Raw genomic sequence first — 56733 nt, 5'->3', positions numbered from 1 at the left:
CCACACGCCCCATACCGTGAGCGCGAGGACGCGGTGCCGACGGAGCGTGGTCCGGCCGGGTCTGCCGCTCCGCCAACGGCGGGTGAGGCTGGCGGTCGCGCCGATCCAGATGCCGAGCGCGGGAGCGGCGAACACGGCGGCGTCACCCCCGAAGTCGTGGTTCGGTCCGACGAGGACCTGGGTGACCATGACGGGTGCGAGCAGCCCGACGGTCCCGATGCCGACCAGGAGCAGGATGCTGACCCAGCTGCGGACCACGAAGGCGGCGGCGAGGATCGTGACCGCGGTGCACGCCACCACGATCCACGCGCCCGGCAGGTAGCTGGCCTGCACCAGGTACCCGATCGCTCCCGGTTCGAGCAGCTTCGCGATCGGCTGCCCGTTGGAATCAGCGGCGTCCACCGCGATCAGCAGCACGGCAGCGGTCACCCACACGGTGGCCGCCGGCCGGACGACGGCGAGGTCACGGTGGTTGTCGACGACGGTCCGGGACCGTCGGGGAGTGAGGAACGCTGCGGCGACGAGGCCACCAACGGTCAGGCCACCGGCGACGTCCGCGACGAGGCGGAGCAGCGCGCTCGCCATCGCGGTCACCACGCCGGGATCACCGCGACTGAGCCGGACGTACGACGACGACCCGAGCATCTCGACCGCCACCACGACGACGACCACGGCGACCCCCGCTCCCACCCAGGGCAGCGCGCGGACCACGGCAGCGCCGCGGAGCGGGGTGGTCGACACGTCCGGGTGCAGCGGTGCCCGGGTGTCAGGCACCGGCGAGCTCGTAGCCGGCCTCGTCGACCGCTCCGGCGACCGCCGCGGTGTCGGGCCGGCTCGGTGCACTGACGACCACGAGGCCCGTCGCGGCGTCCGCGGTGACGGACACGACGCCGGCGACGGCTCCGAGTTCGCCGACGACGCGACGTTCGCAGTGCTCGCAGGTCATCCCGACGACGTGGTACTCGAAGCGCTCCATGAGAGGGATTCTACAAGACGTAGAACGTCGGCGCGAGCACCGTCACCGGCTCGGCAGGACCGGCACGAGGCGTCGGCGGTGCGGCCAGGTCGCCACCCTGACGCCGGCCAGCCGCGCGGCGCGGAGGTGGAGACCCGGGTCTGGATCGATGCGGTCCATCAGCGCCAACGCGTTGCAGACCGTCGCTGGTCCGCACACCCGGGCCGCCGCGTCGTCGGCGACGAGTTCGATCAGCAGGGCGACCGTCCGGCGGAACTCCCGGGCAGTGCGCAGGCGCGGGAACGCGGCAGCGTTGAGCGCCGCGACCCGGCGGATCAGGTCGTGTCGGCCGAGCACGTGGGCACGCTCGTGCTCGATGACGGCACGGACGCACGCGCGGGGCATGGCGGCCTCGACGCCGGTCGCGATCAGGACGCGTCCGTCCGCGGTCGAGCAGGCGATCGGCTCGGCGGTGGCGACGTAGGCGACCTCCTGGCCGCCGATGCGTTCGGTACGGACGGTGGCGCGGGCGACGAGGATCGTCACGGCGACGTCGCTCCGTTGCTTCGCGGCGGAGATGGGTTCCGCGTTCGCGGCGAGGAGTGCCCCGACGCCGCCGGCGACGCCGAGCCCGCACCAGGCGAACAGACCGGCCACGGGAGCACCGACCCCGTCGACGTGGGCATGGGTGACGACGATGACCGCGGCGGTCACCACGCTCGACAGCAGCGACCCGGCCGCGACGGTGAGCGCCGCCAGCCACGACCGGAGCGCGAGCCGGGGGCGGTGCACCCACCAGACGCCACGGCTCAGCACGACCGGCGCGAGCAGGGTGACCACGGTCGCGAGGACCACGAGCGCGAGGACGACGGTCACGACACCGGTCCGTGCATCACGCGCCCGCCGGGTCGTCACCGGCACCGTCGAGCGCAACGCGCAGGACGTGGAGGTCCGCCGCGCCGAGCGCACCCGTGAAGCGCTGAAGGACGGCCGTGCGGTCACTGGAGCGGCCGAGCACCTCCGCCATCGACTCGGCGGACTCGACCGGATCAGCGAGGGCTGCGCGGTAGGCCTTCGTCACCGGGTCACGGTGCACGAGGCCCTTCTTCTCCAGACGGGCCAGGACGGTCAGGACCGTCGTCGCCGCGAGCGGGTCGCCGTCCTCGGCGAGCGCGTCCCGGACCTGCCGGCCCGTCCGGGACGCGTGCTGCGACCAGAGCAGCTGCAGCACGCTCGACTCGAGCGAACCGTGCGCGCGGCGCGGACTCACCACCACCCCCGGAGCTCGTCGAGCATGCCGTGATTCTACATCACGTAGAAATGTATCTCTACAACTTGTAGAGTGGCGCCGCTCACTCCTGCGACGAGAGGTCTGCCCCCGTGTCACACAGCCTGCCGCTGTCCGTTCTGCTGACGGTGGTGTTCATCGTGACGGCAGTCGGGTACCTCGGCTTCACCGTCCGCCCCGGCAGCACCGGGGTCTCGCGGCTCAGCGACGTCTTCCACGTGCTGATGAGCATCGCGATGCTCGCGATGCCCTGGTCGTGGGGCACGACCCTCGCGCCGCCGGTCCTGCAGGTCATCGCGTTCGCGGCCGCGACGCTGTTCTACCTCGTCCTGACGCTCGGCCACGGCCGGTACGGCGGGCACGAGCACCACGGACCCGGCGGTTCCGGCCGCCTGGTGGTGGCCTACCACGTGGTGATGATGGCGGCGATGGTCGTCATGGGCGTGATGATGCTGCCGATGGGCGGCGGTGCGGCGATGTCGATGCCGGACATGGACATGACCGGCGGCGGAGACGGCATGCACGCCTCGTGGGCGGGCTGGACACCGATCCGCTGGGCCCTCGTCGTCGTGTTCGCGGCCGCGACCGTCTGGCTGCTGGTGCGGCTGACCGCATCCGCACGGATCCGGCGACACCCCCTGGCGCGCCTGGACGGCGTGCTCCTGCTGCTGATGAGTGCCGGCATGGCGCTCTCGTTCATCCCCACGATCTGAGGAACGGAAGCCATGACCGCCACCGACGACCGCCCCACCGCCACGACACCCCAGGCCACCCCCACGACACCTCGGCCGTCGCGGGACGAGCAGCGCGGCTGGTTCGGGCAGCTCCTGCTCCGCCTGCACTTCTCCGCCGGCCTCTTCGTCGGCCCGTTCATCCTCATCGCCGCACTCTCCGGCGCCGTGTACGCGCTCGGCCCGACGATCGAGCAGGGCCTGTACCGGCACGAGCTCACCGCACCCTCGGCCGCTGCGGCGAAGCCGTTGGCGGAACAGATCGACGCGGCCCAGGCCTACATCGACCGACACCACCCCGACGACACCCTCGCCGCGGTCCGCCCGGCTCCCGAGCACGGTGCCACGACGCGGGTGATGTACGCGGAAGCGGGGCTGATGGACTCCCAGGACCGTGCGGTCTTCATCGACCCCGGCACCGCCGAGGTCCGTGGCGACCTGCTCGTCTACGGCACCTCCGGAGCGCTGCCGTTCCGCACCTGGGTGGACACCTTCCACCGGTCCCTGTTCCTCGGTGACGTCGGTCGGCTCTACAGCGAGACCGCAGCCTCCTGGCTCGGCGTCGTCTCCCTCGCCGGGCTCGGCCTGTGGGTGGTCCGGATCCGGAAGGCCCGCGCGAAGCGGGACATGGTGCGCCCGGCGCGCGGTGTGCGCGGCTACCGGCGCACCTTCTCCTGGCACGCCTCCACCGGCGTGTGGCTGCTCCTCGGTGCGCTGTTCCTGTCCGCGACCGGGATCACCTGGTCCCAGTACGGCGGCGCGAACGTCGACCAGCTCCGCTCCGCGCTCAGCTGGGGCACCCCGACACTGGACACCGCGCTCTCCGACGCCGGCGCCGCGCCCGCCCGCGATGCGCACGCCGCCCACCACGGTGCAGCCGCAGCGGCCGGTGCCGGGCCGGCATCGGTGACCCCGGCGGAGTTCGACGACGTCCTGGCAGCGGCGGAGCGCGCGAACATCCACTCCTCGGAGGTGCAGATCACCCCACCGACCACGGCGGACCAGGCGTGGACGGTCGCGGAGATCAAGCGGTCCTACCCGACCGCGGCGAACTCCGTCGCGATCGATCCGCGGGACATGCGCGTCGTGTCCGAGACGAACTTCGACACCTACTCCCTCCCCGCGAAGCTCGCCAGGTGGGGCATCGACACGCACATGGGGACGATGTGGGGGCTGCCGAACCAGATCCTGCTGTTCGTCACCGCGCTCGGCATCGCCGTGATGGTCGTCCTCGGCTACGTCATGTGGTGGCAGCGCCGCCCGACCGGCAAGCGCGTCGGGAGGGCCCCGGCCGCCGGCGCCCTCACGAGGGCACCGTGGTGGGGCTCCGGTCTCGTGGCGGTCGGCGCGATCGGCATCGGCGCGTTCCTGCCCGCGCTCGGCGTCACCCTGCTCGCTTTCGTCGTCGCCGACGTCCTCGTCACGAGCCGCTCGCGCCCGTCTCGAGCCACACCGACTCCGCCGGGACGATGACGCGTCCGGCGCCGCGACGTGGCGGCGACCCGACGTCGGACGGGAGGCCCGTGGTCACCGCACCACGGGCCTCCCGTCCGCACCGCGGTAGCGACGCCGCCTACGCGGCGACCAGGTACTCGTCCCAGTCCGGCTGCGGACGCTCGATGCCGCGCACCACCCACGCCGACCCGTGCGGGGCCTTCGGCGGGAAGCGCAGCGACCAGCCCATCTCCCGCGGGGTGCGGTCACCCTTGACGTTGTTGCACGCCAGGCAGCACGCGACGAGGTTCTCCCACGAGTCCCGCCCACCGCGCGACTTGGGCTGCACGTGGTCGATCGTGGTCGCGTTCCGGCCGCAGTAGGCGCAGCGGTTGGCGTCGCGGCGCAGGACCCCACGACGGGACACCGGGATCAGCCGCGACTGCGGGATCCGCACGTACCGGGTGAGGATGATCACGGACGGACGGTCGAAGCTGACGGCCGCGCCCGTGACCGGGTGCACGGTGTCGGCGGCCACGACGGAGGCCTTCTGGTTCATGACGAGGACCAGGGCTCGACGGAACGAGATCACCGCGAGGGGCTCGTAACCGGCGTTGAGGACGAGAGTGCGCATGGGTTCCCTTCCGACGTGCCTGGACGGCTTCCAGGCGGTACGGGCACCGGGCCGGTCGGCGTCGAGCGGGTGATCACGGCCACCGGCTCCCCGAGCAGGGGGTCGGCCGGACCGCTCCGCCGGGGCGGGGAGGTCCGCAAACACGAAGAGCACCACCCGTCAGGGCAGTGCTCTGGTCAGTCGCGCGCGTGCCGAGGCATGCAGGCTGTGGTCGTCCGTATGTGGACGTGCGCGCGCCGACCCATGGTGCGGGTCGTGCGTGACGTCGACATGTGGGCTCCCGTTCGGGTCGAGTCGAACCGATGCGTGCAGGCTAACCCAGAAACCGGCCCCGCACGAGAGGTGCGGGGCCGGTTCTGACGGTGTTCACATGGTCGACGGCAGCGCGTCGGACCGGGACGCCGGAGAGGGTGTCCGGTCGTCAGATCCCGAAGCGGACGATGTGGTAGTCGCTCGTCCAGATCGGTCGGATCGACACGGCGCCACCGGGCTTCGGGGCGTCCATGATCATGCCGTTGCCCATGTAGAAGCCGTCGTGCGCCTCGTTGTTGAAGATGACGACGTCACCGGGCTGGGCTTCGGACGTGGGGATCGTCGTGCCGGCCTGGTCCTGCAGCGGGACCGAGTGCGCCAGGTTGATGCCGTACTGGGCGTACACGTACATGACGTAGCCGGAGCAGTCGAAGCCGGCCGGGGTGGCGCCGCCGAAGACGTAGGGCGTGCCGATGTACTGCTTCGCGGTGGCGACGACGGCCGGCAGCGAGAACGGGGTACCGGCAGCGACCGGGGTCACGGCCGGGGTGGCGGGAGCGGCCGACGAGGTCGTGGAGTCGGCGAGGTAGTCCTTCGCCGTCTTGCCCTTGTAGGCGTACTGGGCGGCGGCCGCGGCACGGGCGGCCTCGACCTCCTTCGCGTGCTCGGCGTCCGCGCGGGCGGTGAGCGCGGCGGTCGAGGTCGCGCCGAAGCCGTCGCGCGAGGTGTCGGCGACACCGGCGGCCGCGGAGACGTCGAACTCCTGCGACTGGGCGGCCACGAGCGACTGCTGGGCCGTCTCGGCGGTGGTGTTCGGCTGCGTGCTGGCGAAGGCGGCGGGGACGGCCATCGTGCCGAACATGCCGGCGGCGACCGCCAGGACCACGGGGGCCATGAACCGGCGCTTGCGCGAGGCAGCGGTCGGCTTCGGGGTCGTCGCCGTGGCGGTGCGGGCGACACCGAGGGCGCTGCCGGCGCGGACCGGGCCGGACGCCGTGCGGGCGGGTGCCGTGCGGGCCGGGGCCGATGCCGTGCGGGCCGGGGTGGACGCCGTGCGGGCGAGCTGGCTGCGGGACGCACGCTCTGCTGCTTCGCGCGCTGCCCTGCGGGTCAGGGGAGCTGCGGCGGCGTCACCGGTGTTCGTCGGGTTCGCGGTCGTCGAGTCGTCCGCGGCGGTTCCGGTGTGGGTCAAGGGGGAGTCTCCGGCGCCTCGTCAGCACGAGCCAGCAGGGTGACCGGCACGTGCGACCCCATCCGTTCGTCATCGTTTCCGACTCAGGCAGGAGACGGGTCGTGAGACGTCCTGCCACGGGCCCCCGCGATCGCTGCTCCCGGGGACTCGTCGAGTGTACGGGCGCACTGTCATGATGTCGAGATGAAACCGTGATCCGGTAACGATTCGGTCAAGAAGCCCTGGTCACAGGCGGTTATCGATTCCCTCAGGCGCGTCGCGACGGTTCATCCGGTCCGGATCGGGTCTTGTACCCCCGGCTCGTACCCCGTATTGTTCGCGCTGCTCGAGGCACCCAGCGGGCGTCCGACTCGGTTCCAGACGGCGGTCAGACCGCGCCCAGATCAGTCGATGCTGCAGGTCAGTCGACGCTGATGTAGACGTGCTGCGCGACCTCGGTCGGCAGCTCGATGCCGGACTCTTCGCCGTCGACACGGACGGAGACGTACGCCCCGGCACGCTGCACGCTGGCGGTCCGGCCGGGCATCACGCCGGCGGACCGCAGCTGGTGCAGGAGCTCCGGTTCGAACTGCACCGGTTCGCCCAGGCGGCGGATGACCCCGGTCGCCACGGCGTCGGTGTCGTCGGTCGCGGCCACGATGTTGTGCACACCGTCCAGGAACCCGGCAGCAGTGGGGCCGCCGATCTCCGCCAGACCCGGGATCGGGTTGCCGTACGGCGACTCCGTCGGGTTGCCGAGCATCTCGAGCAGACGCACTTCCACCTGCTCGCTCATCACGTGCTCCCAGCGGCAGGCCTCGTCGTGGACGAACGCCCAGTCCAGTCCGATGACGTCGGCGAGCAGGCGCTCGGCGAGCCGGTGCTTGCGCATCACGTGGGTGGCACGGGAACGACCGGTGTCGGTGAGCTCCAGGTGCCGGTCCCCGGAGACGACGACCAGGCCGTCGCGCTCCATCCGTGCGATCGTCTGCGACACCGTCGGACCGGAGTGGCCGAGGCGCTCCGAGATCCGGGCGCGCAGCGGCACGATCCCCTCTTCTTCGAGGTCGAGGATGGTGCGGAGGTACATCTCCGTGGTGTCGACGAGATCGGTCACGGTCCGCCTCTCATGGTCCGGGCCCAGCCCGACCCACACTACTTGCTGGGACCGACCAGCCCGCACCGACGCCGTCCGCTCTGCGCGCACGGCGGACGGGAGGCGCGCCACGGCCCCGCCACGCAGCCACCGGTCCGCCGTCCCGTCCGGTCGGTCCAGGTCGGGCGGACCCCCGTGATCGCTAGGATCGGCCCATGGCAGACATCGTCATCCCAGCCGACCTCCTCCCCACCGACGGCCGCTTCGGATGTGGTCCGTCGAAGATCCGCGGAGCGCAGCTCGAGACCCTCGTCACCCGCGGCGCCACCGTCCTCGGCACCTCGCACCGCCAGAACCCCGTCAAGGACCTGGTCGGATCCGTCCGCCAGGGTCTGGCCGACCTCTTCCAGGTGCCGGACGGCTACGAGGTCGTCCTCGGCAACGGCGGCTCGACCGCGTTCTGGGACGCCGCAGCCTTCGGACTCATCGAGCGCCGTGCCGAGAACCTGTCCTTCGGCGAGTTCGGGTCGAAGTTCGCCAAGGCCGCCGCAGCACCCTGGCTCGAGGCCCCGCACGTCGTCGAGGCGCCGGGCGGCTCCCGCGCCGAGCTCGAGATCGTCGCCGGCGTCGACGTCTACGCGTACCCGCACAACGAGACCTCGACCGGCGTCATGGCCCCGGTCGTCCGCGCTGCCGGGGACCCGGGCGCACTCACCGTCGTCGACGCCACGAGCGCTGCCGGCGGTGCCGCGTTCGACGTGGACCAGACCGACGTGTACTACTTCGCCCCGCAGAAGAACTTCGCCTCCGACGGTGGACTCTGGCTCGCCCTGTTCTCCCCGGCCGCGATCGAACGGGTCGAGCGGATCGCCGCGTCGGGTCGGTACATCCCGGAGTTCCTGTCGCTCCAGAACGCGGTGGACAACAGCCGGTTGAACCAGACGCTGAACACCCCGGCGATCACGACCCTGCTGCTCCTCGACGACCAGGTGCGCTGGATGAACGAGTCCGGCGGGCTGGCGTGGGCCGACCTCCGCACGAAGACGTCGTCCGCGACGCTGTACGACTGGGCCGAGGCGTCCGACTACGCGACGCCGTTCGTCACCGACCCGGCGCACCGGTCCCAGGTCGTCGTCACGATCGACCTCGACGACGCCGTCGACGCCAAGGCCGTGGCCGCCACGCTCCGGCAGAACGGCATCGTCGACACCGAGCCGTACCGGAAGCTCGGCCGCAACCAGCTCCGCGTCGCGACCTTCACCGCGATCGACCCGGACGACGTCCGACTGCTGACGCGGGCGATCGACCACGTGGTCGCCGCCCTCGCGAGCTAGCCGGCCCTCCGCGAAACGCAACGGGGGCGGCATCACGCAACGGAGTACCGCTGCGAGATGCCGCCCCCGTTGCGTTCTGCGGAGCCAGCGCGATCGGCGGGGTCAGGAACGGTGGAAGCCGGGGTCGACCTCGCCGACGTCGAGCTGGTCGAGGTCCAGGTCGTCGTCGGGGTCGACCGGGCGGACGCGGCGGGTCCGACGACGGCTCCGGGCGGGCGGCGGCGGGACGTCGTCCTCGTCGTCGTCCTCCGACTCGTCGTCGTCATCCTCGTCATCCGACTCGTCGTCTTCGTCGTCGTCCTCGTCGTCCGACTGGTCGTCGTCGAAGTCGTCGTCCTCGTCGTCCTCGTCGTCCGACTCCTCGTCGCCCTCGTCGTCCTGCGCCGCGCGGTAGTCCGCCAGGCGCTCGGACCACGGCACCCACTCCGGTGCGAGCAGCGACCCGTCGCCGGGCATCAGCTCGACCTCCAGCACGGTGGGCTCGTCGCCCTCGACCTGGGCGATGCTGACGGTCCAGCGCCACCCCGGGTACCCGGGCATGCGGTTGGCGAAGAGGACGGAGACGACGCCGTCGCCCTCGTCCACGGTGCCGACGGCGCTGCCGACGGTCGCTTCGGGGGTGATCTCGAGCAGTGCGCCGCGGGCGAGCTCGGTCAGGTCAGTGGTCATGTTCACGCGTCCAACTGGTCGGCGACGTGTCGCAGGATGGTGGCGATCCGCTCACCGTTCTTCGGGTAGCGGCCGCGCTTCAGGTCGCCGCTGATCCGGTCGAGTTCCTTCACGAGGTCCTCGACGATCACGGCCATGTCGTCGGCGGAGCGCCGGGTCATCTTGGCGAGGGACTGCGGGGCCTCGAGGATCCGGACGGTCAACGCCTGGGTCCCCTTCTTGCCCTGCACGACCCCGTACTCGAGCTTGGTGCCGGCCTTCACCGTGGTCACACCGTCGGGCAGGGAGGAGGCGTGCAGGAAGACCTGGTCGCCGTCGTCTCCGGAGATGAAGCCGAAGCCCTTCTGGTCGTCGTAGAACTTGACCTTGCCGGTGGGCATGCTGGGACTCCTCGATACATGGACGGCCGTGGTGCGTCGGATATCCTGGGCCGATGGCCAAGCCGACCCGATCCACCGGGGACCCCCGCACGACTGCGGAACCCCCGGCGACGTTCAATCGTACCGAACGCACGCTCGCGTTCATGGTCGGGGGGATCGTCTGCCTCATCCTGGCGTGCTTCGTCGTCATGATCATCGGGTGGTTGACGATGAAGCACATCCCCGGCGACGGCATCTGGCCCGTCGCGCTCGGGGTCGTCTACTTCGGTCCGCCGATCGCCTTCGTGCTCATGCTGACGCTCCTGGTCATCACCTGGACGCGCAAGGCCCGGCAGCACCGCGCAGAGGTGCGTTGACGTCCGCCCCGGACGCCGGCGCAGGACGATGACGACCACGACGGACCTCGCCGCACGACTGCGCGAGCTCCCCGACGACGCGCTGGAACGACTCGTTCTGGCCCGAGCACTCCCGACCGCCGCCCTCGGCGAGTCCGGTCCGCAGCACATCGCGGACTTCTTCGACCTGGCCGAGGCACTCCGCGCCGACGACGCGGTGGACGCCGCGATCGAGCGGCTCCCCCGCCGCGCCCTCGTCGCGCTCCGTGACGGCGGCTCGCCGGACGACCTCGCCCCGGCCGTGACGCTCGGCCTCGCCGACGCCTCGGGCGCCGTGGACGACGCGGTCGCCGCACGACTCGCCGCACGCCCGGAACTCGTCACGGACGCTCCGGGAGGCCCGACCCCCGCCCGCCCCGACACCTCCGACCGTCAGTCGGTCGCCGATGACGACCGCTCTCGCGCCGCCGGCGCCGAGCACGCCTTCGAGACACTCACGGTGTTGGCCGAGCTCCTCCGCGCCGCCGATGCCGGTGCCGTCCGCGAACTGGCGAAGGGTGGCATCGGTGCGCCCCTCGCCCGACAGCTCGGCGAGCGCACGGGTTCCGACGCCGCCGTGGTGCCGGACCGCCTCGCACTGCTCGACCGCGTCGGGGCGGCACATCCCGAAGACGGCTCGTGGAAGGTCTCGGACGCCGGCCACACCTGGCTGCGCGCCTCGTGGCCGGAGCGCTGGGCCACGGTCGTGCACGACTGGCGCGCCGCCCTGGACCCCGCGGTGGCCGAGGTGCTCGACCTGGCCGACGACGACCTCGGCGACCTGGTGTCGCTCGGCCGTTGGGCCTACCCGGCCGGTTCGCGCTGGCTCGACGCCGCACTCCTCGACGCGTCGGGCACGGCGCGGGTCCTGGGGCTCGCGGTCGACGGACGCCTGACCACCACCGGTCGGGTCCTGCTCGGGGACGACCCGGACGCCGCTCGCTCGGCAGCCACCGCGGACCTGCCGCGCACGGTCGACGGCGTGTACCTGCAGCCGGACCTCACCGTCATCGCCCCGGGCCCCCTCGCACCCGCTGACGACGACGACCTGCGGGCCGTCGCCGACCTCGAGGCGCCTGGCCTCGCCGCGCGGTACCGGGTGTCCGAGGACTCGATCCGCCGTGCACTCCGCGACGGCCGGACCCGCGACGACGTGGTGGCGCTGTTCACCCGGATCGGCGCGACCGAGGTCCCGCAACCCCTCACCTACCTGATCGACCAGGTGGCGACCCGTGACGGCAGCGTCGTGGTGGACCGCGGCGAGGGCGACCTCGGCTCGATGCTGCACGGCACACCCGAGCAGCTCGACCTCATCGGGGTCGATGCCGAGCTCCGGCAGCTGGCGTGGGAGCGGCCCGACCTGACCACCCTCGTGACGAAGTACCCGCCGCACGTCGTGGCGAGCGCGCTCGAGGACCAGCGGTACCCGGCCGTGCTCGCAGCGGGGGCGCGCCCGGAGACGCGATCCGGGCCTCCCGTCCGTCGACGCGCGCCGAGCCGGTCACCGGAGCAGGCGGCACGGGCGCTCGTGGAGCGCCTGCGCCTGACGACGGAACGCGGCGACGCGGAACCGGAGCAGGAGTGGCTGGCGCGGCAGATCGACATGGCGGTGCGCGGACGGACCCCGATCCGCGTCACCGTGCGGATGCCGGACGGATCGGAGCGGCCGTTCTCGATCGTGCCGACCTCGGTCGCCGCCGGACGTGTCCGCGGCAAGGACACCGCGGTCGACGTCGAACGGACGTTGCCGCTGTCGCTCGTCGTCGGCATCGAGAGCGACGCCTGACGGTCGTGCTGTGGACAACCGGGTCACGCACCGGCTGCGCCGCCTAGGCTGATCCGTCATGAACGGACCGCTGATCGTGCAGAGTGACCGCACCGTGCTGCTCGAGGTCGCGCACCCTCAGGCAGAGGACGCCCGACACGCGCTGGCGGTGTTCGCCGAGCTCGAACGTGCCCCGGAACACGTGCACACCTACCGCATCACGCGGCTCGGGCTGTGGAACGCGCGTGCCGCCGGACACGACGCGGCGTCGATGATCGACACGCTCGAACGGTTCGCGAAGTTCCCGGTGCCGCAGAGCGTGACCGTGGACATCGAGGACACCGTCTCGCGGTACGGGCGGCTCGTCATCCGGCGTGAGGAGCGCGAGGACGCACCCGTCATCGCGAACTCCCCGGGCGAGGAACTCGAGCAGCAGCCCGCGCTCGTGCTGACCGCGTCCGACCCGGCGGTCCTCGCCGAGGTCGTGCGGTCCAAGCGCATCCAGCCGCTGCTCGGCGAACGACGCTCGGAGCACGCCGTCGAGCTGCAGGCGTGGGCCCGCGGCCAGGTGAAGCAAGAGCTCGTGAAGATCGGGTGGCCGGCCGAGGACCTCGCCGGGTACACGCCCGGGCAGCCGCACCAGATCGACCTCGACACCTCAGACTGGGACCTGCGGCCGTACCAGCACGAAGCGGTCGACAGCTTCTTCCAGCAGGGCTCCGGCGTCGTCGTGCTGCCCTGTGGCGCCGGCAAGACGCTCGTGGGTGCCGGGGCGATGGCGACCGTCAAGGCGACCACGCTCATCCTCGTCACGAACACCGTCTCGGCGCGGCAGTGGCGGACCGAGCTCCTCCGCCGCACGACCCTGACCGAGGCGGAGATCGGCGAGTACTCCGGCAGCGTCAAGGAGATCCGGCCCGTCACGATCGCGACGTACCAGATCCTCACCGCCCGTCGGAAGGGCGTGTACACGCACCTGTCACTCCTCGACGCGCTCGACTGGGGCCTCGTGGTCTACGACGAGGTGCACCTGCTGCCGGCACCGGTCTTCAAACTGACGGCGGACCTCCAGGCCCGTCGCCGCCTGGGCCTGACCGCGACCCTGGTGCGGGAGGACGGGCGCGAAGGCGACGTCTTCTCCCTGATCGGGCCGAAGCGCTACGACGCCCCGTGGAAGGAGATCGAGGCGCAGGGCTACATCTCCCCCGCCGAGTGCTACGAGGTCCGGATCGACCTGTCGCACGAGGACCGCCTGGAGTACGCGGCGTCCAGCGACGACGAGCGCTACCGACTCGCGGCCACCTCGCCGGCGAAGACCCCGGTGGTCCGCGACCTCATCGAGAAGCACCGCGGCGAGCAGATCCTGGTGATCGGGCAGTACATCGACCAGCTCGACGAACTCGCCGCGTCCCTCGACGCCGCCGAGATCACCGGCGCGACACCGGTCGACGAGCGGGAACGGCTGTACCAGGCGTTCCGCGAGGGCACCATCGACGTGCTCGTCGTGTCGAAGGTCGCGAACTTCTCGGTCGACCTGCCCGACGCGACCGTGGCGATCCAGGTGTCCGGCTCGTTCGGGTCCCGCCAGGAAGAAGCCCAGCGGCTCGGGCGTCTGCTGCGTCCGAACAAGGACGGGGTCCCGGCGTCGTTCTACACGCTCGTCACCCGCGACACGGTGGACCAGGACTTCGCGCAGAACCGGCAGCGCTTCCTGGCGGAGCAGGGGTACTCGTACACGATCCTCGACGCCGACCAGTTGGCCGCTCCCGTCGCCTAGGTCCCGAGCCGACACACGAACGGCTCCCAGGAAGTAGCCAGGGAACAGCCAGATGATGGTCACATGACCGACGGACCCAAGATCCTCATCGTCGACGACGAGCCGAACATCCGCGATCTCCTCACGACCTCGCTTCGCTTCGCTGGTTTCGCGGTGCGGGCGGTCGGGAACGGGGCACAGGCGATCTCCGCTGTGCTCGAAGAGGAGCCGGACCTCATCATCCTCGACGTCATGCTCCCCGACATGAACGGGTTCGGCGTGACCAAGCGCCTCCGTTCCTCGGGCTACACCTCGCCGATCCTCTTCCTCACGGCGAAGGACGACACCGAGGACAAGATCACCGGCCTCACGGTCGGCGGCGACGACTACGTGACGAAGCCGTTCTCCCTCGACGAGATCGTCGCCCGCATCAAGGCGATCCTCCGCCGCACGATGAACGACGAAGAAGACGCGATCATCCGCGCCGGCGAACTCACGATGGACCAGGACACGCACGAGGTCACCATCGGCGACGCGCAGATCGAGCTCTCCCCCACCGAGTTCAAGCTGCTCCGCTACCTCATGCTCAACCCGAACCGCGTGCTCTCGAAGGCGCAGATCCTCGACCACGTGTGGGAGTACGACTTCAACGGCGACGCCGGCATCGTCGAGTCCTACATCTCCTACCTCCGTCGGAAGCTCGACCAGTACTCGGCCGAACCGATCATCCAGACCAAGCGTGGCTTCGGCTACATGCTCAAGGCGACCAAGGCCTCCTGAGCAGTCACAGCTGACTGTCGGCGGTCGTCGGGTTCCCCCCGGCGGCCGCCGCTTAGTGTGGGGGAAGCATGCACGCGCGAATGAGTCACTGGTGGGACGCGATCTCCCTCCGCACCAAGATCACCGGGATCACCGTCCTCCTGGTCGCGCTCGGCCTGCTCGTCGCCGGTCTCGGCACGATGACGGTGCTGAGCACGTACCTGATGCGGCAGCTCGACACCCAGGTGACGACCACCAGCTCGCAGCTCGAGGGCCAGAACGTCAGCGACGGCGAGCAGTACTGCAAGCTGTCGATGGTGCTCGAGAAGAGCTCCTACGTCGCCGCGTACGACGGTCGCGGCAAGCAGATCTGCGACACGCAGTCGCCGTCGCAGCCGGACGTCTCCCGCGTGCGCTTCTCGTCGGCGGCCTCCACCTCGGCGCCCTTCAGCCTGTACGACAAGCAGCACAACCACGAGTGGCGTGCCCAGGTCATCCCCGCGAACCTGCAGAACCTCTCCACCGGGGCCACTGAGACCGGCTACGTGCTCGTCGCGGTCTCCAGCGCCGGCACCGACCAGACCATCGCGCAGTTCACCGTCATCTTCCTGCTGTTCGGCATCTCGGTGATCCTGCTCGGCGCGATGCTCACGCGCCTCCTCGTCACCGCCACGTTCGACCCGCTGCGGAACGTCGAGGACACCGCTGCCCGCTTCGCTGCCGGGGACTTCAACCAGCGCCTCGACGCGGACACCCCGAACACCGAGGTCGGCCGGCTCAACCGCTCGCTCAACGCCATGCTCGAGCGGATCGACGACGCGTTCGAGGACCGCGAGCGCACGATCGACCAGATGCGCCGCTTCGTCGGGGACGCCTCGCACGAGCTCCGGACGCCGCTGGTGTCCCTCCGCGGGTACGCCGAGCTCTACCGGATGGGTGCGCTCCGCAAGGAAGAGGACGTCGCGCAGGCGATGGACCGCATCGAGAAGGAAGCCAAGCGCATGGGTCTCCTGGTGCAGGACCTGCTGCAGCTCGCCCGCATCGACGAGTCGAAGCCGCTCGAACTCGGCCCGGTCGACCTCGTCACCATCGCCCGGGACTCGGCGCTCGACACGATGGCCTCCAACCCGGACCGCGAGATCCAGGTCCTGGTCGAGGACTCGCTCACCGGCGAGAACGTCCCGCAGGCCGTCCGGCCGATGAGCTCCTTCGGTGCCGCGGTCGAGGCCGCCGGGAGCCCGTCCGCCCCTGCTTCGCCGCCGCTCAACACCACGGGGCCGATCGCGTTCTCGCGTCAGACCCTCGCGCGCCTCCGGGCTCGGCGCACCCGGGCGATGAGCCTCGACACGAAGAACCCGACGGACGAGACCACCCCGCTGCCGACGATCGTGCTGCCGAAGCGGCCGCCGATCGTCCTGGCAGAGGAGAACAAGGTCCGGCAGATCGTCACGAACCTGATGGGCAACGCCATGCGGTTCACCGAGCACGACGACCCGATCGAGATCGGCATCGGCGTGGACGACGAGCGCGAGATGGCACACATCGACGTCATCGACCACGGCGAGGGCATCCCACCCCAGCTGCGCGAGAAGATCTTCCAGCGCTTCTGGCGTGCCGACACGTCCCGCGCGCGGGACACCGGTGGGTCGGGCCTGGGGCTCGCGATCGTGTCCGGCATCGTGCACGCGCACCACGGGTCCGTCGAGGTGTTCGACACCCCGGGCGGTGGCGCCACCTTCCGGGTGTGGCTGCCGCTCCTGCCGCGCGAGGGCGCCCCCACCAGCCCGACACTCTCCTGACGCGGGGCCTCCCGCCTCTCCCCCACCCTCCGGCCGCCCGCCCGCCCCGCCCGCCGAGCGGTCACGACTCCCCGCTCACTTCCGCCGAGCGGTCGGAGAACGTCGTTCTCCGTCGGCGAGAGCGACAGTCCGTGACCACTCGGCGAAGAGCTGACGGCGCGTCGCAGCCCTCCCGCTACTCGTGACGGGAGGCCCGCACCGGCTCCGTCACACCGCCATCCGACGACCTGTGACCAGTCGACGGGCGAAGGCCTGACGGAGGCGCTGGAAGAGGACCGTCGGCCGGGCACGATCGGCCGCGGTGGCGTGCACCACGAGCCAGTCGTTCACGGCGAAACCGTTGTCTCGCTGCTGGTCGTGTCGGAAGACGTCGCGCTCACGATGGTGGTCGCCGTCGTACTCGAGCGCGATCCGGTGGTCCGGCCACGCCATGTCGACGCGGCCGAGGAACCGCCCCGCGTCGTCGTGGACGTCGACGTTCAGCTCCGGCTCGTCGAACCCCGCCTCGACGACCGCCAACCGCCACCAGGTCTCCATCGCCGATTCGGAGCCCACCCGGACGAGTTCGAGCGCGGCACGAGCCCTGACGACATGTCGAGCACCCGGCACGACGGCCGCCCGCAGATCGTCGATGGTCGCGAGCTGGCTCCTCCCGACGACGTGGTCCCCCACCGCCACGAGGGCTCCGACCCCGAGCAGTCCCGCGCACTGGAACCACGTGTCCGCTGGACTCGACAGTCTCCGGCCGTCGAGTTCGACCAGGACCGGTTCGGCGATCCGGTGGCTGACCACGCCGGGCCGTCGCATACGGACGCCATCCCCGATCGTCGAGACGTGCACCTCGCCGTCCTGCGCGGCCCGCGGGAGTGGTGCACCCCAGAGCCGGGCCGCAGTGGTGTGGCTGAAGAACTGGTCGGGAGCCATGACGAGCGCGACGGCGGCGACGAACTCCGAGAAACCTCGTCGTCCGGCTCGGTCGCGGACGCCGTGGACTGGGATGTCGAGGTCCCGTCGACGCAGTCGCTCGGCGGTGATGCCGGCGTCGACGGCGTCCCGCACCCGGAACGGTCGTTCGTGCCACGGATCGGGAAGGGGTCGTGGTGTGCGCATCCCCGAGCTTCGGACACGCGTGTGGGGCGCGCGCAGTCGTTGACGCATCTGTGGAGAACGACGGTTGCCGCGCCTCCAGTGCGGGACGAGCCAGCCCCGTACGCGCCCGAGCGCACGTCGCCGACCGGTCACGAAGCGTCGCTCTGGCGGGTGGAGAACGACGTTTCCTGACCGCTCGGCGGAGGTGAGCGGGGAGTCGTGACCGGTCGGCGGGCCGCCGAGCACCAGCCCGCCCGCCGGCCCGGCCCGCGCACGCGGAAGGGCCCCCGCACGCGAAGCGTACGAGGGCCCGTGCCGAGCAGGTCCGGACTAGAAGTCCATGCCACCTGTGGGGTCGCCGGCCGGCATGGCCGGGTTCTTCTCCGGCTTGTCGGCCACGACGGCCTCGGTCGTGAGGAACAGACCGGCGATCGACGCGGCGTTCTGCAGCGCCGAGCGCGTGACCTTGGCGGGGTCGATGATGCCCGCGGCGATCAGGTCGACGTACTCACCGGTCGCGGCGTTGAGGCCCCAACCGGACTCGAGCTCGCGGACCCGAGCAGCGACGACACCCGGCTCGAGACCGGCGTTGAGCGCGATCTGCTTGAGCGGTGCGTCGATGGCGACGCGGACGATGTTCGCGCCGGTCGCCTCGTCGCCCTCGAGCGAGAGACCGTCGAGCGCGACCTTGCCGGCCTGGATGAGGGCGACGCCACCACCGGCGACGATGCCCTCTTCGACGGCAGCCTTCGCGTTGCGGACGGCGTCCTCGATGCGGTGCTTGCGCTCCTTGAGCTCGACCTCGGTCGCGGCACCCGCCTTGATGACGGCGACGCCACCGGCGAGCTTCGCGAGGCGCTCCTGGAGCTTCTCGCGGTCGTAGTCGGAGTCGGTCGCCTCGATCTCGGAGCGGATCTGACGGACGCGGCCGGCGATCTGCTCAGCGTCGCCGGCACCCTCGACGATGGTCGTCTCGTCCTTGGTGATGACGACCTTGCGGGCACGACCGAGGAGGTCGAGCGTCGCGTTCTCGAGCTTGAGGCCGACCTCTTCCGAGATGACCTGGCCACCGGTGAGGATCGCGATGTCCTGCAGCATGGCCTTGCGACGGTCGCCGAAGCCCGGGGCCTTGACGGCGACGGACTTGAAGATGCCGCGGATCTTGTTCACGACGAGCGTGGCCAGGGCCTCGCCGTCGACGTCCTCGGCGATGATCAGGAGCTGCTTGCCCGCCTGGATCACCTTGTCGACGACCGGCAGGAGGTCCTTGATGTTCGAGATCTTCGAGTTGACGATCAGGACGTACGCGTCTTCGAAGACGGCTTCCTGACGCTCGGGATCGGTCACGAAGTACTGCGACAGGTAGCCCTTGTCGAAGCGCATGCCCTCGGTCAGCTCGAGCTCGGTGCCGAAGGTGTTCGACTCCTCGACGGTGACGACACCTTCCTTGCCGACCTTGTCGATGGCCTCGGCGATGAGCGCGCCGATGGTCGGGTCAGCGGCCGAGATCGACGCGGTGGCGGCGATCTGGTCCTTGGTCTCGATCTCCTTGGCGTCGGCGAGCAGCTGCTCGGAGACGGCCGCGACGGCCTTCTCGATGCCGCGCTTCAGGGAGATGGGGTCGGCGCCGGCTGCGACGTTGCGCAGGCCTTCACGGACGAGCGCCTGGGCGAGCACCGTTGCGGTGGTCGTGCCGTCACCGGCGACGTCGTCGGTCTTCTTGGCGACCTCCTTGACGAGCTCCGCACCGATCTTCTCGTACGGGTCGTCGAGCTCGATCTCCTTGGCGATGGAGACACCGTCGTTCGTGATCGTGGGGGCGCCCCACTTCTTCTCGAGGACGACGTTGCGGCCGCGCGGGCCGAGCGTCACCTTCACGGCGTCGGCCAGCTGGTTGAGGCCGCGCTCGAGGCCGCGTCGGGCCTCTTCGTTGAAAGCAATGATCTTTGCCATGTGAGTTCTTCGTCCCTCCCGGACGTCGTCATCGGGGTCGTTCTGGCACTCAGTGTGACCGAGTGCCAAGCCCGATTCTGGCACTCGCCACCCGAGAGTGCAACACAGTCGGGAGGCTCGCCCCGCTTCCCCAGGTCGGCCCACGATCCGAGCGCCCCGCCGGACACGACGGCTGCGCCGACACGACGAACGCGTCGCCCCCGGAGGGACGACGCGTTCGTGAGCGGTTCTGCGACTCAGGCGGGGCGGACCGACTCGGCCTGCGGGCCCTTCGACCCGGTCCCGACGTCGAACGTCACCGCCTGGCCCTCCTCGAGGACCTTGTAGCCGTTCATGTCGATGGCCGAGTAGTGCACGAACACGTCCTGGCCCCCTCCATCCACGGTGATGAAGCCGAAGCCCTTCTCGGCGTTGAACCACTTCACGGTTCCGTTGGCCATGTTCCTTGCTCCCTGCGGTACTGCTGGTGCGAACGACGGCGCCATCGCAAATGGCATCCGTCGGGTCCGAGGCCGTGTCGCCTCTCCCGATCACGCGGCACCGCCTCTGAAGTGAGGACATGTCGCGATCACGGGGTGACCACTGGTGACTCTGACCGAGTGTCACGATTTCGGCAAGGGGTGTGACACCTATTTCACGCGGCGAGCCACGATCCGCAACCTGCCGGAAACACAGGACCCCGGAACAGCGGGCTCAGCCGGTGAAGTCAGCGCCGAGGACGACCGAGACGTCGGCGTTCGGGAAGGCCGACGACTGCTGCACCGCGGAGGTCCCGAGCGACTTCGCGATGCCCTGGGCGACCGCTGCCTGTGACGCCTGCTGGTAGTAGACGATGGTCTGCGTCGACCCGGTGGTACCGGCGTCGCCCGTGGACGTCACCTTCCACCCGGCGCCGGTGAGCTTCGACGAGGCGTTCGCGGCGAGCCCCGTCGTCGAGGTCCCGTTCAGCACGACGAGGGTGGTCGACCCCTGGTCGGTCGGGGACCCACCCGCCGCCGGTGCCGCGGTGGAGGCCTGGTCCGACGGCTCCGAACCGGCCGACGCACCGCTGGTCGGGGTCGAGCTCGCCGAGGAGGACGGTGCCGACGAGGCCCCACCGCTGCCCTCGGTGAACTGCACGCTGCCGTTGGCGAGCGCGAGCACGAGCACACCGGCGCCGACCAGGACACCCGTCGCGAGTGCTGCCCAGGCGAACACGACCCACCCGCCACCCCGACGGGCGGCACCGCGGTGCGCGCCGACGCGTGGGCCGTCGGTGACGTCGTCGAACCGGTCTCGCGGGAATCTCGTCATCGTTCCTCTTCACGTCCTTCGTGGTCGGCCGGGGGCGCGACGAAACTGCGGGCGGCACGGGCACTGGTCCGGGCCCGGCGGAGACGCTGCAGCCGGGTCACCAGCTGCGGGTCGTACGCCAGGGCCGCCGGCGAGTCGATCACCCGGTTCAGCACCTGGTAGTACCGCGTCGGCGACATGTCGAACTCGACGCGGATCTCCGCTTCCTTCGTCCGGTCGTGCCGTGCCCGCTCGTGCTCGAACGCGAGCACGTGCTTGGCGAGCTCGGTGAGCTCGTCGGTGGGGAGGGCGGTCACACTGGTTCCGATCGCGGGCGGGTTGCAGGTCTCGCACATCGTAGGGGCGCTCGGCAGGTCGACCCTGACACGGCGCTGGACTGTCGCGGAACCCGCTCAGCCCAGCGCGCGGCCGAACCACCGGACCCGGGTGCCGAACGCGTCGGACACGGCGAGCGCCCGGCCGTCGAGGGACAGCGTCGCGAACGCGTCCGGATCGGCGGCCTCGACGTCCGCCGGCAGCGTCGCGGCGACCCCGGCGAGGATCCCGGTGCGCTCGAGCGCCACCCACCGGACACGCCGCTCGCGCAGGCGGTCGACCAATCGCTGCCGTCCGGCACCCGGCACGTAGACCAGGGTGCCGGTGGTCAGCACGACCGGCTCGCAGTCGTCGGGCAGCGCGTCGAGGGCCCGGTCCAGGTCCTCCGGCACGCGGCCGCGGATCCGGACGGGAGGCGCCACCAGCGTCGCCCGCAACGCCTCCGCCATCAGGGCGGTCCGGTCCGTCGCCTCGGGTGGGACGGCCTCGACTAGGCGCTCGAGCGCTCCCGGTGCCGCGGGATCGATCGGCTCGGGGTCGAGGGCCACCCGCGCGCCGATCCGGATCGGGGACGCTGCCGGCTCCGGAGGCGTCCCGGTGACGTCGGCGACCAGGTGCACGGCGGGACCCGCGACCGCGGTGTGCACCCGGACGAGCGACCCCGGTGCCCCGGCCGGACCGTCGGGCTGCCGGTGGTCGAGCGTCACCCGGTCCGGGATCGAGCAGAGCCCGGCGGCCGCACCGACGTCGAGCAGCCCGATCGGCCGGTCCGACGCGGCGGAGAGTGCCGCGAGCACCGGCACGACGGGGGCGAGCCGGCGCGGGTCGTTGGCCTGCACCGTGGCGGTGGTGAGGGCCGCGACCAGGGCGGGGCGGGCCTCCCGTCCGAGGGTGCGGAGCGACGCGACGTCCGTCGGGTCGGCGCCGAGTCGTCGGGCGACCGCGAACAGGAGCTCGGGCTGCCGCTGGGTGGCGGGGAGCTCGTCGAGGAGCGCGACCAGGTCGTCGTCGACGGAGCGGGCCCAGGCCGCGTAGGCGGGTGAGACGGGCGCGATCCGGTCGGCGTAGGTGCGGTAGCGCTGGCGGGTGTCCATCAGGACGCCGGGCGGTACATGCCGACGTGGGTGATGCCGGCCTCGTCGTAGGGGGCGCCGAAGCGGACGAAGCCGTGGCGTTCGTAGAGCGCGGCGACGTACTGCTGGGCGTGCAGGACGAACGCCTCGTGTCCGTGTTCGGCGAGCACGGCGGCCACGAGTCGGCCGGCGACGCCCTGTCCGCGGTGGTCCGGGTGCGTGGCGACCCGGCCGATGACCCGGGTCGGCGCGGCGCTGTCGGCGGGGTGTGGTTCGTCGGCGGCCGGCCGGACCAGGCGGAGGTAGCCGACGGCGGGGGTGTCGGCGTCGCCGGACCACCAGTGCTCGGTGTCGGGGTCCCGGTCACGGCCGTCGTAGTCCTCGGCCGTGACGCGCTGTTCGAGGGCGAACACCCGGTTCCGCAGCCGGACGATGTCGTACAGTTCGTCGGTCGTCAGGTGTTCCCAGCGGGCACGGTGGACGGAATGACCGGACATCCCGCGGAGTTTAGTCCAGCGACGCACGATGACCGGTCGACACCCGTCCCGGTCGGAACCAGGAGGTACGCACATGGCATACAACGTCGACAAGTCCGACGCCCAGTGGCGCGAGGAACTCTCGCCGGACCAGTACGCCGTGCTCCGCCAGGCCGGCACGGAGCGCCCGTGGACCGGTGAACTCCTCGACGAGGAGCGCGCCGGCGTCTACACGTGTGCGGCGTGCGGCGCGGAGCTGTTCAAGAGCGGTACGAAGTTCGACTCCGGCTGCGGCTGGCCGTCGTTCTACGAGTCGGTCGACCCGGCGGCGGTTCAGCTCATCGAGGACAAGTCCCTCGGCATGGCCCGCACCGAGGTCCGCTGCGCGAACTGCGGCGGCCACCTCGGCCACGTGTTCCCGGACGGCTTCGGGACGCCCACGGGCGACCGCTACTGCATGAACTCGATCTCGCTCAACTTCTCGGCCGAGAAGTAGGGGTCGCTGACGGCGCTCGGGCTGCGGCCCGGGCGCCGTCGTCGTGTCCCGGCCGGTACGATGGTCGGGTCAGCCGGCATGGCGCAATTGGTAGCGCACCGTACTTGTAATACGGGGGTTGCGGGTTCAAGTCCCGCTGCCGGCCCTCTGCACCATCGTCAGCGCCGGACCGTCAGGCCGCCGTCCTGCGTCCGGACGATCTCGCCGTCGGGGATCCACGCCACGACGCCGTCGAGCTTGACCCGGTCGAACGACGCCCGTTCGTGCGCGAGCAGCTCCTGCACCTCTGCCGGCAGCGGGAACCGCCGGTCGTGCCCGACGACGATGGCGACGAACGGCGCGTCGACGACGTCGCGGACACCGCGGTCGCCGACGTACTGGTCGTAGTCGCTCGGCGTGATCGCACCGAAGTACACCTTCCCCTGCCGGACACCCTCGTGGCGGAGCAGCGGCAGCAGCCGGGCGACGCCGGTCGCCCGTGACTCCCAGATCGTCGACGCCGTGGACAGGCTGCCGAGCACGGCCACCCCGACGAGGACCACCGCGACGGCGCTCGTCAGCCACCAGGGTCGGAGCTGCACGAGACGCCCGATGCCGACGGCCGCGAGCAGCACGATGAACGGCATCCAGGCGGCGTAGTAGGTCGGCAGTGCGATCTCGGCCACGACCGAGTAGAACACCACGAGCAGCAGCAGCGGCGCGACCAGGAACACCACGAACCGGTCCGGTCGGACGACGAACGCCAGCAGCACCCCGACGGCGAGCACCACGACGACGGGGGTGCCGACGCCGTGGAGCAGGAACCACCAGTTCGCCCACCAGGGAGCGAACTGGTACGTGTGGCCGGCGAGCGAGACGAGGTGACCGCTCTCGTTCTGCCCCTCCTGGAACGTCAGCATGTACAGCACGGCCGAGCGCATCCCCATCGGGGCGTACAGCGCCACGACGGCGACGACGAACGTCGCTCCCCACACCACCGCCGCGACGAGCAGTGCACGCCAGCGCCCGAAGAGGACCGGGGCGAGCACGAACACCGGCAACAGCACGAGCGTGGAGACCTTCGACGTCACCGAGGCCGCCATCAGGACCGCGGACAGCGGGACCCACCACCAGCGATCGGTGCGGATCCACATCCAGATGGCGAACAGGGCGGTGATCGCGAAGAAGACCATCACGGGATCGAGCAGTGCGACTCGGTCGAGCCGCTCACCCGCTCCACCGCGGGGTGTCAGCGTCCAGAGCGTGGCGGCGGCGAAGCCCGACCAGAAGCCGACCTCGGCCCGGAGCCAGACGAACATGACCGCGGCGCCGAGCACCACGAGCGACGCGACGAGCACGCGGGGCGCCAGGGCTCCTGGTCCGCCGATCAGCTGCGCGAGCCCGAACAGGTACTTCGCGGTCGGCGGGTGCTCGCGGTTCTGGTCGAACTGCCCGTGCACGTACGCGAGTCCCGCCTTGACGTACGTCGCCTCGTCACCGCCGATGTTGGCGGAGCCGATGCGCCAGAAGCACTGGTAGGCGGCAGCGACGGCGAGCAGGACCAACGCGGTGATCCTGACCCCCGCGCGGTCGAGCATCCCAGGGGCACGGCGACTCGGCACCTGCGAGATCCTACGCAACGGCTGAACAGGACGGAGCCACGCGGCCGGGCTCGGCGCGACACCGCGCTGCCCGGAGAGGGCGGAGCCCCGAGCGGGGGGGCTCGGGGCTCCGGCGCAGGAACACGGATCAGGGGTGCTCCGGGGCGCTCGGCTCGGTAACCAGCCGGCCGTGCACCGATCCTGACACCGGCACGACTGCCGGGTCCACGCCCCCGGACAACATCAGCGGTTTCCCGCATCATCCGGCGCCACCGGTGCGTCGCGGTGGTTCAGCGACCGCCGGTGGTCTTCCGCTCGCGCTGTGCCACCCCGGCGGTGCCGTACGGGTAGTCGTCGACCCGCGGTGCGCTGGCGTCGGTGAGCGCGGTGAGTTCGGCGTCCGCGAGCATCAGGTCCGCGGCGCCGAGGTTGTCCTGCAGCTGCTCGACGGTCCGGGCACCGAGGATGACGCTCGTCACGGCCGGGCGGGCGAGCAACCAGGCGAGGGACACCTGGGAGCGCGAGGCCCCGTGTTCCTCGGCGACGCTCGACACCGCGTCGAGCACCTGCCAGGTGCGCTCGTCCGCGTTGCGGGCCTCCCACGCCTCCATGCCGCGCGTCGGGTCCTCGCCGAGACGGGTCGAGCCGGTCGGGGCCTCGTCGCGCTGGTACTTGCCGGACAGCCAGCCTCCGGCGAGCGGCGACCACGGCAGCAGGCCGATGCCGGCGTCGAGGCAGGCGGGCACGACCTCGTGCTCGATGTCACGGACGAGCAGGTTGTACTGCGGCTGCAGGGTGACGGGCGGTGCCCAGCCGTGCGCCTTCGCCTCGTACACGGCCTTGGTCACCTGGTAGCCGAGGTAGTTCGAGAACCCGTACGAGCCGATCTTGCCGGCCGAGACGGCGTCGTCGAGGAAGCGCAGGGTCTCCTCGATCGGGGTCAGGGCGTCCCACGCGTGCATCTGGTAGAGGTCGATGTGGTCGACGCCGAGCCGCTCGAGCGAGGCGTCGAGCGCGACGCGGAGGTGCCGGCGCGACAGCCCGAGGTCGTTCGGTCCGTCGCCCTGCGGGAAGCGGCCCTTGGTGGCGAGGACGACCTGCTGGGCCTCGGTCGGGTGGGCCTGGAGCCAGCGGCCGATGATCCGCTCGGACTCGTTCGCCGAGTACACGTCGGCGGTGTCGATGAAGGTGCCGCCGCCGGCCACGAAGGCTTCGATGATGGCGTGGGAGGTGGGTTCGTCGGCTTCGCTGCCGAACGTCATGGTGCCGAGGGTCAGCGAAGACACCACTGTCCCGCTGTTGCCGAGGAGTCTGTAGTCCATGGCGCGGAGGCTACGCCGCGCGTCCTCCGCGGCGGGAGGGCCCACGAGTACCCGTCAGCGGTCGCCGGACAGGCCGTCCCCCAGGAACGCGATCGCCGCCTCCCGGAAGTGCCGCGACGTCGGCGCATTGAAGTGGTTCCGCCCCGGGATCTCGACGAACGTGGCGTGCGACGCCGTCTCGGCGAGCCGCAGTGCGCTGTCCTTGATGCCGTCCTCGCTGCCCGCGGCGAGCAGCAGCGGCTGCGTGGGCGCGTTCTCCGGCGTCGGTTCGATGCTGTCCCGCATCCCCTCGACCATGGCGACGAGCGCGCCGAGGTCGTTGCCCTCGACGCCGGCCGCCATCGTCAGGTAGCCGTTGGTGACGCGGTCCTCGACGGGCGTGCCGTCGGTGATGTACGCCCGCGCCTGGTCGACGCGGACGCGCCGCATCGGGTCGGCGTCCGGGATGCCGCCCAGGACGGCCCGCGAGATCCGGTCGGTCATCCGCTCGGCGGTGTGCCACCCGACGCGAGCGCCGAGCGAGTACCCGACGAACGCGACGTCGTCGAGCAGGTACGTGTCGATGACGGCGGTGACGTCGTCGACGAGCAGGTCCATCGAGTAGCTGTGCGGTGCGTGCGGCTTCCCGCTGGCACCGTGGCCGCGCTGGTCGAACGCGATGACCCGGCGTCCGGCGCGGACCAGGTCGCGGGTCCAGCCGGAGGCGTGCCAGTTGAGCAGCGCTCCGGAGGCGAACCCGTGCACGGCGAGGACCGCGGGTGCGTCCGGGTCGCCGAAGTCGTAGGTGGCGAGCGGCAGGCCGTCCGGGGACATGACCACCCGGGGGCGGGGTGCTTCGGGGACGAGAGACATGGCCTGCCCAGGGTACCGGGGGCACAGTGGCTCGCATGGACGGTTACAGCGGCGATCAGATCCGAGCGGCGGAACGCGGGCACCTGGACGCGGGCGAGCCGCTGATGCAGCGGGCCGCGGACGGGTTGGCGACGGTCGTCGGGGAGCTGCTCGACGACCCGGCGGTCCGTCCCGGCGACGGCCCGGGGTCGGTGCTGGTCCTCGCCGGCAGCGGCGACAACGGCGGGGACGCCCTGTTCGCGGGTGCGCGGTTGGCGTCGGCCGGGAGGCACGTCACGGTCCTGCGCGTCGGCTCACGTGTCCACGAGGCGGGCCTGGCAGCGGCCCGCGGGGCCGGGGCGCGCCTCCTGGACGACCCGGTGGTCGACGGCTCGGCCGGTCCGGCGGCGGGTGCGGCGGACATCCTGCACGTGGCGACGCCGCCGGTCGGTGAGCGACTGGCGCGGATCGGCCGGGAGGCCGCCCTCGAGGCGGACCTGGTGCTCGACGGGATCCTCGGGATCGGTGGTGGCGGACCGCTGCGGTCGCCGGCGCGGGCGGTCGTGGCCGGTCTCCGCGAGCTGGCGCGGGAGCAGCGTGCACCGTTCGTGGTGGCCGTCGACGTGCCGAGCGGCATCGACGTCGACACCGGCGGTATCGCCGACGACCACGTGCTGCACGCCGACGTCACCGTGACGTTCGGCGGGGTGAAGGCCGGGCTGCTCCGCGGGCCCGCGGCGACGCTCGCAGGACGGATCGAACTCGTCGACGTCGGGATCGGTGCGGACCTGGCGGCGGTGGAGCCGCTGGTCCGCACCTGACCCGCCGGCGTCGCCACGGGCCGGTTCCGGGCGTGGTCGGCCGCCGGTCCGTAGGTTCGGGGCATGACGTTCAACGACGACACCCGGCTGCAGGGCGGCAAGGTCAAGCGCCGCGGGCGCACCACGGCCATCGGCGGCGGCGCGGTCGGCGTCACCGCGATCGTGGTGTTCCTCATCGCGCAGTTCACCGGCGTCGACCTGGGCGGACTCGTCGGTGGCGGCGGAGGCCTCACCCCGATCCAGCAGGGCGGCGCCGAGGCGACCCCGATCGCCGAGTGCCGGACCGGTCGCGACGCCAACGCCGACGTCGAGTGCCGGATGGAGGGCGCAGCCGAGTCACTCGACGCCTACTGGAGCGCCGAGTCGCGGGAGCTCGGGACGGCCTACTCGACGCCCGACTTCTTCCTGTTCGACGGGTCCACCGACACCGGGTGCGGCACCGCGTCGGCGGCGACCGGGCCGTTCTACTGCCCGCCGGACCGCGCGGTCTTCCTGGACACCGCGTTCTACGACGACCTGCAATCGACCTACGGGTCCTCGGGCGGGCCGCTCGCGCAGATGTACGTCGTCGCGCACGAGTGGGGCCACCACGTGCAGCAGCTGCAGGGCACCTTCGCGGCCACCGACCGGAGCGGCACCGGCGCCGCGTCCGGCAGCGTCCGCGTCGAGCTGCAGGCGGACTGCTACGCGGGCGCGTGGGTCGGCGATGCGGCCACGACGAAGGCGGCGGACGGCTCCACGTTCTTCGAGCCGGTGACGCGTGCCCAGGTCGCCGACGCCCTGTCCGCGGCGAGCGCCGTCGGTGACGACAGCATCCAGGAGAAGGCGACCGGCCAGGTCGACCCGGACTCCTTCACGCACGGGTCCAGCGCCCAGCGGCAGCGGTGGTTCGAGCGCGGGTACGAGCGTGGGGCGACGAGCTGCGACACGCTGAGCGTCCCCGCCTCGTCGCTCTAGGGCAGACGGCCGGTCGGCCCGAGTCCGCCGGCCAGCCCGAGTCCGCCGGTCAGTTCGCGGTGGCCGACGGCGTCGGGGTCCCGGACGACGACCTGCTCGGGGTCGGGGTCGGGGTGGGTGTCGGCGTGGCGTCGGTGTCGTCCGCCGACGAGACCACGAACGTGCGGAACTCGTCGTTCGTCGACGCGGTCGTGTACTGGTACTGCTGGCCGTTGACGAGCACCAGCGGGGTGCCCGGGAACGTCGTCAGGTCCGAGCCGGGGATGTCCCCGCCGGTCACCGCGGTGGTGCGCTCGTCGACCCACTTGCCGTAGCGCTGGTCGTCGATGCAGGACTCGATCGTGGAACCGTGCCGGACTCCCGGGACGCTCGTGATGAGCGAGGCGAGCTGCTCGTCGGTCAGGCCGGGCGTGCCCTCTTCCGGCTGCTTCGCGAACAGGGCCTTGTTCACGGCGAAGAACGAGTCCGGCGACTCCTGGGCGACGCAGGCTGCCGCGTTCGCCGCACGGAGCGAGTACTTCGTGCCCTGCGAGCGGTTCGACAGGATCGCGATGGGGTGGATGTCGAGCGTGGCGGCACCGGAGTCGACCAGGCCCTCGATGTACTCGCTGTTGGTCGACTCGAACGCGCCGCAGATCGGGCAGAGGTAGTCGACGTACAGGGTGATCCGCACGGGGTCGGCCGAGTCGGTCGCGCTCGGGGACGGCGCGGTCGACGCAGCGGCCGGGTCGACGGCCTTCAGTCCGGTGCTGATCGTGATGCCGCCCTGCGCCATCGTGTCGGGGCCGGGTCCGGCCGGACGCGAGGAGTTCACGAGCACGAGCGTCACGATCGTGGCGGCGGCGACGAGAACCACGCCGAGGCCGATCTGCAGTCCGAGCCGGGCACCACGCTGGCGACGCTTCTGCTGGGCACGGGTGCGCTGGGCTCGCTCGCGGGCGGCGGCGCGACGCGCGTTGCGCTGGGCGCGGGCGTCACCTTCAGGGCGGTTGGTCATCGTGCGGCTGTCCTCCTGGTCGGTGTCCGCTCGGCCTCCCCCCGGTCGGCGGACGGACCCGCCGATTGTAGTGGCGGCCGATGGGAACCAGCCAACCAGCAGGGAACGTCCCGGGTACCGGCAGCTGTGCACTGGCGCCGGTCGGAGAACTCGTGTTGTATGAGCAGCGACGGTCGATGGCGACCGTCCGCCGGCCCTCGCGGGTCGTCGCTTCACTACGGATCGTCCGGCACGTACCTGCCGGTGGAGAGGACCGAACGCTCATGGCGTCCGTCACCTATGACAAGGCAACCCGTCTGTACCCCGGAGGCAACCGCCCCGCGGTGGACTCCCTCGACCTGGACGTCGCCGACGGCGAGTTCCTCGTCCTCGTCGGCCCCTCGGGCTGTGGCAAGTCCACGTCCCTGCGCATGCTGGCCGGCCTCGAAGAGGTCAACTCCGGCGCGATCCGCATCGGCGACCGCGACGTCACCGACGTCCCGCCGAAGGACCGCGACATCGCGATGGTGTTCCAGAACTACGCGCTGTACCCGCACATGACCGTCGCCGAGAACATGGGCTTCGCGCTCAAGATCGCCGGCGTCGGCAAGGAAGAGCGCGCCACCCGCGTGCAGGAAGCCGCCAAGCTCCTCGATCTCGAGCAGTACCTCGGCCGCAAGCCGAAGGCGCTCTCCGGTGGTCAGCGTCAGCGCGTCGCGATGGGCCGCGCGATCGTCCGTCAGCCGCAGGTGTTCCTCATGGACGAGCCGCTGTCGAACCTCGACGCCAAGCTCCGCGTCCAGACCCGTACCCAGATCGCGTCGCTGCAGCGTCGTCTCGGCGTCACGACCGTCTACGTCACGCACGACCAGACCGAGGCGCTGACCATGGGTGACCGCATCGCGGTGCTCAAGGACGGCATCCTGCAGCAGGTCGGCACCCCCCGCGACCTGTACGAGAAGCCGAACAACGTGTTCGTCGCCGGCTTCATCGGCTCGCCCGCGATGAACCTGCTCCCGGCCTCCGTGGTCGAGGGCGGCATCACCTTCGGCACGCTGAACCACCCGGTCGACCGCGACACGCTGTCGAACGCCCGCTCGGCCCAGGTCACGGTCGGCGTCCGCCCCGAGGACATCATCGTGTCGAACTCGGGCGAGGGCCTGCCGGTCACGGTCGACGTCGTCGAAGAGCTCGGCGCCGACGGCTACCTCTACGGCCACGCCGACGTGAACGGTACCCGTACCGACATCGTCACCCGCGTGGACGGCCGCAACCACCCGTCGATCGGCGACACCGTCGTCGTGAGCCCGAAGCAGGGCCACGTGCACATGTTCGACTCGGAGTCGGGCGAGCGCCTCGACGACAAGGCCGTCATCAGCGCGTAACGCTGGAAGTCACTCACAGGAGGCGCGGTGCCAGCTGGCACCGCGCCTCCCGTCCGTTCTCGTCCCAGTACCCAGAGGAACCCGCCGTGCCCGACTCCATGACCATCACCGCAGCCACCGTCGATCCCGGCCTGCTCGACCTGCCGTGGGACCTGCCGCTCGACGCCTGGCCCGAGGAGACGATCGTCGCGCTGCCGAAGGGCATCTCCCGCCACCTGGTTCGCTTCGTGCACCTCAGCGGGTACGTCGTCGCGGTGAAGGAGACCAGCGCCGAGCTGGCCCGGTCGGAGTACGACATGCTGCGGACCCTGCAGCGGATGGACGTGCCGTGCGTCGACCCGGTCGCGGTGATCACCAACCGCGTCGGCCGCGAGGGCGAGGAACTCCAGCCCGTGCTGGTCACCCGCCACCTGCGCTTCTCACTCCCCTACCGCGCGCTGTACTCGCAGACGCTGCGCCCGGACACCGCGACCCGGCTCGTGGACGCCCTCGCGCTCCTGCTCGTCCGACTGCACGTCATCGGTTTCTACTGGGGTGACGTGTCGCTGTCGAACACGCTGTTCCGGCGTGACGCGGGCTCGTTCGCGGCCTACCTGGTCGACGCCGAGACCGGCAAGCTCTACCCGGGCGGGCTGTCGAACGGGCAGCGCGAGAACGACCTCGAGGTCGCCCGGGTGAACATCGCCGGCGAGCTCCTGGACCTCGAGGCCGGCGGACGCCTCGACGAGAACGCCGACCCCGTCGACGTCTCGAACCGGATCGTGGCGCAGTACCGGACCCTCTGGACGGAACTGACCGGCACGGAGCAGTTCGACGCAGCCGAGCGGTGGCGCATCAACGACCGGGTGGAGCGGCTCAACGCCCTCGGCTTCGACATCGAGGAACTGTCGATCCGCACGGCCGACGCCGGCTCGCAGGTCCGGATCCAGCCGAAGGTCGTCGACGCCGGCCACCACCAGCGCCGACTGCTGCGCCTGACCGGTCTCGACGCCGAGGAGAACCAGGCCCGACGACTGCTCAACGACCTGGACGCGTACCGGGCGCGCAACGGTCGCGAGGAGCTCGACGAGGAGATGGTCGCCCACGAGTGGGTCTCGCGGGTGTTCGAGCCCGTCGTCCGCGCGATCCCCCGCGACCTGCGCGGTCGACTCGAGCCGGCCGAGGTGTTCCACGAGCTGCTCGAGCACCGCTGGTTCATGTCCCAGCAAGAGGAACGCTCGGTCTCGCTGCCCGAGGCCACGACCGCGTACATCAACGACGTGCTGCGGCACCGCCGGGACGAGCGCACGCTCATCAACCCGCCGACGTCGTCGATCGCGCTGCCCCTCGACGACGAGGACGTCGACGACTGGCGCGCCTCGGTCTGAGGCGCGCGCTGCGGGCGGCGCTGCGCCGCGCGCTCCCACACTCCCGCGAGCGGTCACGACACCCCGCTCCCCCTCCGCCGAGCGGTCACCGATCGTCGGTCCAGACGCACCAGAACGACGAATCGTGACCGCTCGGCGGGAGGCCGACGGCACGTCCCGGAGGCGTACGGAGCGCGTCGGGCGCGACCCGGGCCTCCCGGCCGCGCCGTGCGCTCCCGCCGAGCGGTCACGACACCCCGCTCCCCTCTCCGCCGAGCGGTCACCAATCGTCGGTCCGGACACGCCAGAACGACGAATTGTGACCGCTCAGCACGAGGCCGACGGCGAGTCCCGGAGGCGTGCGGAGCGCGTCGGGCGCGACCCGGGCCTCCCGGCCGCGCCGTGCGCTCCCCGCGAGCGGCCACGACACCCCGCTCCCCCTCCGCCGAGTGGTCACCGATCGTCGGTCTGGACACGCCAGAACGACGATTGGTGACCGCTCGGCGGGGGGCCAGCGGGCGTGGCGCAGCGCAGCCGCGGAGTCGGGCAGACGGACTGGAGGCCCGGTGCCGGTCTCGTGGACCGGCACCGGGCCTCCCGGGTGTCGTCTGGTGCGCGCTACGCCGAGCGACGGCGGCGAGCGACCTCCCACAGGGTGACGCTCGCGGCGATGCCCGCGTTGAGGGACTCCGTCGCACTGGAGATCGGGATCGACACGATCGCGTCGCACGTCTCGGTGACCAGGCGCGACAGGCCCTTGCCCTCGGACCCGACGACGATCACGATCGGCCGGTCGGCGAGTGCCAGGGCGTCGAGCTCGACGTGGCCGTCCCCGTCGAGTCCGAGCACGAACAGGCCCATCGACTTCAGCGACTTGAGGGTCTGCGTCAGGTTCGGGGCCATCGCGACGGGCGTGCGGGCGGCGGCACCGGCGGAGGTCTTCCACGCCGACGCGGTCACGCCGACCGACCGACGCTGCGGCACGATGACGCCGTGGCCGCCGAACGCTGCCGTCGAACGGATGATCGCACCGAGGTTGCGCGGGTCCGTGATGCCGTCGAGGGCCACCAGCAGCGGCACCTGGTCGCGGGAGAACGCCCGCTCGACCAGGTCCTCGGACACGGCGTACTCGTACGCCGGGACCTTGAGCGCGACGCCCTGGTGCACGCTGTCGTGCCCCGTGATGCGGTCGAGCTCCGGACGCATGATCTCCATGATCGGCACGCCGCGGTGGTTGGCGAGCGTCAGGATCTCCTTGACGCGGTCGTCCACCTCGATGCGGGCGGCGACGTAGAGCGTCGTCGACGGCGTCTTCGTGCGGAGCGCCTCGAGCACGGAGTTGCGCCCGGTGACGAGCTCGCTGTCGTCGGTCTTGCGTGCCGGCGGACGACCGCCGGTGCGGGTCTGTGGCGCCGAGGCACTGCTGCCACCGCGACGGGTGCGAGCCGCTTCGAAGCGTTCCTTCGCGGCCTTGCGCTTGCCGGCCGGGTGGTACGGGCGGTCCTCGGCCTTCGGGGTCGGCTTGCGACCCTCGAGCGCCTGGGCACCCTGGCCGCCGGAGCCGACCTGCTTGTTGCCCTTGCGGCCGGCACGGACAGCGCCCGGACGACCCTTCTTGCTCCCCGAGACGTTCTTCATGCAGTTCTCCTGTTCGGCACTGCCGTGTTCAGGCGATGCTCCAGCGTGTTCCGGACGGTGTGTCCTCGATCGTGATGCCCGCGCCTGCGAGATCGTCCCGGACGCGGTCGGCCGTGGCGAAGTCCCGAGCGGCCCTGGCGTCGGCGCGCTCCTGTACGAGGCGTTCGACGAGGGCGGCGAGCGGTGCTGCGGACGTGTCGTGCGCCCCACCCGACCAGTGCGGTGCACGCGGGTCGATGCCGAGCACCTCGACCATGGCAGCCACCTGATGGTACGCGACACCGAGCGCTTCCGCATCGTCGACGTCGAGTGCGGCGTTGCCGGAGCGGACGGTCTCGTGCAGCACCGCCAGCGCCTGGGGCACCGCGAGGTCGTCGTCCATCGCGTCGGCGAAGCCCTGCGGCACCGCCGGAGCGTCGGGCAGGCGGACCCCGTCGAGGCGTTCGGCAGCCCGGGCGAGGAACCCCTCGATGCGGTCGAGTGCGGCTTCGGCCTCGGCCAGGGACCCGTCGTGGTGGTCGATCGTCGACCGGTAGTGGGCGGCGCCGAGGAAGTAGCGGACCACGACCGGTCGTGCAGCGGCGAGGAAGTCCGCGGCGAAGATCGAGTTGCCGAGCGACTTCGACATCTTCTGACCGCCGACGGAGACGAGTCCGTTGTGCAGCCAGTACGAGGCGAAGGCGTCCCCGGCAGCGGTCGACTGCGCGAGTTCGTTCTCGTGGTGCGGGAAGCGCAGGTCCAGCCCGCCGCCGTGGATGTCGAACGCCGGCCCGAGGTAACGCCGGGACATCGCGGAGCACTCGATGTGCCACCCGGGGCGTCCCGCACCCCACGGCGAGTCCCAGCTGGCGGTGGTCGGCTCCCCGGGCTTGCTGCCCTTCCAGAGCGCGAAGTCGCGGGCGTCCCGCTTGCCACGGGGATCGGCGTCGGTGGCGTCCACCATGTCGTCGCGGCGTTGCCGGGTGAGGGCGCCGTACTCGGGCCAGCTCGCGGTGTCGAAGTAGACGTCCCCGCTGCCGTCCGCTGCCGGGTAGGCGTGCCCGCGCTCGATCAGCCGGGCGATGATGTCCTGCATCTGCGGGATGCTCGCGGTCGCCCGGGGCTCGTACGTGGGGGGCAGGATGCCGAGTGCCGTGTACGCGGCCGTGAACTCGAGCTCGACGCGGTACGCCCGTGCCCACCAGGGCTCGTCGGTGCCGGCGGCCAGGTCGAGGACCTTGTCGTCGATGTCCGTGACGTTCCGGACCAGGGTGACGCGGTACCCGCGGTGGTGCAGCCAGCGACGCCAGATGTCGTAGACCAGCGCCGACCGGAGGTGCCCGATGTGCGGCGACGACTGCACCGTCGGACCGCAGACGTAGATGCTGACCTGTCCGTCGACCAGGGGCACGAGGTCGACGACGTCGGCGGCGCGGGAGTCGTACAGGCGAACGGTCACGGGTCAAGCCTAGAGGGAGTCCCCCGCGGTGACACGGGCCGGCGGGGACCTGTGGAGGACCGCCGGACGACCTGTGGACGACCGCCGGGCAACCTCAGCGGGACCGGACGACCGCCGTCGCGATCGCCGTGAGTCCCTCGCCCCGTCCGGTGAACCCGAGGCCGTCGGTCGTCGTGCCGGAGACCGCGACGGGAGCGCCGACCGCCGCCGCCAGGGCGTCCTGCATCTCGTCGCGACGGGCGCCGATGCGCGGGCGGTTGCCGATCACCTGCACTGTGACCCGGACGGGCTCGAGACCGGCGTCCCGCAGGAGCTCGACGGCACCGCGCACGAAGACGTCGCCAGCAGCTCCGGCGAAGCGCGGGTCCGCCGTACCGAAGCGTCCGCCGATGTCGCCGAGGCCGCCGGCCGAGAGCAGGGCGTCGCAGACCGCGTGGGCGACGGCGTCCCCGTCGCTGTGGCCCGACAGCCCGGGCTCGCCGGGGAAGTCGAGCGTCCCCACACGGCAGGGCACGGCCGGGTCGAACGCGTGCACGTCGACGCCGAGCCCGACGCGCAGGTCGGCCCGGGGATCGGCTCGGGTGTCGAGCGGGCGGGTACCGGCTCGTTCCGCGACGACGGCCTCGGCACGACCGAGGTCCCACCGCGTGGTGATCTTGAACGCGTCGGCGTCACCCGGCACGGTGCGGACGACACCGCCCGCCGCCTGGAACACCCCGGCGTCGTCGGTCTCGGCCTGCTCTGCCACCGCGTACGCCTGTCGGAGTGCGGCGAGCGGGAAGCCCTGGGGCGTCTGGACCCCGACGAGTGCGGAACGGTCGACGGTCTCGACGACGACGTCACCGGCGACGCGCTTGACGGTGTCGGTCACGGGGAGCGCGGGCACCACGCCGACACCACGCACGCGCGACACGGCAGCGGCAGCGGCAGCAGCAGCAGCAGCAGCAGCACCGTCACCCGGTCCGGCAGCCAGCGCCTCGGCGACCGCGACGAAGACCCGCTCGAACTGCGACGCCGGCGTCAGACACCGCGCTGCGTCGTGCACCAGCACGGTCGCGACGGAGTCCGGCAGCACGGCCAGGCCGGCCTGGACCGACGCATGGCGATCCGCGCCTCCCGGCACGACCGTGACGTACTCCGCAGCCGCACCGGCGACGTCCAGGACGAGCGCACGGCACTCGTCCATCCGGTCCGCCGGCGCGACGACGACCACGAGGGTCGGCTCGGCGAGCGTCAGGACCGTGCGCAGCGCGCGGACCAGCATGCGTTCCCCGGCGACCGGGACGAACGCCTTCGCCGTGCCGATGCCGAGCCGCGTGCCGGACCCGGCCGCAACGACGACGACCGCACGGGCTGCCAGAGCTGGGCTCTGCGCCGGTGCGGTCGTCGTGTCGTTCGTGGTGCGCAAGCGGGCGTCAGGACGCGAGGACCTCGTCGAGGACGGTCGATGCCTTGTCCTCGTCGGTCTTCTCGGCCAGGGCCAGCTCGGAGATGAGGATCTGGCGCGCCTTGGCCAGCATCCGCTTCTCACCCGCGGAGAGGCCGCGGTCCTGATCGCGACGCCAGAGGTCGCGGACGACCTCGGACACCTTGATGACGTCACCCGAAGCCAGCTTCTCGAGGTTCGCCTTGTAGCGGCGCGACCAGTTGGTGGGCTCCTCGGTGAACGGAGCCCGGAGGACCTCGAACACCTTGTCGAGCCCTTCCTTGCCGATCACGTCGCGGACGCCGACCAGGTCGACGTTGTCCGCCGGGACCTCGATCGTCAGGTCACCCTGCGTGACCCGAAGCTTCAGGTAGACCTTTTCCTCGCCCTTGATGACGCGAGTCTTGACTTCAGAGATGGTTGCCGCCCCGTGATGGGGGTAGACGACGGTCTCGCCGACCTCGAATTGCATGTATCAGGCTCCGTTCCCAGACCTCCAGTTTACCACAAGGGGCGTTCGGGTAAGGGGGCCGGGGCCCCGCGCTGACGTCCGGCCCCACCGGGGCCTGGGTAGGATGAGGACCAGGGCCGCATGGTCCGTCATCGTGAACTTCCGGAGGAACCTCTTGCGAGCTCGGGTACTCGTGTCCGTCGCCGTCGCTGCGACCATCGCCCTCGGTGCGACCGGCTGCGAATTCTTGTCGCCGTCCCGCACCCAGGAGATCCGTCAGATCACCGACGGCGTCGATGTGTCCACCGGCACGATCGACGTCCGGAACGCCCTGCTCATCTCCGACAGCGGCGAGGACGCCCGGTTCGTCGGCACGCTGGTGAACACCGGCAACGACGAGCGCACCGTCACGCTCGAGGTGGACGGCGTCGACCAGACCGTGGTGGTCCCGGCGAACGACACGACCGTCCTGGCGGACGACGGCAAGCACGACACGGTCGACTTCGACGGTGTCAGCGCGAAGCCCGGCTCGCTCGTGAAGATGTACTTCTCCTACGACGGTGCCGAGGGCGCCTCGGCCACGGTGCCGGTCCTCACCAGCGCGCAGGAGCAGTACGAGACGCTCGCGCCGACCCCCACCCCGACGTCCACGCCGACCACGCCGTCGAACGTCGGCACCGAGCCGACCGGCGACGCCACGGCTCCGGGCACGCAGAGCGGCTCGCAGTCGGACTCCTCCCAGGGCGACAACGGCACGAACTGACCGCAGGGCGCCGCACGGCGTGCCAGCGACAGTGCACCAGCGACAGCGCACCAGCGACTGACGGGAGGCCCGGGGCCGGTTCCGATGAACCAGCCCCGGGCCTCCCGTCTGTCCGTTGCGGCGTCGCCGCCGGGGACGCCCCCGCGGCGGCGACGCCCCGCGGCGCCTCGCGGCGTCGGCTACGCCTCGATGCGGTACCCGAGCCCGCGCACGGTGACCAGGATCTCCGGCGTGCTCGGCACCCGCTCGATCTTCGAGCGGATGCGCTTGATGTGCACGTCCAGCGTCTTGGTGTCCCCGAAGTAGTCGGAGCCCCAGACCCGGTCGATGAGCTGCCCGCGGGTGAGCACGCGGCCGGCGTTGCGGAGCAGCAGCTCGAGGAGCTCGAACTCCTTGAGCGGCATCGGCGTCTCGGACCCGTCGACGCTCACGGTGTGGCGTTCGACGTCCATCCGGATCCCGCCGACCTGCAGGATGCCCATGTCGCCCGGGTCGTCCTCGGTGCGGCGGCGGAGCACCGCACGGATGCGGGCGAGGAGTTCGCGCGTCGAGTACGGCTTCGTCACGTAGTCGTCGGCGCCGAGCTCGAGCCCGACGACGATGTCCACCTCGGAGTCCTTCGCGGTGAGCATGATGATCGGCACGTTCGACCGGGTGCGGATCTGCCGGCAGACCTCGGTGCCGGACAGTCCCGGCAGCATGAGGTCGAGCAGGACGAGGTCCGGGTTCTCGGAGTCGAACTTCGACAGCGCGGTGACGCCGTCGGCAGCGACGGCGGTCTCGTACCCCTCTCGCTGCAGCAGGAACTCCAGGGGCTCGCTCAGGGCCGGCTCGTCATCGACGATGAGGATCTTGGTCACGATGGCTGCTCTTCCATTTGCTCTTCGAGTGCTGCGGTCAGTTCGGGGTCGGCTTCGGGGATGCGGATCGTGAAGGTCGAGCCCTTGCCGGGCTGCGACCAGACGCGGACGTCACCGCCGTGGTTGCTGATGATGTGCTTGACGATCGCCAGCCCCAGTCCGGTGCCGCCGGTGGCGCGGGAGCGTGCGGGGTCGACGCGGTAGAACCGTTCGAACACGCGGTCCAGGTCGGCCTCGGGGATGCCGACGCCCTGGTCGGTGACCGCGATCTCGACGAAGCCCTTCACGGCGCGCACCCCGACTCCGACGCGAGTGTTGTCCGGCGAGTACTTCACGGCGTTCGCGATGAGGTTCGACACCGCGACCTGGAGCAGGCCCGGGTCACCGATCACACGGCGCTTCGACTTCTTCGCGCGGATGAGCTCGATGCCGCGGGCCCGGGCGACGACCTCGTTGCCGTCGATCGCCGCCTGGACGACCTTGTCGATCGAGGTCTCCTCGGTGGCGTCGAGCGCGTCGACGGACTGCAGGCGGGACAGCTCGATGATGTCCTTGGTCAGCGCGCCGAGCCGCTCGGACTCGGTGACGAGCTGCGCGGCGAACTTCCGGACGTGCGCCGGGTCGTCGGCAGCGATGACGAGGGTCTCCGACAGCAGGCCGATCGCGCCGATCGGGGTCTTCAGTTCGTGCGAGATGTTGGCGACGAAGTCACGACGGACCTCGTCGATGCGGCGGCTCTCGGTCAGGTCGTCGGCGGTGACGAGCACGTACCGGTTGCCGAGCTGCGCGGCCCGGAAGCTCAGGTAGCCGATGACCTCGTTCCGCCCACCACGCGGGAGTTCGAGGTCCTCCGACCCCATCTCGCCGCTGCGTCGGACCCGGTCCACGAGGGCGGCGAGTTCGTCGTGCACGAGCTTCCGGCGCACGACCAGGCCGACCGCCAGCGCCTGGGGCGACGCCGCGACGACCGTGTTCGAGGGGTCGACCACCACGGCCGGGTTGTGCATGGTGGCGATCACGGCGGCGACCCCGTCGGGCAGGCTCCGCTCCGCCACGTCGGCTGCACGTGCCGTGCGCTCGGCGGTGATGATCAGCACCACGACGCCCGCGCCGAACACACCGCCGAGGAGCATCGACAGTGGCACGAGCCACGCGTTGTCCATGCCGCCAGTGTAGGAGTGGTCACATGCGGTTCGGACGCCGTTCACCCCTGGAAGCAGGCCGGATCGCGAACCGTTCAGCCGCAGGACACCGACCGTTCACCCGGGGTGACGACACTCGCCCGGTACGCAGAGAGAGGCCCTCCCCATGCGCGAAGTGTTCCAGCAGGAGCTGCAGGACGTCCAAGAGCGTCTGACCGAGATCTCCGGACTCGTCGAGTCCGCGATCACCCGAGCCACCGAGGCGTTCGGCGAGTCGGACGTCACCCTCGCCGAGGAGGTGATCGCCGACGACGCGAAGATCGACGCCGCCGCGTCCGCACTCGACGAGGTCGCCATCGACATCCTCGCCCGCCAGGCACCGGTGGCCCGCGACCTCCGGGTCGTCGTCACCGCGCTCCGCGTGAGCTCGTCGCTCGAGCGGATGGGCGACCTGGCCGAGCACATCGCGCAGCTCACCCGCCAGCGGTTCCCGGAGAAGGTGGTGCCGAAGGGCCTGCGGCACACCTTCCGCGAGATGGGCGTCCACGACGTCGCGATGGCGCAGAAGCTGACGCGTCTGCTCGCCACCGAGGACATCTCCTTGGCGGCCGAGATCCGCGACGAGGACGACGCAGTCGACGAGCTGCACGCCAGCGTCTTCGACTTCGTGCTCGGCGAGGCGTGGAAGGGCGGGCCGGTCGACACGGTCGACGCGACCCTGGCCTCCCGGTACCACGAGCGGTTCGCCGACCACGCGGTCTCGATCGCGAAGAAGGTCGAGTACCTGGCCACGGGCGACTGGGCCGGCGCCGCCAACGTCACGACGTCCCCGGCCTGAGGCCGACGGACCGGCAGGCCAGCCTGGGGCCGGCGGGCCGGTCCCGCAAGACGCACGGTGGGCGGTTGCTCGCAGCGGTACTCCGTTGCGCGCAGCCGCCCACCTTGCGTTTCGCGGGGTCGGGACCTGGGAGGATCGGGGCATGGCCCAGGTCGCGATCATCGTCAACGGCATGCCCGGTTCCGGCAAGAGCACGGTGGGGGCCGCCCTCGCCGAGGTGCTCGGCTGCCCCTTCCTGTCGAAGGACCGGGTGAAGGAGCCGCTGGCCGACATCGCCGGCCCGACGATCCCGTCGGCAGTGCTCGGCGGCATCGCCATGGACACGGTCTGGTCGATGGCCGGGGCGGTCGAGAACGGGGTCGTCGTCGACGCCGTCCTGCTGCCGTCCCGTGACCGGGACTTCCTGGAGGCCGGACTCACCACCGCCGGGTCGCCGCGCGTCGTCGAGGTGTGGTGCGACGTCGACCGGGCGAACGCCGAGGCTCGGCTGCGGGAGCGCTACGAACCGGGCACGCTGCCGATCCGGCACGACGTGCACGGTGACCTCGCCGCCATCCTGGCGTTCTGGGACGAGCACGAGGCCACCGCCGGACCCGTCGGCGTGGGGCCGGTCGTCCGCGTGCAGACCGATCGGCCCTACGACGTCGGCGGCCTCGTGCAGGAGATCGCCGCGCACTTCGGGTGACGCGTGATGTACACATCACATTCCGCATGTTCTCCGGAAGCTGCGACAGGGTGCTCCTGGCCGACCTCGGCCACGATCAAAGGAGCCCCCGATGACCACGTCAGACATCCGCGCACGCCGCATCACCACGACCCTCGTCAGCTGCGGCGTCGCCGGCCTGCTCGCCCTCGGCGCAGCGACCCCGGCCACGGCCGCCACGACGGCCCCGGGCGGATCGCCCACCAGCACCTCCGCGGCGTCGGTCGCCGCACCGCCGGCGCCCGGCATCGACGGCATCGCGGTCCGTGACGGCCGCACGCTCCTCGTCGGCACCGGTATCCCCGGCGCCAGCGTGCTCGTCTCCCCGTTGTCCGCCCTGGCACGCGTGCACTCCGACGGCCGCTGGAGCGCCGAGATCCGTCGCACCGTGACCACGTTCACGGCCGAGCAGCGCGCCGGCGGCATGCACTCGTCCGCCGTCACCTGGCACGTCGGCGACGCGCCGGTCCCCGCCGGTGCGACCCCGCCGGCGCCCGCGACCCCCGAGCGTCCGGTCGTCCAGGGCATCCGGCACGCCGACGGGAAGTCCTGGCTCGTCGGGACCGGGACGCCGGGTGGTCGGATCTCGGTCGCGAAGAACTCCCGGGGATCCTGGCTGACGACCGTGACCGCGGACGGCACCTGGAAGATCGACGTCACGAACGAGTACGTCACCCGGTCCGCCGTGAAGCAGGGCCTGAACGGCGTGACGTCGACGGCGGTCGTCATCTCCTTCAACACCCTGGAGGACTCGTTCTGGGGTCCGGAGTTCACGATCATCGCGTCCTGAGCGGGTCGGGCTGATCGGATCCGCCTGATCAGGTTCGGCCCGCAGACAGCTGTGGCGCGGGGTGCCTCGACACCCCGCGCCACACGCGTCCTCGCTCCCACGGCGCGCTCCTGCTCCTCGGCGCGCAGCGCTCCTACTCCTCGGCGCGCAGCGCTCCTACTTCTTGGCGCCCTGGGCGGCGACCGCCGCGGCACCGGCGGCAGCAGCCTCCGGGTCGAGGTAGTACGCCGGCTTCGTCGGACGGAAGTCGTCGTCGAGTTCGTAGACGAGCGGGATGCCGGTGGGGATGTTGAGCCCCGCGATGTCGTCGTCGGAGATGCCGTCGAGGTGCTTCACGAGCGCCCGCAGCGAGTTGCCGTGCGCCGTGACCAGGACGGTCTTACCCGCACCGAGGTCCTTCGTGATGTCCGACTCCCAGTAGGGCAGCAGTCGGTCGATGACGAGCTTCAGGGACTCGGTCCGGGGCAGCTGGTCACCGAGGTCCGCGTACCGACGGTCGTGGGCCTGCGACCACTCGGCGTCGTCCGCGATGGGGGGCGGCGGGACGTCGAACGAGCGGCGCCACTCCATGAACTGCTGCTCGCCGTACTGCTCGAGCGTCTGCGCCTTGTCCTTGCCCTGCAGGTCGCCGTAGTGGCGCTCGTTGAGACGCCAGTCGCGCTTGACCGGCAGCCAGGCAAGGTCCGCCTCGAGCAGGGCGATGTCGGCGGTCTGGATCGCCCGGGTCAGCAGGGACGTGTACAGGACGTCGGGGACGATGCCGGACTCGGCGATGAGACTGCCGGCCCGCTTCGCCTCCTTCTCGCCGAGCTCCGAGAGCCGGACGTCGACCCAACCGGTGAACAGGTTCTTCTGGTTCCAGTCACTGTTGCCGTGACGGAGCAGGACGAGCGTGGAGGTCATGCGCCCGAGTCTACCGAGCAGTGCTCCACCCGTACCCTGGTCCCATGCCCGGGAACCCGTCGCCGATCGGCACCGTCACCCGCGGGACCACCGGGCACAACCGCCTCCGCCGGGTCGACCGGTGGATCGCGACCCTCCCGGTCCTCCGCCGCACCGACGATCCGCTGGTCGCCGACGTCGGCTACGGCGCGAGCCCGACGACGACGCTCGAACTCCGTGACCGGTTGGCCCGGGTCCGGTCGGACGTCGAGGTCACCGGCATCGAGATCGAGCCGTCCCGGGTCGCCCTCGCGAACGCCGGAACGCGCGACGGGGTGACGTTCCAGCTCGGCGGTTTCGAGACCCCGACGCCGGGCGGCCGACGACCGGCGGTGATCCGGGCCTTCAACGTGCTGCGGCAGTACGACGAGTCCGCCGTCGTCGGCTCGTGGCGGATCATGCAGGACCGGCTGCAGCCCGACGGCCAGCTCGTCGAGGGCACCTGCAACGAGGTCGGGCGGGTCGCGTCCTGGGTCACGCTCGACCGGGAGGCCCCGCACACCTTCACGGTCGCGCTGCGGTTGGCCGGACTCGACGTCCCGAGCATCGTGGCGGAGCGGCTGCCGAAGGCGCTCATCCACCGCAACGTCCCCGGTGAGCGGGTGCACGGGTTCCTCCGCGACCTCGATCTGGCGTGGGCCGTCGCGGCGCCGCTCGGCACGTACGGGCCCCGGCAGCGCTGGATCGCGGCCGTCCGGGGCATGCGCGACCGCGGCTGGCCGGTCGCGCACGGGGTCGCCCGCTGGCGCCTCGGCGAGCTCAGCGTCCCCTGGTCCGCGGTCGCCCCCGCCTGACCGAGACTCGGCCCGGCGGACGGATTCGCGGCCGACACCGCGCGAAAGTGTCCGCAGTGCCGAGGCTCGCCCAGGCGGACGGATTCGCGGCCGACAACGCGCGAAAGTGTCCGCAGTGCCGAGACTCGGCCCGGCGGACGCGGCGCGGCAGCGACGCGCGCCGGGGCTACGGGCGGCGGACCGCTCCGAGACGCGGCAGCCGCGGCACGTCGGCCGTCGCACCGGCACCCGGCGGGACGATGACCTGCTGCGCCGCGGTCACGACGACGTCGTCCGCTGCGATGGTCAGCACCGCCGCCGGGTCCAGGGACCGCTTGACGACCGCGAGCCCGACCGGCCCGAGCTCGTGGTGCGTGCCCGATGCGACGAGGCGCCCGACCTCGGTGCCGTCGAGCGTCACCGGGCTGCCGGCCGAGGGCACGACGCCGTCCGAGCCGTCGAGGTGCAGCATCACCAGGCGCCGCGGCGGACGCCCGAGGTTGTGGACCTTCGCGACGGTCTCCTGCCCGCGGTAGCAGCCCTTCGACAGGTGCACGGCGGAGCGGAGCCAGTCGAGCTCGTGCGGGATCGTCCGCTCGTCCACGTCGGACAGCGAGGGACGCCAGGCAGCGATCCGCAGGGCCTCGAGTGCCAGGAGGCCCGCGGTCGGCACGTCCGACGCGGCCACCTGGGCAGCGGTGTCGGGGGTGACCACGGCGATGCGGAGGGTCCAGTCGGTGCCGGGGTGGGCCTCCTGGTCGGCGTAGCCCCACCCGCCAGGCGTGACGGACGCCCACGGGTCGGTCCAGGTCGCCAGCGGTTCGGCACCGTGGAGCGGGTCGGCGCCGTCGAACCAGCCGAGGGTGGCGAGGTCGGCGGATCGGTCGGTGACCTCGACGCGCAGCATGAAGCGCATCGACGAGAGCCACGAGGCGAGCGGTTCGGCGTCCGCGGGTTCGGTGAGCAGCCACGCGGTCTCGCCGTCGTCGACGACGCGTGCGGCGTGCTCGACCCGACCGGAAGCGTCGAGCACCAGGGTCTCGGTGCTCACGCCCGGCGCCAGGCCGAGCAGCAGCTGGGACGTGATCGAGTTCAACCAGGACAGCCGGTCGGGTCCGGACACGGTGACGACCCCGAGGCCGAGCTCGACGACGGCACGACCGCGCGCGAGCAGTCGCTGCTCACCCAGGGGGTTGCCGAAGTGGGCGGCCGGCCCGGTGGCGGCGGCGACGAACCCGTCACGGACGGCGAACGGCGAGGCCATCAGTCGACCTTCGCGAGCTGCCCCGAGGCGTGTGAGGTGAGTTCCCGGCCGAGCGCGGCGATGTCCCACGCCCAGAAGAGCTTGCCCTCGACCAGGCCGTACATGCGGGTGGCGGCCGAGTACTCCTTGGCGTTGGCGGAGCGCATCACGGCGTCCGTCGCCAGGTCGATGCGGCCCTGCTTGACGCGCCCCACGTAGAGCTCGTTGACGCCGGTCGGGTGGATGATCGCCGCTTCGACGTCGAACCCGCTCGTCTGGTTGCGCAGGGTCTCGACGCTCTGCGTGGTCGAGAACGGCACCGGGCCGTCGCCGAGCAGCATCGCCGGACCGCGGTCACCGGGCTCGGACGGACGATCGAGGCGCCAGTAGCCCATCTCGGCGGCGAGCGGGGTGTGGTCGTCGTCGAGCAGCCACGTCGTCGAGGAGTAGTTCAGGTACGGCAGGCCGTCGTGGCTGAAGCTGATGCGCTGACCGAACTCGTACGTCCGGACGTCGTCGTCCTCGCCCACGGGGTACTCGACGACTCCGGTGCCTTCCCAGACACCGACGAGCCACGACAGCGGGACGAGTTCGGCGGAGAGACCCTCGGGGAGTTCGATCACCGCTGGCCCTTGAAGAGCTTGACGACGACGGTCACCGAGATGAAGGCGATCGCGAGCGACGCCAGGCCCAGCAGGCCCACGTAGAAGAGCTCGAGCGCAAGCAGCGAATCCATGCCGGAAGTCTACGCGGACCGGACCGAGAAGCCAGGAGGCTCAGCGCACCGGCAGGATCAGCGCGCCAGCAGGATGAGCGCCGTCACGAGGACGACCACGAACGACCCCGACGACGCGATGCTGATCCGCTCGACCAGGCCGTCCTTCGTCTGGGTGGCGAGCTGCAGGACGAAGCTGACGAACACCGCCGCGACGAAGACGAGCAGCAGCCAGGCGAACGAGTCCTTCTGCGTCAGGGTCAGCACGAGCACCGACCCGACGACCGCGAGCAACCACACCGGCACGACCGACGTCAGCCGCAGCCGGCGCTGGCTCGGCACGACTTCCGGGTCGGGGCCCACGGGGGGCGTCGTCTCGCTCACGTCCCCATCATGACAGCCACCTGCTGCACCGTCCGTCCGGGTGGGCGCCCCGGGCTCACTAGGATGGCGCAACGACGTCTTCTCCCTCTGGAGGTCCTGTGGCACAGCTCCTGGTACTCACCTCGGCCGCGCCCGGCGACGTCCTGCCGAGCCTCGGCCTGCTGAGCCACCGGATCCGGCACGTGCCCGCCGAGGCCGCCCAGCTGGTCAACGCACCGCAGAGCGACCTGATGTTCGTGGACGCCCGCACCGACCTGGTCAGTGCGAAGGCCCTCTGCAAGATCCTCGCCACGAGCGGATCGACGACACCCGTCGTGCTCGTCGTCACCGAGGGCGGCCTCACCGCGGTGACGACCGAGTGGAACATCGACGACGTCGTGCTCGAGTCCGCGGGCCCGGCCGAGGTCGACACCCGCATCCGCCTGAACGCCGGCCGGGCCTCGAAGAACCAGACCGGCTCGAAGATCCAGGCCTCCGGCGTCGTCATCGACGAGGCGAGCTACTCCGCGAAGGTCCGCGGCCGGCCGCTCGACCTCACCTTCAAGGAGTTCGAGCTCCTCCGCTTCTTCGCCACCCACCCGGCACGGGTCTTCACCCGCGAGCAGCTGCTCAGCGAGGTCTGGGGCTACGACTACTTCGGCGGCACCCGCACGGTCGACGTCCACGTCCGACGGCTGCGCGCCAAGCTCGGGGACCTCGAGTCCCTCATCGGCACCGTCCGCAACGTCGGCTACCGCTTCAACGTCCACGACGACGACGACCGCCTCCCGGGTCAGTAGTGCTCGCCGTCGTCGAACAGCTCGCCGACGCCGCGGTCGCGGACGGCGAGGCGCCCCCCTTCTCCGACCAGACCCTCGTCGACCTGCGCGCGGGCCGCGCCCAGGTCCTCGGGGACGACACCGGCGTCGCGGTCGTCCGGGACGGCGAGGTCGAGGTCTTCGTCCGCCGGGAGGCCCGTGGCCTGGGCATCGGGACCCGTCTCGTCGAGCAGGCGCTCGCCCGCACGGACCCGCCGTCGCGGGCCTGGGCGCACGGCGACCACCCCGCCGCCCGTGCCCTCGCGGCCCGGGTGGGTTGGTCCGCCGAGCGGACGCTGCTGCAGTTGCGCGCACCGGTGCCGACCGCGCCAGCCGACCCGCGCCTCCCGGACGGCTACCGACTCGACGCGTTCCGGGCCGGTTCGACCGAGGACGAGACCGACTGGCTCGCGCTGAACGCCGCAGCCTTCGCGTCGCACCCCGAGCAGGGGCGGATGACGCTCGACGACCTGCGAGCCCGCGAGTCCGACGGCTGGTTCTCCGGCGACGACCTGGTCCTGCTGCGCGACGCCGACGGTGCACTGGCCGGCTCCTGCTGGCTCAAGGTCGAGGACGGCGTCGGCGAGTACTACGCCGTGGCCGTCCGGCCGGACCTGCAGGGCAGGGGCCTCGGCGGGGTGTTGATGCGCGCCGGCGCCGCCCGACTCGTCGACCGTGGCCTGCACGCCGTCGCGCTCTACGTCGAGGGCGACAACGCACCCGCGCTGGCGCTCTACCGCCGCCAGGGCTTCGTCGACCACACGGTCGACGTCCAGTACGCGGCGCCGACCGGCCGGTAACATGGACCGTCGGTGACGCACCGGCGAAGGTGGGTTCGGGGGATCTGTGGCGGAGTACGGGCAGCACGCGCAGCGCTCGCAGTACGGCAAGGGGGAGCCACTCGGCGCGTCCTACCGGCTGGTGGAGCTCCTGGGGACCGGCGCGTCCGGCGAGGTCTGGCGGACCGAGCACACCGCGACCGGTGAGCAGCTCGCCGCGAAGCTGCTGCGCGCCGAACTCGCCGCCGAGCCCGACGTCGTCGAACGCTTCGTCCGGGAGCGCTCGGTGCTCCTGGCACTGCAGCACCCCTCGATCGTCCGCGTGCGCGACCTGGTCGTCGAGGGCGACCGGCTCGCCATCGTCATGGACCTGGTCGGCGGCGGCTCCGCCCGCGACCTGCTGCTCGCCGTCGGCACCCTGCCGCCGCGCGACGCCCTGACCATCACCGCCGAGACGCTCGACGCACTCGCCGTCGCGCACGAACGGGACGTCAGCCACCGGGACGTCAAGCCCGACAACGTCCTGCTCGACCACGAGTGGACCGCCGGCAGCACGGGCGACGTCCGGGTGTCCGACTTCGGGATCGCCTCGGTCGTGGCCGAACGCGACCGGAAGACCACCGGGCTCCTCGGCACGCCGCAGTACATGGCGCCGGAGTCGATCAGCCAGGGGCGCTCCGGTCCGGCCTCGGACGTGTACGGCGCCGGTGTCATGCTCTACGAACTGCTCGCCGGACGGACGCCGTTCGCGGGCCCCGGCACCGACTTCGCCGTCGCCTACCGGCACGTGACCTCCACGCCGCCGCGGCTCGACGTCCCCGACGCCCTCTGGGCCGCGCTGTCGTCCCTGCTGGCGAAGGACCCCGCTGCCCGTCCCTCCGCGGTGGACGCCGCCGCGACGCTCCGCCGGCTCGCCCGGTCGCTGCGGGACACCCCTGCGCTGGAGCGGGTCGACGACCCGGAGGCGTTCGACGAGGTCGAGCGGCCCGCCACGGTCGTCCGCGGCGGGGTCGGCTCGGCAGGCAGCGGGACCGCTATCGCCACGATCGGCACCGACGGTGCTGCGCTCGCGTCGGCCGAGGACGGCGCCGAACCAGGCCCCGTGGAACCCGGGCCGGAGCTCGGACCCGCCGGCTCGCAGACCGTCATCCGGCCGCTGGCCCGCCCGGTCCTGCCCGCAGCACCCGCCGAGGTCGCGACCACCCGACGGCGCTTCACCCGGCCCGACTGGCTGACGAACCGGATGCTGCTCCTCGGCGTCGTCGGGATCGTGCTGGTCGTCGTGCTCGTCATCGCGGCCGTCGTCTGGCTGCCCGGCGCCGGGAAGAAACGTCCTGGCGGCGGCGCGACCGGGGCGCAGAGCGCGAGTGCCTACGAACAGGACCGGCCGCTGCCGACCGGCCTGACCACCACCCGCAAGGCCGTGGTGAACGCCTCGGCCGGCACCATCGAGCTGTCGATCACCTACGCCGCGCAGACCGCGCCGCTGACCGGGCCCCTGCTCGAGGTCCTCCCCGCGGCGACGAAGGGTGCCGACTGTCCCGTCGCCACCTGGAGCGGTGAGGGCGTCACCGCGAAGCGGAACCAGCCGTCGCTGACCGGCGTGGACACCGCCTGCGCGTGGAGCCTGTCGGGCGTCGACATCGAGGCCGGCGGCTCCGTCACGGTCCAGGCGACGGTGCCTGCGGACACGATCGGGTCAGGAGCCGGTTCGTCTGGCTCCGGGTCGGGTTCGTCGGCCGGGGGCGGCTCCGGGGCCGGAGGTTCGGCGCTGCAGGAGTGGCTCGACGCCGTCGGCGCGGCGACCACCGCCGCCGTGACCGACCAGTCCGTGAGCGGGACCGCGTACCCGGTGCAGCGCCTGCAGGGCATCGACGTGCGCACCCCGGACCGCAGCGTCAGCCAGACCACCCTGCCCGTCACCCTCGTGCCGGTGTGGCCGAGCGGTGCGGACGAGCTCAACCCGCTCTACCGCAGCCCGAGCACCGGTCGGCCGTCCGAGATGCTCGTCGACGTCGCCGGCGGGGAGTCCGGGGTCCGCTTCGCCGACGGCTGCTCGGGCGCGCTCGCGGTGTCGTCGGACGGGCTCGTCGTGACCGCACTGTCGGTGGCGCCGTCCTGCACGGTGCGGGCGACGGTCGGGAACTTCACGAACCTCGAGAGCGACCCGTTCGGGATCACCACGCGCGACTGAGGTCGGTGCCGTCGCGGGGGCGGCCGGCGGGCGGGTCCGCCAGGTTCGCCGGGTCGGCGCGTCCGATCTGGTCGGTGCGACAGTCGGTCGGTGGGGCGGCCGGTCGGTGCGACGGCCGGTCGGGAGGCGTGTGGCGGCGCCGCCACGCGCCTCCCGGCCGCCGGTCGGTGCCCAACGCGACAGATGGCCGCCCGAGGTCGGCGCAGATCGGTCGCGTTCCTGGCCCGGACGGGGCCGGTGCGCCGCGGCGATCGGTGGCGGGAACGGTCAGCTGGCGGCGGAGGCGGTCTGCACGAGTCGGACCGCGCCTCCGGAAGCGGCGTAGCCACGACCGACGGTCAGCGCCACCGGCGAGCGGCGGGGCAGGGTCACGCCGAGGAGCTCGCCGTCGTAGTCGACGTCCGGCTGCAGGAGCACCCCGCAGCGGGACTTCCGGACCGCCCGCGTCCAGTGGCTGTACATCGTGCGGAGGTCGGCGGAACGGCCGGACGCCACGACGCAGAGGCCAGGGCGTTCGGTCGACAACACCGACGCGATGCTCTGGTCGGCGTCGTCGAACCGCTCGGCGTCGTCGATGAGCAGGAGCACCGGGCCGCGCTCGAGTCGGAGGCCCGCGAGGAGCGCCGGGACCTCGTCCGCGCCGACGGCGATGCGGTCGAACGAGCCGGACGCCAGCGGTGAGCGGCGGTCACAGATCGCCCACACCGCGGGTCGGACTCCGTCGGTGTTGCGCGCCGACTCGGCCAGGGCCAGGAGCACCGACGACTTGCCGGACCGTGCGGGGCCGGCGACCAGGACGTGCTCGCCGTCGTAGACCTCCAGCAGAGCGGTGCCGAGGTCGTCCTCCGCGATGCCGACGGGCATCTGCCACGGCTCGGAGTCGAACCGGGCGGGCACGCTGAGGTCCGCGACCGACACGGCTCCCGGCAGACGACCGACGGCGCTGGCCTTCGGCGCGGTACCCGGCCAGGCCTCGGCGACGGCGCGGACGGCCTCGGTCAGGGTCCCGCTCGGTGTGCCGACGTGCGACTGCAGCTTGCTGATCGAGTCGATGAAGCGGCCCGGGACCGGCGGCGGGACGTCCTTCGGGCGGACCCCGATCGTCGCGTAGTCGTACGGGTCGGCGAGGCGGAACAGCCACTTCTGCGTCGTCACCTCGTCCATCGCGGACGGGACGGCCTTCGCGCGGGTGGTCGAGACCGCGAACGAGATGCCGAGCGCCGGCCCCTCGGCGTAGACGCGGTAGAGGGCGTCGAGGAGCTGCTGGCCCTCGAAGTCCTGGTACTCGTCACGGAGTGCCGCGAGGCCGTCGAGCAGGACGACCGCGCGGCGACCACCCGGCGCTGCGCGGCGACGGTCGAGTTCGGTCCGCAGGTAGCGGAGCATGCGTGCCTGCAGTTCACCCGCGCCCGCGCCGGAGCCGACGTACGCGCTGGTGTGCGGCAGGTCGGCGAGCGGGGCCAGGTCGCCGGCACCCATGTCGAGCACCAGGAGGTCGAGGTCCTCGGGGCTGGTGGTCCGTGCGAGCTGCAGGGCGATCGACGCCAACGCCGTGCTCGTCCCGCTGCCGGGGATGCCCATGAGCATGAGGTTGCCCTCGGTCCGGTCCCAACCGGTCGTGACCTGCCGCTGGTTGTCCGGGTCGTCGGCGAGTGCGACCGGGACCGTGCTCGGTGCGCCGGCCGGGCGGTCGGCGGGGACCAGCGTGTCGAGTGCGACGGAGGTGCCGAGCGCCTCCGGCCAGATGGGGCGGGGCGGGGCGTAGCCGGCCTCGTCGTTGGCCGCCGTGATGGCGTCGATGAGGACGTCGAGGTCGGTCAGGTCGGAGGCGGCCGGAGCGTTGAAGGCGATCGGTGCCGGCACACCGAAGACGTCGGTCGGACGCACGGTGACCGGTTGCTCGGCGCGGAGGTCCCGCGCACGGCCGGTGACCAGTGCGGTCTGCACGGGCGTGATGTCGTCCTGCCCGAGCTTCACGTAGGCGCGACCGGTCTGCTGGCGCCCGATGCCCGCGGCGGAGGGGACGCCGATGACGTTCGTCGAGTCCTCGCGGCTCTGCACACGCAGTGCCACGCGCATGTTCGTGTTGGCGAGGATGTCCTCGCTGACGACACCGGCCGGTCGCTGGGTCGCGAGGAGCATGTGGACGCCGAGGGTACGACCGACCGCGGCGATCGCCACGAGCGAGGTGAGGACGTCCGGGAAGTCCTTCGCCAGCATCGCGAACTCGTCCACCACGAACAGCAGACGCGGCATCGGCTCCGCCGGCTTCGTCGCCAGGTACGCGTCGAGGTTGTCGATGTCCGCACCCGCTGCGGCGAACACCCGCTGCCGACGACCGAGCTCGGCTTCGAGGGCACGGATCGCCCGGTCGGCGAGCTGCTCGTCGAGGTTGCTGATCGTGCCGATCGTGTGCGGCAGACGCTCACACGCGGCGAACGCGGCACCGCCCTTGAAGTCGACGAGCAGGAAGTTGAGGCGCGTCGGGTCGTTGCGGGCGGCGAGCCCGGCGACGAAGGACCGCAGGAACTCGCTCTTGCCGGAGCCGGTCGTGCCACCCACCAGGCCGTGTGGGCCGTCGCGGACCAGGTCGATCTCGAGGACGCCGCTCTCGGACGAGCCGATGGGCGTCGAGAAGCCGGTGCGGGCCTCCCAGGCGGCGCGGATCGCGGACGCGGCGGACGGCTCGCCCGCGGTGCCGGACGTGCCGGCGGAGGCACCGGCCGCGGCGCCGCCGGCGGCGGTCGCGGCGTTCGTCAGCAGGTCGGGGAGCCGGACGAGGGCCGGCAGGGACGCCCCCGGCACCAGGAGTTCCGGGTCGTCGAAGTGGGCGACGTGGCGGGCGCAGAGCTCAGCGGTCTCCGGCGACAGCCCGGCCAGCACGACGTCCTCGACGCGGGTCCGGTCCTCCGGGCGGTAGACGGTCGCCGCGGCGTCCGCGCTGACCGTGATGATCGTGGTGCACGCCGCGGGGAGCTGCTGCTCGTTCGTCGCGATGACGATCCCGCTCACCCGACGCGGACGTTCGCCCGGCCGACGCACCTGCCCGAGGGCGCTCCGGCCGTGCCCGAGCAGGCTGCGGGCGGGGGCGTCGCGGCCCTCGGTCAGGACCTCGGAGTCGATGAGGACGAGGAGTTCCGGCGTCGGCAGTTCGTCGATCGACTCACGGAGACCCCGGAGGACCGCGGCACCCTGGTCACGCTGCGCCGACATCCACCGCTGGCCGGTGCTGCTGCCCGCCACGCGGGCGTGCGGCAGCCAGGAGGCCCAGGACCAGTCGTCCTCGCGGCCCCGGTCACAGAACACACCGACGGTCAGGTCGGCGGGCCCGCAGTGCACGGTCGCCTGGACCAGGAGGCTGCGGGCCAGTGCGAGCGCCCCCTCGCGGTCGCCGACGATGCCGACCACACCGGCGTCGCTCAGGTCGGCGACGACGGGCGCGGCGGTGAGCTTGCTCGACTCGATCGCAACCTTCGCGTCCTCTTCGAGCTTCGTCTGCGTCGCCCGCGAGTCCAGTTCCGGCCGCCACGGTGCGTCACCGGTGCCGGCGTGCAGGCTGAGGAAGTCCACGTCGTCGGCGCGACGCTGCCACAGCGTCGTGGACGGCAGGAGCGCACGACGGACGACACTCGCCGGATCGGGCACGAGTTCCTGCCGTCGAGCGGCCTCGATGGCGGCGGCCGCCGTGATCTCACCGCTGAAGCCACGGACCGCCTCGGCGAAGCGCTCGTCCTCTTCCTTGAGGTTCCGCGCCCGCCGGTGCTTCTGCTCGAACCACATGCCGATCGCCGTCACCGGGCTGAGGAGGGCGAAGAGCGCGAACCGGGCGTCGCCGAGCAGGAGCACCATCGCGCCGGCGAGGACCAGCGGAGCGGCGACCGTGATCCAGCTGAACTTCGACGCGGGCGGGACGTCACGCTTCGTCGGCGGGGACACCGGCTCGACCGCGGTGTTGCGGCCCGGGCGCGGCGGACGGTTGAAGGGCGCCGTCGCCGCCGGGGTCAGGTTCGGCAGGGACCCGGGCGCAGGCACCGGCGTCTCGTGCAGGTCCGGGCGGACGAGCAGGACCGCTCCGCCGACGATGACGCTCGTGCCGACGGTGACGAGCACGCCGTCCTCGTCGAGCCGCTCCCCCGCCACCACGGTGCCGTTCGTGGAGCCGGCGTCGCGGATCCGGACGCCGTCGTCCTCGCGCTCGATCGTGCAGTGCTCCCACGAGGCGCTCTCGGTGGGCAGGACCAGGTCCGCCTGCGGGGCGCGGCCGACCACGAGCCTCCTGGAGCGGGGGACGGACACCACCGAACCGGTGACGAGGCCACCCGCCAGGGTGACCGTCCAGCCGTCGACCAGCTGCGGGCGCTCCTCCGGCGTGCGGGCGATGCGCGAGCCCTCGAGCAGGACCAGGTCACGGAGGGGTGTGTCGACGCTCGTCCGGTGCCCGTCGACCGCGAGGGTCGTGCCGGGCTCCAGCGCCAGGCCCGTCGCCGACTCGACCAGTTCGCCGAGGGAGCTGGCGTTCGCCCAGCCGTCGACCTCCACCGCTTCACGCCGGTCGTCGAGCTCGATCAGCAGACGCATGCGCGCTCCTCGTCGTCCGTGGTGTGGTGGGTGCTGCCGGCCCGGAGGTCAGCGCGCCGTCGAGTCCTGGAACCAGACGAGCGACGCGGTCTGCTCGGTCGTCGCCGGGCGCAGGCCGAGCGTCTGCGAGGAGGCCGCGAGCACGGTCGCGTCGGAGCGGAGGGCCTGCTGCTGCCGGAAGTCCAGCGCGGGACCGGCGATGCCGTCCCCGGCGTCCAGGCGCAGTGTCGACAGGGAGTCCGCGACCGCGGACGGCTTGTCGCTCCGGGCCGCACCGACGGCACGGACGAGCGCGACGACCGCATCGTGGCTCCGGGAGTCCGCAGCCCAGGCGACGGCGCTGAACGGCTGGTCGGCCGTGAGGTTCTGCGCATCCGCGTCGTCGGCGAGGACCCGGACCCCGCCGAGGAACGCGGACATCGCCCGTCCCTGCGCGTCGGAGGTCAGGGCACGCGCGTCGTCCGTCGCGACCCCGGTCGAGACGAAGGTGCCCGACAGGCTGCCGTTCGCCGCGGCGAGGGCGGTGCCGAACGCCGGGCTCGTCGCATCGGGGGTGAGCACGACCGGGACGGTGACATCGGCGGACTGGAGGGCCGCGACGAACGCACCCTGTCGTGCGGCGGGACCGCTCACCACGACCGCGTCCGAGTCGGGCTTCGTGGTCTCGGTGTCCGTCGGCGCGGCGGTGGCGTCCGACGTCGCGGTCGTCGGGGTGGCACCCGTCCGCTCGGCCACGGTCGTCGCGAGCGCGGCGTCGTCGGCCGAGTCGGCGGCGTCCATCACGTGGGCGAACCGGATGCCGGACGGCGCACCGCCACCCAGGTCCACGAGCAGCGGGGCGTCGGCGCCGCGGATCGCACGCTGCATCGCCGCGCTGACCGACGTCCGGGACGGCCCGGTCGACCAGGACCCGTCGCCACCGTCGGCGTACGGGAGCACCACCGGGACACCGGCGTCGGACGCGGCGTCGAGCGCACCCGAGACGTGTGCGCCGGACGAGGCGACGACGATGCCGGCCACGCCGCTGTCGACGAGCTGCTGCACGGCGCGCTTCGCCCCGCTCGCGCTGCCGCCGTCGTTGCGGGTGACGAGTTCGACGTCGGTGCCACCGAGGGTGAGGCGCTTCGCCGCGACCAGGGCGCCCTGCGCGGCTTCGTCCCACTCGGACCCCTCGCCGTCGCCGAGCGTCACGACGACACCGATCTTGGTGCCGTCGGGCACGTGGGCGACCCGGATCGGCACCGGGACCGTCGCCGGCACGGCTTCGGCCGCCGGGGTGTTCCGGTCGATCACGAAGACCACCACCGCGAGGACCACGGCGATGACCAGGACGGCCAGCGCCACGATGACGAGCGGCTGCCGTGGACCGCGGACGTCCGGCGTCTCCTCGACGGCCTGGTGGGTCATCGTGCGGCTCCGATGGTGAAGGCGTACAGCGTGGTCGAGGTCGCGCCCTTCGGCACGTCCATCCGGAACGCGGGCAGTGCCGTGGCGGCGTCGAGCGAGGCGCGGAACTGCTCCTGCTGCAGCAGGATGCCCGCGACGTCCTCGGCACGGACGTTGGCGTACCCGGCGGCGTTCTGCGAGGCGAGGGCCAGCTGGTAGTCGGCGGAGTCGGACTTCGCCGCGCTGGTCGCCATCGCACCGAGGATGCCGGACCCGTTGACCTTGCGGTCGCCGAGGTCGAGCATCACGCGGTTGAGGTCGCCGGTGAGCAGCGTGCTCGCGCCCTCGACGTCGCGCGTCGACGCGGTGGTGCTCGCGTCGATCTGGGCGAGGCTCTGCTTCGTCTGCGCGTCGACCGCACCCGCGAGGGCGGTGTTCTGCTGCTCGAGCTTGCCCTTCTGCTCGTCGATCGTGCCCTTGGCGCCGTTCGTGACGTCCTTCGAGGTGGAGCGCAGACCAGCGATCGACTGGTCGAAGGCCTTCAGCACGGCTGCGTTGCTGCTCTCCGCTTGCTTCGAGACGT

Annotated in this window: 54 protein-coding genes and 1 tRNA gene (2 of these 55 cut by a window edge); 22 read left to right on the top strand and 33 right to left on the bottom strand. The window is 71.8% G+C overall.

Annotated features, from left to right (window positions below):
- The 4 genes in view from JOD51_RS17480 to JOD51_RS02495 are tightly spaced (at most 42 nt apart) and all read right to left on the bottom strand, a layout consistent with a single transcriptional unit that may run on beyond the window.
- Window positions 1-774: the 5' portion of a cytochrome c oxidase assembly protein gene (locus JOD51_RS17480; RefSeq protein WP_204606899.1), read on the bottom strand. 1311 nt of this gene lie to the left of the window's left edge; only the first 774 of its 2085 coding nucleotides appear in the window; the start codon lies at window positions 772-774; the stop codon falls past the left edge of the window.
- Entirely contained in the window at window positions 767-976 is a 210-nt protein-coding gene (locus JOD51_RS02505; RefSeq protein WP_204606898.1) for a heavy-metal-associated domain-containing protein, read from the bottom strand. The genes JOD51_RS17480 and JOD51_RS02505 overlap by 8 nt, the downstream gene beginning before the upstream one ends.
- A 42-nt stretch (window positions 977-1018) precedes the next feature.
- Window positions 1019-1831, bottom strand: coding sequence for a M48 family metalloprotease (locus tag JOD51_RS02500; RefSeq protein ID WP_204606897.1), 813 nt, complete (start codon window positions 1829-1831; stop codon window positions 1019-1021).
- 16 nt (window positions 1832-1847) lie between these two features.
- The gene (locus tag JOD51_RS02495; protein ID WP_204606896.1) at window positions 1848-2225 is read right to left on the bottom strand and encodes a BlaI/MecI/CopY family transcriptional regulator; all 378 of its coding nucleotides are present in this window, start codon (window positions 2223-2225) and stop codon (window positions 1848-1850) included.
- Window positions 2226-2335: 110 nt separating this feature from the next.
- Here JOD51_RS02495 and JOD51_RS02490 point away from each other — a divergent pair, with 110 nt between their 5' ends.
- Entirely contained in the window at window positions 2336-2956 is a 621-nt protein-coding gene (locus JOD51_RS02490; RefSeq protein ID WP_204606895.1) for a DUF5134 domain-containing protein, read from the top strand.
- Between the two features lie 12 nt (window positions 2957-2968).
- Window positions 2969-4447 carry a PepSY-associated TM helix domain-containing protein gene (locus JOD51_RS02485; protein WP_204606894.1) on the top strand — a complete coding sequence of 493 codons (1479 nt, stop codon included), beginning with the start codon at window positions 2969-2971 and terminating at the stop codon, window positions 4445-4447.
- Between the two features lie 100 nt (window positions 4448-4547).
- On the opposite strand, the gene JOD51_RS02480 is transcribed toward JOD51_RS02485, so the two are convergent.
- From JOD51_RS02480 to JOD51_RS02470, 3 genes are all read right to left on the bottom strand, one after another.
- On the bottom strand, window positions 4548-5042 hold the full coding sequence (locus JOD51_RS02480; RefSeq protein ID WP_204606893.1) for an HNH endonuclease: 495 nt from the start codon (window positions 5040-5042) through the stop codon (window positions 4548-4550).
- 421 nt (window positions 5043-5463) lie between these two features.
- Window positions 5464-6486 (bottom strand): C40 family peptidase, encoded by a 1023-nt coding sequence (locus tag JOD51_RS17280; protein ID WP_204606892.1) that lies wholly within the window; start codon window positions 6484-6486, stop codon window positions 5464-5466.
- A gap of 400 nt (window positions 6487-6886) precedes the next feature.
- Complete coding sequence (locus tag JOD51_RS02470) at window positions 6887-7582, bottom strand: iron-dependent transcriptional repressor DtxR (RefSeq protein WP_204606891.1); 696 nt, start codon at window positions 7580-7582, stop codon at window positions 6887-6889.
- 194 nt (window positions 7583-7776) lie between these two features.
- Here JOD51_RS02470 and serC point away from each other — a divergent pair, with 194 nt between their 5' ends.
- Window positions 7777-8895 carry a phosphoserine transaminase gene (serC, locus tag JOD51_RS02465; RefSeq protein WP_204606890.1) on the top strand — a complete coding sequence of 373 codons (1119 nt, stop codon included), beginning with the start codon at window positions 7777-7779 and terminating at the stop codon, window positions 8893-8895.
- 102 nt (window positions 8896-8997) lie between these two features.
- Here serC and JOD51_RS02460 read toward each other — a convergent pair whose 3' ends face one another.
- Window positions 8998-9564 carry a DUF3027 domain-containing protein gene (locus JOD51_RS02460; protein ID WP_204606889.1) on the bottom strand — a complete coding sequence of 189 codons (567 nt, stop codon included), beginning with the start codon at window positions 9562-9564 and terminating at the stop codon, window positions 8998-9000.
- A gap of 2 nt (window positions 9565-9566) precedes the next feature.
- Window positions 9567-9944, bottom strand: coding sequence for a cold-shock protein (locus JOD51_RS02455; protein ID WP_110905101.1), 378 nt, complete (start codon window positions 9942-9944; stop codon window positions 9567-9569).
- A gap of 53 nt (window positions 9945-9997) precedes the next feature.
- Here JOD51_RS02455 and JOD51_RS02450 point away from each other — a divergent pair, with 53 nt between their 5' ends.
- From JOD51_RS02450 to JOD51_RS02430, 5 genes are all read left to right on the top strand, one after another.
- Window positions 9998-10300, top strand: a complete 303-nt coding sequence (locus JOD51_RS02450) for a multidrug ABC transporter ATPase (protein WP_204606888.1) — start codon at window positions 9998-10000, stop codon at window positions 10298-10300.
- Between the two features lie 28 nt (window positions 10301-10328).
- Entirely contained in the window at window positions 10329-12104 is a 1776-nt protein-coding gene (locus JOD51_RS02445) for a helicase-associated domain-containing protein (protein WP_204606887.1), read from the top strand.
- A 58-nt stretch (window positions 12105-12162) separates the two neighbouring features.
- Window positions 12163-13860 (top strand): DNA repair helicase XPB, encoded by a 1698-nt coding sequence (locus JOD51_RS02440; protein WP_204606886.1) that lies wholly within the window; start codon window positions 12163-12165, stop codon window positions 13858-13860.
- Between the two features lie 63 nt (window positions 13861-13923).
- Window positions 13924-14619: a response regulator transcription factor gene (locus JOD51_RS02435; RefSeq protein WP_110824090.1), complete on the top strand. Its 696-nt coding sequence runs from the start codon at window positions 13924-13926 to the stop codon at window positions 14617-14619.
- An 80-nt stretch (window positions 14620-14699) separates the two neighbouring features.
- Window positions 14700-16397, top strand: a complete 1698-nt coding sequence (locus tag JOD51_RS02430; protein WP_239539749.1) for a sensor histidine kinase — start codon at window positions 14700-14702, stop codon at window positions 16395-16397.
- A gap of 207 nt (window positions 16398-16604) precedes the next feature.
- Here JOD51_RS02430 and JOD51_RS02425 read toward each other — a convergent pair whose 3' ends face one another.
- The 7 genes from JOD51_RS02425 to JOD51_RS02395 all read right to left on the bottom strand — a co-directional run bounded on the left by JOD51_RS02425 (window position 16605) and on the right by JOD51_RS02395 (window position 22617).
- A complete protein-coding gene (locus JOD51_RS02425) occupies window positions 16605-17456 on the bottom strand; it encodes a putative endonuclease domain-containing protein (protein ID WP_204606884.1) in 852 nt (283 codons plus the stop codon).
- Window positions 17457-17816: 360 nt separating this feature from the next.
- A complete protein-coding gene (gene groL, locus JOD51_RS02420; protein WP_111073788.1) occupies window positions 17817-19439 on the bottom strand; it encodes a chaperonin GroEL in 1623 nt (540 codons plus the stop codon).
- Window positions 19440-19675: 236 nt separating this feature from the next.
- A complete protein-coding gene (locus JOD51_RS02415; RefSeq protein WP_056120541.1) occupies window positions 19676-19879 on the bottom strand; it encodes a cold-shock protein in 204 nt (67 codons plus the stop codon).
- A gap of 253 nt (window positions 19880-20132) precedes the next feature.
- On the bottom strand, window positions 20133-20732 hold the full coding sequence (locus JOD51_RS02410; RefSeq protein ID WP_204606883.1) for a LytR C-terminal domain-containing protein: 600 nt from the start codon (window positions 20730-20732) through the stop codon (window positions 20133-20135).
- Window positions 20729-21028 (bottom strand): DUF3263 domain-containing protein, encoded by a 300-nt coding sequence (locus JOD51_RS02405; RefSeq protein WP_258366198.1) that lies wholly within the window; start codon window positions 21026-21028, stop codon window positions 20729-20731. Before JOD51_RS02405 ends, JOD51_RS02410 begins: the two co-directional genes overlap by 4 nt.
- 96 nt (window positions 21029-21124) lie before the next feature.
- Entirely contained in the window at window positions 21125-22141 is a 1017-nt protein-coding gene (locus tag JOD51_RS02400) for a DUF2332 family protein (protein ID WP_204606882.1), read from the bottom strand.
- The gene (locus JOD51_RS02395) at window positions 22141-22617 is read right to left on the bottom strand and encodes a GNAT family N-acetyltransferase (RefSeq protein WP_204606881.1); all 477 of its coding nucleotides are present in this window, start codon (window positions 22615-22617) and stop codon (window positions 22141-22143) included. Before JOD51_RS02395 ends, JOD51_RS02400 begins: the two co-directional genes overlap by 1 nt.
- Window positions 22618-22690: 73 nt before the next feature.
- Here JOD51_RS02395 and msrB point away from each other — a divergent pair, with 73 nt between their 5' ends.
- Both msrB and JOD51_RS02385 read left to right on the top strand, forming a co-directional pair.
- Window positions 22691-23092: a peptide-methionine (R)-S-oxide reductase MsrB gene (gene msrB / locus JOD51_RS02390; RefSeq protein WP_204606880.1), complete on the top strand. Its 402-nt coding sequence runs from the start codon at window positions 22691-22693 to the stop codon at window positions 23090-23092.
- 72 nt (window positions 23093-23164) lie between these two features.
- Window positions 23165-23237 (top strand) — tRNA-Thr (locus tag JOD51_RS02385).
- Between the two features lie 13 nt (window positions 23238-23250).
- On the opposite strand, the gene JOD51_RS02380 is transcribed toward JOD51_RS02385, so the two are convergent.
- From JOD51_RS02380 to JOD51_RS02370, 3 genes are all read right to left on the bottom strand, one after another.
- Window positions 23251-24693: an ArnT family glycosyltransferase gene (locus JOD51_RS02380; RefSeq protein WP_204606879.1), complete on the bottom strand. Its 1443-nt coding sequence runs from the start codon at window positions 24691-24693 to the stop codon at window positions 23251-23253.
- 269 nt (window positions 24694-24962) lie between these two features.
- Window positions 24963-25994: an aldo/keto reductase gene (locus JOD51_RS02375; RefSeq protein ID WP_204606878.1), complete on the bottom strand. Its 1032-nt coding sequence runs from the start codon at window positions 25992-25994 to the stop codon at window positions 24963-24965.
- Window positions 25995-26048: 54 nt separating this feature from the next.
- Window positions 26049-26846 (bottom strand): alpha/beta fold hydrolase, encoded by a 798-nt coding sequence (locus JOD51_RS02370; protein WP_204606877.1) that lies wholly within the window; start codon window positions 26844-26846, stop codon window positions 26049-26051.
- Window positions 26847-26881: 35 nt separating this feature from the next.
- On the opposite strand from JOD51_RS02370, the gene JOD51_RS02365 reads away from it, so the two are divergent.
- Window positions 26882-27646, top strand: a complete 765-nt coding sequence (locus tag JOD51_RS02365) for an NAD(P)H-hydrate epimerase (RefSeq protein ID WP_204606876.1) — start codon at window positions 26882-26884, stop codon at window positions 27644-27646.
- Window positions 27647-27709: 63 nt separating this feature from the next.
- Window positions 27710-28603: a KPN_02809 family neutral zinc metallopeptidase gene (gene ypfJ / locus JOD51_RS02360; protein ID WP_204606875.1), complete on the top strand. Its 894-nt coding sequence runs from the start codon at window positions 27710-27712 to the stop codon at window positions 28601-28603.
- Window positions 28604-28652: 49 nt separating this feature from the next.
- Here the strand turns inward: ypfJ and JOD51_RS02355 are convergent, their stop codons facing one another.
- Window positions 28653-29600, bottom strand: coding sequence for a DsbA family protein (locus JOD51_RS02355; protein WP_204606874.1), 948 nt, complete (start codon window positions 29598-29600; stop codon window positions 28653-28655).
- Between the two features lie 263 nt (window positions 29601-29863).
- Between JOD51_RS02355 and JOD51_RS02350 the strand changes: the two genes are divergently transcribed.
- Both JOD51_RS02350 and JOD51_RS02345 read left to right on the top strand, forming a co-directional pair.
- Window positions 29864-30964, top strand: a complete 1101-nt coding sequence (locus JOD51_RS02350) for an ABC transporter ATP-binding protein (protein ID WP_204606873.1) — start codon at window positions 29864-29866, stop codon at window positions 30962-30964.
- Window positions 30965-31050: 86 nt separating this feature from the next.
- Window positions 31051-32331 carry a DUF4032 domain-containing protein gene (locus JOD51_RS02345; RefSeq protein ID WP_204606872.1) on the top strand — a complete coding sequence of 427 codons (1281 nt, stop codon included), beginning with the start codon at window positions 31051-31053 and terminating at the stop codon, window positions 32329-32331.
- Between the two features lie 597 nt (window positions 32332-32928).
- On the opposite strand, the gene rlmB is transcribed toward JOD51_RS02345, so the two are convergent.
- From rlmB to JOD51_RS02325, 4 genes are all read right to left on the bottom strand, one after another.
- Entirely contained in the window at window positions 32929-33948 is a 1020-nt protein-coding gene (gene rlmB, locus JOD51_RS02340) for a 23S rRNA (guanosine(2251)-2'-O)-methyltransferase RlmB (protein ID WP_204606871.1), read from the bottom strand.
- Window positions 33949-33976: 28 nt separating this feature from the next.
- Window positions 33977-35386: a cysteine--tRNA ligase gene (cysS, locus tag JOD51_RS02335; protein ID WP_204606870.1), complete on the bottom strand. Its 1410-nt coding sequence runs from the start codon at window positions 35384-35386 to the stop codon at window positions 33977-33979.
- Window positions 35387-35480: 94 nt separating this feature from the next.
- Window positions 35481-36746 (bottom strand): 2-C-methyl-D-erythritol 2,4-cyclodiphosphate synthase, encoded by a 1266-nt coding sequence (ispF, locus tag JOD51_RS02330; RefSeq protein ID WP_239540028.1) that lies wholly within the window; start codon window positions 36744-36746, stop codon window positions 35481-35483.
- Between the two features lie 55 nt (window positions 36747-36801).
- Window positions 36802-37284, bottom strand: a complete 483-nt coding sequence (locus JOD51_RS02325; protein WP_017888066.1) for a CarD family transcriptional regulator — start codon at window positions 37282-37284, stop codon at window positions 36802-36804.
- 172 nt (window positions 37285-37456) lie between these two features.
- Here JOD51_RS02325 and JOD51_RS02320 point away from each other — a divergent pair, with 172 nt between their 5' ends.
- Entirely contained in the window at window positions 37457-38026 is a 570-nt protein-coding gene (locus JOD51_RS02320; RefSeq protein ID WP_204606868.1) for a DNA modification methylase, read from the top strand.
- 179 nt (window positions 38027-38205) lie between these two features.
- Here the strand turns inward: JOD51_RS02320 and JOD51_RS02315 are convergent, their stop codons facing one another.
- Both JOD51_RS02315 and JOD51_RS02310 read right to left on the bottom strand, forming a co-directional pair.
- Entirely contained in the window at window positions 38206-38886 is a 681-nt protein-coding gene (locus JOD51_RS02315) for a response regulator (RefSeq protein WP_204606867.1), read from the bottom strand.
- Window positions 38883-40049, bottom strand: a complete 1167-nt coding sequence (locus JOD51_RS02310; protein ID WP_204606866.1) for a sensor histidine kinase — start codon at window positions 40047-40049, stop codon at window positions 38883-38885. Before JOD51_RS02310 ends, JOD51_RS02315 begins: the two co-directional genes overlap by 4 nt.
- Before the next feature lie 145 nt (window positions 40050-40194).
- Here JOD51_RS02310 and phoU point away from each other — a divergent pair, with 145 nt between their 5' ends.
- From phoU to JOD51_RS02295, 3 genes are all read left to right on the top strand, one after another.
- A complete protein-coding gene (gene phoU, locus JOD51_RS02305; RefSeq protein WP_204606865.1) occupies window positions 40195-40866 on the top strand; it encodes a phosphate signaling complex protein PhoU in 672 nt (223 codons plus the stop codon).
- Between the two features lie 142 nt (window positions 40867-41008).
- Entirely contained in the window at window positions 41009-41551 is a 543-nt protein-coding gene (locus JOD51_RS02300) for a P-loop nucleotide/nucleoside kinase family protein (protein WP_204606864.1), read from the top strand.
- Window positions 41552-41642: 91 nt separating this feature from the next.
- Complete coding sequence (locus JOD51_RS02295; RefSeq protein WP_204606863.1) at window positions 41643-42359, top strand: hypothetical protein; 717 nt, start codon at window positions 41643-41645, stop codon at window positions 42357-42359.
- Between the two features lie 156 nt (window positions 42360-42515).
- On the opposite strand, the gene JOD51_RS02290 is transcribed toward JOD51_RS02295, so the two are convergent.
- Window positions 42516-43262 (bottom strand): phosphoglyceromutase, encoded by a 747-nt coding sequence (locus tag JOD51_RS02290; RefSeq protein ID WP_204606862.1) that lies wholly within the window; start codon window positions 43260-43262, stop codon window positions 42516-42518.
- A gap of 44 nt (window positions 43263-43306) precedes the next feature.
- On the opposite strand from JOD51_RS02290, the gene JOD51_RS02285 reads away from it, so the two are divergent.
- Window positions 43307-44095: a class I SAM-dependent methyltransferase gene (locus JOD51_RS02285; RefSeq protein WP_204606861.1), complete on the top strand. Its 789-nt coding sequence runs from the start codon at window positions 43307-43309 to the stop codon at window positions 44093-44095.
- A 166-nt stretch (window positions 44096-44261) separates the two neighbouring features.
- Here the strand turns inward: JOD51_RS02285 and ygfZ are convergent, their stop codons facing one another.
- From ygfZ to JOD51_RS02270, 3 genes are all read right to left on the bottom strand, one after another.
- Window positions 44262-45338, bottom strand: coding sequence for a CAF17-like 4Fe-4S cluster assembly/insertion protein YgfZ (gene ygfZ / locus JOD51_RS02280; protein WP_204606860.1), 1077 nt, complete (start codon window positions 45336-45338; stop codon window positions 44262-44264).
- The gene (locus tag JOD51_RS02275) at window positions 45338-45940 is read right to left on the bottom strand and encodes a heme-binding beta-barrel domain-containing protein (RefSeq protein ID WP_204606859.1); all 603 of its coding nucleotides are present in this window, start codon (window positions 45938-45940) and stop codon (window positions 45338-45340) included. The genes ygfZ and JOD51_RS02275 overlap by 1 nt, the downstream gene beginning before the upstream one ends.
- 170 nt (window positions 45941-46110) lie before the next feature.
- A complete protein-coding gene (locus JOD51_RS02270) occupies window positions 46111-46416 on the bottom strand; it encodes a hypothetical protein (RefSeq protein WP_146248056.1) in 306 nt (101 codons plus the stop codon).
- A gap of 98 nt (window positions 46417-46514) precedes the next feature.
- Between JOD51_RS02270 and JOD51_RS02265 the strand changes: the two genes are divergently transcribed.
- The 3 genes from JOD51_RS02265 to JOD51_RS02255 are packed head-to-tail and all read left to right on the top strand — an operon-like array spanning window position 46515 to window position 50186.
- Window positions 46515-47195: a response regulator transcription factor gene (locus tag JOD51_RS02265; protein WP_204606858.1), complete on the top strand. Its 681-nt coding sequence runs from the start codon at window positions 46515-46517 to the stop codon at window positions 47193-47195.
- Window positions 47195-48013, top strand: a complete 819-nt coding sequence (mshD, locus tag JOD51_RS02260; RefSeq protein WP_204606857.1) for a mycothiol synthase — start codon at window positions 47195-47197, stop codon at window positions 48011-48013. The genes JOD51_RS02265 and mshD overlap by 1 nt, the downstream gene beginning before the upstream one ends.
- Window positions 48014-48059: 46 nt before the next feature.
- Entirely contained in the window at window positions 48060-50186 is a 2127-nt protein-coding gene (locus tag JOD51_RS02255; protein WP_204606856.1) for a serine/threonine-protein kinase, read from the top strand.
- A gap of 267 nt (window positions 50187-50453) precedes the next feature.
- Here JOD51_RS02255 and JOD51_RS02250 read toward each other — a convergent pair whose 3' ends face one another.
- The 3 genes in view from JOD51_RS02250 to JOD51_RS02240 are tightly spaced (at most 48 nt apart) and all read right to left on the bottom strand, a layout consistent with a single transcriptional unit that may run on beyond the window.
- Complete coding sequence (locus tag JOD51_RS02250) at window positions 50454-54764, bottom strand: type VII secretion EssC family protein (protein WP_204606855.1); 4311 nt, start codon at window positions 54762-54764, stop codon at window positions 50454-50456.
- A gap of 48 nt (window positions 54765-54812) precedes the next feature.
- A complete protein-coding gene (locus JOD51_RS02245; RefSeq protein ID WP_204606854.1) occupies window positions 54813-56171 on the bottom strand; it encodes a type 1 periplasmic-binding domain-containing protein in 1359 nt (452 codons plus the stop codon).
- On the bottom strand, window positions 56168-56733 hold the end of the coding sequence (locus JOD51_RS02240; protein ID WP_204606853.1) for a hypothetical protein. 2233 nt of this gene lie beyond the right edge of the window; only the last 566 of its 2799 coding nucleotides appear in the window; its start codon lies beyond the right edge, outside the window — the gene reads right to left on this strand; its stop codon occupies window positions 56168-56170. The genes JOD51_RS02245 and JOD51_RS02240 overlap by 4 nt, the downstream gene beginning before the upstream one ends.

Source organism: Curtobacterium herbarum (genome assembly GCF_016907335.1).
Taxonomy (GTDB): domain Bacteria; phylum Actinomycetota; class Actinomycetes; order Actinomycetales; family Microbacteriaceae; genus Curtobacterium; species Curtobacterium herbarum.
The sequence above is the reverse complement of the archived record's forward strand: the minus strand, read 5'-3'. Positions and strand labels throughout refer to the sequence as shown.

Bases quoted from the DNA above. Each gene is read 5' to 3' on its own strand.
- JOD51_RS02505 (WP_204606898.1), bottom strand. From the start codon at position 976: ATGGAGCGCTTCGAGTACCACGTCGTCGGGATGACCTGCGAGCACTGC.
- JOD51_RS02485 (WP_204606894.1), top strand. From the start codon at position 2,969: ATGACCGCCACCGACGACCGCCCCACCGCCACGACACCCCAGGCCACC.
- JOD51_RS02480 (WP_204606893.1), bottom strand. From the start codon at position 5,042: ATGCGCACTCTCGTCCTCAACGCCGGTTACGAGCCCCTCGCGGTGATC.
- serC (WP_204606890.1), top strand. From the start codon at position 7,777: ATGGCAGACATCGTCATCCCAGCCGACCTCCTCCCCACCGACGGCCGC.
- JOD51_RS02460 (WP_204606889.1), bottom strand. From the start codon at position 9,564: ATGACCACTGACCTGACCGAGCTCGCCCGCGGCGCACTGCTCGAGATC.
- JOD51_RS02455 (WP_110905101.1), bottom strand. From the start codon at position 9,944: ATGCCCACCGGCAAGGTCAAGTTCTACGACGACCAGAAGGGCTTCGGC.
- JOD51_RS02450 (WP_204606888.1), top strand. From the start codon at position 9,998: ATGGCCAAGCCGACCCGATCCACCGGGGACCCCCGCACGACTGCGGAA.
- JOD51_RS02445 (WP_204606887.1), top strand. From the start codon at position 10,329: ATGACGACCACGACGGACCTCGCCGCACGACTGCGCGAGCTCCCCGAC.
- JOD51_RS02440 (WP_204606886.1), top strand. From the start codon at position 12,163: ATGAACGGACCGCTGATCGTGCAGAGTGACCGCACCGTGCTGCTCGAG.
- JOD51_RS02435 (WP_110824090.1), top strand. From the start codon at position 13,924: ATGACCGACGGACCCAAGATCCTCATCGTCGACGACGAGCCGAACATC.
- JOD51_RS02430 (WP_239539749.1), top strand. From the start codon at position 14,700: ATGAGTCACTGGTGGGACGCGATCTCCCTCCGCACCAAGATCACCGGG.
- groL (WP_111073788.1), bottom strand. From the start codon at position 19,439: ATGGCAAAGATCATTGCTTTCAACGAAGAGGCCCGACGCGGCCTCGAG.
- JOD51_RS02415 (WP_056120541.1), bottom strand. From the start codon at position 19,879: ATGGCCAACGGAACCGTGAAGTGGTTCAACGCCGAGAAGGGCTTCGGC.
- JOD51_RS02410 (WP_204606883.1), bottom strand. From the start codon at position 20,732: ATGACGAGATTCCCGCGAGACCGGTTCGACGACGTCACCGACGGCCCA.
- JOD51_RS02400 (WP_204606882.1), bottom strand. From the start codon at position 22,141: ATGGACACCCGCCAGCGCTACCGCACCTACGCCGACCGGATCGCGCCC.
- JOD51_RS02395 (WP_204606881.1), bottom strand. From the start codon at position 22,617: ATGTCCGGTCATTCCGTCCACCGTGCCCGCTGGGAACACCTGACGACC.
- msrB (WP_204606880.1), top strand. From the start codon at position 22,691: ATGGCATACAACGTCGACAAGTCCGACGCCCAGTGGCGCGAGGAACTC.
- JOD51_RS02375 (WP_204606878.1), bottom strand. From the start codon at position 25,994: ATGGACTACAGACTCCTCGGCAACAGCGGGACAGTGGTGTCTTCGCTG.
- JOD51_RS02370 (WP_204606877.1), bottom strand. From the start codon at position 26,846: ATGTCTCTCGTCCCCGAAGCACCCCGCCCCCGGGTGGTCATGTCCCCG.
- JOD51_RS02365 (WP_204606876.1), top strand. From the start codon at position 26,882: ATGGACGGTTACAGCGGCGATCAGATCCGAGCGGCGGAACGCGGGCAC.
- ypfJ (WP_204606875.1), top strand. From the start codon at position 27,710: ATGACGTTCAACGACGACACCCGGCTGCAGGGCGGCAAGGTCAAGCGC.
- JOD51_RS02355 (WP_204606874.1), bottom strand. From the start codon at position 29,600: ATGACCAACCGCCCTGAAGGTGACGCCCGCGCCCAGCGCAACGCGCGT.
- JOD51_RS02350 (WP_204606873.1), top strand. From the start codon at position 29,864: ATGGCGTCCGTCACCTATGACAAGGCAACCCGTCTGTACCCCGGAGGC.
- rlmB (WP_204606871.1), bottom strand. From the start codon at position 33,948: ATGAAGAACGTCTCGGGGAGCAAGAAGGGTCGTCCGGGCGCTGTCCGT.
- JOD51_RS02325 (WP_017888066.1), bottom strand. From the start codon at position 37,284: ATGCAATTCGAGGTCGGCGAGACCGTCGTCTACCCCCATCACGGGGCG.
- JOD51_RS02310 (WP_204606866.1), bottom strand. From the start codon at position 40,049: ATGGACAACGCGTGGCTCGTGCCACTGTCGATGCTCCTCGGCGGTGTG.
- phoU (WP_204606865.1), top strand. From the start codon at position 40,195: ATGCGCGAAGTGTTCCAGCAGGAGCTGCAGGACGTCCAAGAGCGTCTG.
- JOD51_RS02300 (WP_204606864.1), top strand. From the start codon at position 41,009: ATGGCCCAGGTCGCGATCATCGTCAACGGCATGCCCGGTTCCGGCAAG.
- JOD51_RS02295 (WP_204606863.1), top strand. From the start codon at position 41,643: ATGACCACGTCAGACATCCGCGCACGCCGCATCACCACGACCCTCGTC.
- JOD51_RS02290 (WP_204606862.1), bottom strand. From the start codon at position 43,262: ATGACCTCCACGCTCGTCCTGCTCCGTCACGGCAACAGTGACTGGAAC.
- JOD51_RS02285 (WP_204606861.1), top strand. From the start codon at position 43,307: ATGCCCGGGAACCCGTCGCCGATCGGCACCGTCACCCGCGGGACCACC.
- ygfZ (WP_204606860.1), bottom strand. From the start codon at position 45,338: ATGGCCTCGCCGTTCGCCGTCCGTGACGGGTTCGTCGCCGCCGCCACC.
- JOD51_RS02250 (WP_204606855.1), bottom strand. From the start codon at position 54,764: ATGCGTCTGCTGATCGAGCTCGACGACCGGCGTGAAGCGGTGGAGGTC.
- JOD51_RS02245 (WP_204606854.1), bottom strand. From the start codon at position 56,171: ATGACCCACCAGGCCGTCGAGGAGACGCCGGACGTCCGCGGTCCACGG.